Source organism: Pseudomonas sp. CH235, from assembly GCF_004368175.1.
GTDB lineage: Bacteria > Pseudomonadota > Gammaproteobacteria > Pseudomonadales > Pseudomonadaceae > Aquipseudomonas > Aquipseudomonas paraglycinae.
In genome coordinates this window covers 1-40,680 of record NZ_RRZJ01000041.1, presented here as the reverse complement: position 1 = coordinate 40,680, position 40,680 = coordinate 1, and the positions used below count along the sequence as shown (strand labels likewise).

General features: G+C 62.3%; 26 protein-coding genes. 18 read left to right on the top strand and 8 right to left on the bottom strand.

Features of this window, described 5'->3' with window-relative positions; translation table 11 throughout:
• A partial coding sequence (locus EIY71_RS26705; protein ID WP_134023759.1) for a retention module-containing protein occupies positions 1-7,564 on the bottom strand: 7,564 nt, incomplete at its 3' end.
• A 359-nt stretch (positions 7,565-7,923) separates the two neighbouring features.
• On the opposite strand from EIY71_RS26705, the gene EIY71_RS26700 reads away from it, so the two are divergent.
• The 15 genes from EIY71_RS26700 (at position 7,924) to EIY71_RS26630 (ending at position 26,834) form a co-directional block, all read left to right on the top strand.
• Positions 7,924-9,276 (top strand): TolC family outer membrane protein, encoded by a 1,353-nt coding sequence (locus tag EIY71_RS26700; RefSeq protein WP_102688570.1) that lies wholly within the window; start codon positions 7,924-7,926, stop codon positions 9,274-9,276.
• 34 nt (positions 9,277-9,310) lie between these two features.
• Positions 9,311-11,467, top strand: a complete 2,157-nt coding sequence (locus EIY71_RS26695) for a type I secretion system permease/ATPase (RefSeq protein WP_085748533.1) — start codon at positions 9,311-9,313, stop codon at positions 11,465-11,467.
• Complete coding sequence (locus EIY71_RS26690) at positions 11,457-12,824, top strand: HlyD family type I secretion periplasmic adaptor subunit (RefSeq protein ID WP_011331851.1); 1,368 nt, start codon at positions 11,457-11,459, stop codon at positions 12,822-12,824. The genes EIY71_RS26695 and EIY71_RS26690 overlap by 11 nt, the downstream gene beginning before the upstream one ends.
• A 386-nt stretch (positions 12,825-13,210) precedes the next feature.
• Complete coding sequence (locus tag EIY71_RS26685; RefSeq protein ID WP_085613330.1) at positions 13,211-14,107, top strand: TauD/TfdA family dioxygenase; 897 nt, start codon at positions 13,211-13,213, stop codon at positions 14,105-14,107.
• Positions 14,108-14,125: 18 nt separating this feature from the next.
• Entirely contained in the window at positions 14,126-15,151 is a 1,026-nt protein-coding gene (locus tag EIY71_RS26680) for an ABC transporter substrate-binding protein (protein WP_074689341.1), read from the top strand.
• A 5-nt stretch (positions 15,152-15,156) separates the two neighbouring features.
• Positions 15,157-16,017 carry an ABC transporter ATP-binding protein gene (locus tag EIY71_RS26675; RefSeq protein WP_085748531.1) on the top strand — a complete coding sequence of 287 codons (861 nt, stop codon included), beginning with the start codon at positions 15,157-15,159 and terminating at the stop codon, positions 16,015-16,017.
• Between the two features lie 20 nt (positions 16,018-16,037).
• Positions 16,038-16,904, top strand: coding sequence for an ABC transporter permease (locus EIY71_RS26670; RefSeq protein WP_011331855.1), 867 nt, complete (start codon positions 16,038-16,040; stop codon positions 16,902-16,904).
• A 58-nt stretch (positions 16,905-16,962) separates the two neighbouring features.
• Positions 16,963-17,880 carry a LysR family transcriptional regulator gene (locus tag EIY71_RS26665; RefSeq protein ID WP_134023757.1) on the top strand — a complete coding sequence of 306 codons (918 nt, stop codon included), beginning with the start codon at positions 16,963-16,965 and terminating at the stop codon, positions 17,878-17,880.
• Between the two features lie 102 nt (positions 17,881-17,982).
• Positions 17,983-19,518 carry an MFS transporter gene (locus EIY71_RS26660; RefSeq protein ID WP_085748530.1) on the top strand — a complete coding sequence of 512 codons (1,536 nt, stop codon included), beginning with the start codon at positions 17,983-17,985 and terminating at the stop codon, positions 19,516-19,518.
• A gap of 18 nt (positions 19,519-19,536) precedes the next feature.
• Positions 19,537-20,607 (top strand): HlyD family secretion protein, encoded by a 1,071-nt coding sequence (locus EIY71_RS26655; RefSeq protein WP_085748529.1) that lies wholly within the window; start codon positions 19,537-19,539, stop codon positions 20,605-20,607.
• Complete coding sequence (locus tag EIY71_RS26650; RefSeq protein ID WP_085748528.1) at positions 20,604-22,055, top strand: efflux transporter outer membrane subunit; 1,452 nt, start codon at positions 20,604-20,606, stop codon at positions 22,053-22,055. Before EIY71_RS26655 ends, EIY71_RS26650 begins: the two co-directional genes overlap by 4 nt.
• Before the next feature lie 83 nt (positions 22,056-22,138).
• The gene (locus EIY71_RS26645) at positions 22,139-22,918 is read left to right on the top strand and encodes an efflux RND transporter periplasmic adaptor subunit (RefSeq protein ID WP_085748527.1); all 780 of its coding nucleotides are present in this window, start codon (positions 22,139-22,141) and stop codon (positions 22,916-22,918) included.
• Positions 22,915-24,234 carry an efflux RND transporter periplasmic adaptor subunit gene (locus EIY71_RS26640; protein WP_085748526.1) on the top strand — a complete coding sequence of 440 codons (1,320 nt, stop codon included), beginning with the start codon at positions 22,915-22,917 and terminating at the stop codon, positions 24,232-24,234. Before EIY71_RS26645 ends, EIY71_RS26640 begins: the two co-directional genes overlap by 4 nt.
• Positions 24,235-26,331, top strand: a complete 2,097-nt coding sequence (locus EIY71_RS26635; protein WP_085748525.1) for a biotin/lipoyl-binding protein — start codon at positions 24,235-24,237, stop codon at positions 26,329-26,331.
• A gap of 11 nt (positions 26,332-26,342) precedes the next feature.
• Positions 26,343-26,834, top strand: a complete 492-nt coding sequence (locus EIY71_RS26630) for a GNAT family N-acetyltransferase (protein WP_085748524.1) — start codon at positions 26,343-26,345, stop codon at positions 26,832-26,834.
• 1 nt (position 26,835) lies between these two features.
• On the opposite strand, the gene EIY71_RS26625 is transcribed toward EIY71_RS26630, so the two are convergent.
• The 7 genes from EIY71_RS26625 to EIY71_RS26595 form a co-directional block, all read right to left on the bottom strand.
• Complete coding sequence (locus EIY71_RS26625; protein ID WP_134023753.1) at positions 26,836-29,022, bottom strand: lipase family protein; 2,187 nt, start codon at positions 29,020-29,022, stop codon at positions 26,836-26,838.
• A gap of 12 nt (positions 29,023-29,034) precedes the next feature.
• Positions 29,035-29,862: a hypothetical protein gene (locus tag EIY71_RS26620; RefSeq protein ID WP_256661108.1), complete on the bottom strand. Its 828-nt coding sequence runs from the start codon at positions 29,860-29,862 to the stop codon at positions 29,035-29,037.
• 12 nt (positions 29,863-29,874) lie between these two features.
• On the bottom strand, positions 29,875-30,648 hold the full coding sequence (locus tag EIY71_RS26615; RefSeq protein WP_085748523.1) for a hypothetical protein: 774 nt from the start codon (positions 30,646-30,648) through the stop codon (positions 29,875-29,877).
• Positions 30,645-31,493: a DUF4123 domain-containing protein gene (locus EIY71_RS26610; RefSeq protein ID WP_102717892.1), complete on the bottom strand. Its 849-nt coding sequence runs from the start codon at positions 31,491-31,493 to the stop codon at positions 30,645-30,647. Before EIY71_RS26610 ends, EIY71_RS26615 begins: the two co-directional genes overlap by 4 nt.
• Positions 31,490-33,559 carry a type VI secretion system tip protein VgrG gene (locus EIY71_RS26605; RefSeq protein ID WP_134023751.1) on the bottom strand — a complete coding sequence of 690 codons (2,070 nt, stop codon included), beginning with the start codon at positions 33,557-33,559 and terminating at the stop codon, positions 31,490-31,492. The genes EIY71_RS26610 and EIY71_RS26605 overlap by 4 nt, the downstream gene beginning before the upstream one ends.
• A 160-nt stretch (positions 33,560-33,719) precedes the next feature.
• Positions 33,720-34,031 carry a hypothetical protein gene (locus tag EIY71_RS26600; RefSeq protein WP_011331869.1) on the bottom strand — a complete coding sequence of 104 codons (312 nt, stop codon included), beginning with the start codon at positions 34,029-34,031 and terminating at the stop codon, positions 33,720-33,722.
• Between the two features lie 56 nt (positions 34,032-34,087).
• Positions 34,088-34,675 carry a phage tail protein gene (locus EIY71_RS26595; RefSeq protein ID WP_129973976.1) on the bottom strand — a complete coding sequence of 196 codons (588 nt, stop codon included), beginning with the start codon at positions 34,673-34,675 and terminating at the stop codon, positions 34,088-34,090.
• 240 nt (positions 34,676-34,915) lie between these two features.
• Between EIY71_RS26595 and EIY71_RS26590 the strand changes: the two genes are divergently transcribed.
• The 3 genes from EIY71_RS26590 to EIY71_RS26580 form a co-directional block, all read left to right on the top strand.
• Positions 34,916-36,511, top strand: coding sequence for a glycosyltransferase family 39 protein (locus EIY71_RS26590; RefSeq protein WP_134023749.1), 1,596 nt, complete (start codon positions 34,916-34,918; stop codon positions 36,509-36,511).
• 137 nt (positions 36,512-36,648) lie between these two features.
• On the top strand, positions 36,649-37,494 hold the full coding sequence (locus EIY71_RS26585; protein WP_011331872.1) for a sulfotransferase: 846 nt from the start codon (positions 36,649-36,651) through the stop codon (positions 37,492-37,494).
• Positions 37,495-37,548: 54 nt separating this feature from the next.
• Positions 37,549-40,680 (top strand): Ig-like domain-containing protein (locus EIY71_RS26580; protein WP_134023747.1); only part of this gene is annotated, 3,132 nt, incomplete at its 3' end.

Sequence of the window (40,680 nt, the reverse complement as noted above, 5' to 3'; positions counted from 1 at the left end):
TTTTGCCCGCTTCGATAGTGATCACTGCACCGTTCGACAAGGTCACGGTCACTGGCGAGCCAGCGGCGTTGGTCAGGGTCGCGGTGTAGGTGATCGATCCGCCTTCGGCCACGGTGCCGGTCGCGCTGAGCGACAGATTGGTGGTATCGACGGTGTCGGTGACGGTGGTCGAAACCGGGGTTTTATCAGCCACCAGATTTTCGTAGTTGCCACCGCTCACGCCGGTGATTGCGTTGGTCAGCGGTGCATGACCGGTCAGCGCGTCGTTCGGCGCGGTAGTGGTCACGGTGCCGGTGGTCTTGCCGACTTCGATGGTAATGCTCTGGCCGTTCGACAGGTTCACGGTCACAGGCGAGCCAGTCACTGGCGCACCTACGGTCGCGGTGTAGGTGACGGTGCCACCCTCGGCCGCTGTTGCGGTCGCGGTCAGCTTCACGGTGGTGGTATCGATGGTGTCAGTAACGCTGGTCACTGCTGGCGTGGTGCTGGTCACCAGGTTTTCGAAGTTGCCGCCCGTGGCGTTGGTGATCGTGGCTTGCACGTTGCCGGCGTCTTTGTAGACGTCATCGGCTGGCGCGGCGACGGTCACGGTGCCCGTGGTTTTACCGGCCTCGATGGTGATCACGGCGCCATTGCTCAAGGTCACGGTCACCGGGGTGCCCGCAGCGTTGGTCAGTGTCGCGGTGTAGGTGATCGAACCACCTTCGGCCACGGTGCCGGTCGCGCTGAGCGACAGGTTGGTGGTGTCGACGGTGTCGGTCACGGTAGTGCTGACCGGCGTCTTGTCGGCCACCAGATTTTCGTAGTTGCCGCCCGTCACGTTGGTGATCGCGTTGGTCAGCGGCGCGTGGCCGTTGAGCGCATCGTTAGGTGCCGTGGTCGTCACGGTGCCGGTGGTTTTACCCACTTCGATGGTGATGCTCTGGCCATTCGACAGGTTCACGGTCACTGGCGAGCCAGTCACCGGCGCGCCAACGGTAGCGGTGTAGGTGACGGTGCCGCCTTCAGCCGCCGACGTGGTCGCGGTGAGTTTCACCGTGGTGGTGTCGATGGTATCGGTGACCTGGGTCACGGCCGGAACGGTGCTTGGCACCAGGTTCTCGAAGTTGCCACCGGTGGCGGTCGAAATGGTCGCTTCGACTTTGCCGGCGTCTTTGTAGACGTCGTCTTTCGGTGCGTCGACGGTCACGGTGCCGGTGGTTTTGCCAGCTTCGATGGTGATTACGGCGCCGTTGCTCAAGGTCACGGTCACCGGAGTGCTCGCAGCGTTGGTCAGTGTGGCGGTGTAAGTGATCGAACCGCCCTCGGCAACCGAATTGGTGGCGCTGAGGGTCAGGTTGGTGGTGTCGACCGTGTCAGTGACGGTGGTCGAAACCGGTGTTTTGTCGGCTACGAGGTTCTCGTAGTTGCCGCCCGTCACGCCGGTGATCGCGTTGGTCAACGGCGCGTGGCCGGTCAGCGCATCGTTCGGTGCGGTGGTGGTGACGGTGCCGGTGGTCTTGCCGACTTCGATGGTGATCGACTGACCGTTGGACAGTGTCACGGTGACTGGCGAACCGGTCACAGGCGCGCCAACAGTCGCGGTGTAGGTGACGGTGCCGCCTTCAGCCGCCGACTCGGTCGCGGTCAGTTTGACCGTGGTGGTGTCGATGGTGTCGGTGACTTCGGTAACCGCCGGAACAGTGCTCGGCACCAGATTCTCGAAGTTTCCGCCGGACGCATCCTTGATAGTGACTTCGACCTTGCCGGCATCTTTGTAGACGTCGTCTTTCGGTGCATCGACGGTCACGGTGCCGGTGGTTTTGCCAGCTTCGATGGTGATCACGGCGCCGTTGCTCAAGGTCACGGTCACCGGAGTGCCCGCAGCGTTGGTCAGTGTGGCGGTGTAAGTGATCGAACCGCCCTCGGCAACCGAATTGGTGGCGCTGAGGGTCAGATTGGTGGTGTCGACGGTGTCAGTGACGGTGGTCGACACCGGCGTTTTGTCGGCTACGAGGTTTTCGTAGTTGCCGCCAGTCACGCCGGTGATCGCGTTGGTCAGCGGCGTGTGGCCGTTGAGTGCATCGTTCGGCGCGGTGGTGGTGACAGTGCCAGTGGTTTTGCCCACCTCGATGGTGATCGACTGACCATTGGCCAGGGTCACGGTCACAGGCGAGCCGGTCACTGGCGCGCCAACAGTCGCGGTGTAAGTGACGGTGCCACCTTCAGCGGCCGTTTCGGAAGCGGTCAGCTTCACGGTCGTCGTATCGACGGTGTCGGTGACTTCCGTTACGGCTGGAACGGTGCTCGGAACCAGGTTCTCGAAGTTGCCACCGGTTGCGTCCTTGATCGTGACTTCGACTTTGCCGGCGTCTTTGTAGACGTCATCGGTTGGCGCGGCGACGGTCACGGTGCCGGTGGTTTTGCCGGCCTCGATGGTGATGACAGCGCCGTTCGACAGGGTCACGGTCAGCGGTGTGCCGGCCGGGTTGGTCAGGGTCGCGGTGTAAACGATCGAGCCACCTTCGGCCACGCTGTCGGTCGCGGTCAGCGACAGATTGGTGGTGTCGACGGTGTCGGTCACGGTGGTGCTGACCGGCGTCTTGTCGGCGACGAGGTTTTCGTAGTTGCCACCGCTCACGCCAGTGATCGCGTTGGTCAGCGGCGTGTGGCCGTTAAGCGCATCGTTTGGCGCAGTGGTGGTCACGGTGCCGGTGGTCTTGCCCATTTCGATGGTGATCGACTGACCGTTGGCCAGCGTCACGGTGACTGGCGAACCGGTCACAGGTGCGCCGACGGTAGCGGTGTAAGTGACGGTGCCACCTTCAGCTGCCGATTCAGTCGCGGTCAGTTTGACGGTGGTGGTGTCGATGGTGTCGGTGACTTCGGTCACGGCCGGAACGGTGCTCGGCACCAGGTTCTCGAAGTTGCCACCGGTGGCGGTCGAAATGGTTGCCTCGACTTTGCCAGCATCTTTGTAGACGTCGTCTTTCGGTGCATCGACGGTCACGGTGCCGGAGGTTTTGCCGGCCTCGATGGTGATGACAGCGCCGTTCGACAAGGTCACGGTCACCGGAGTGCCGGCCGGATTGGTCAGGGTCGCGGTGTAAACAATTGAACCGCCCTCGGCCACCGAGCCAGTTGCGCTCAGGGTCAGGTTGGTGGTGTCGACGGTATCAGTGACGGTGGTCGAAACCGGCGTTTTGTCGGCCACGAGATTTTCGTAGTTGCGGCCAGTCACGCCAGTGATCGCGTTGGTCAGTGGCGCATGGCCGTTGAGCGCATCGTTCGGTGCGGTGGTGGTGACGGTGCCCGTGGTCTTGCCGACTTCGATGGTGATCGACTGACCATTGGCCAGGGTCACGGTCACAGGCGAACCGGTCACAGGCGCGCCGACGATAGCGGTGTAAGTAACGTTTCCGCCTTCAGCCGCCGACTCGGTCGCGGTCAGTTTCACCGTGGTGGTGTCGATGGTGTCGGTGACGTTGGTCACGGCCGGAACGGTGCTCGGCACCAGGTTCTCGAAACCACCGCCAGTAGCGGTCGAAATGGTTGCCTCGACTTTGCCGGCGTCTTTGTAGACGTCGTCTTTCGGCGCATCGACGGTCACGGTACCGGTGGTTTTACCGGCCTCGATGGTGATGACAGCGCCGTTCGACAGGGTCACGGTCACCGGCGTACCTGCCGGGTTGGTCAGGGTCGCGGTGTAAGTGATCGAACCACCCTCGGCAACCGAATCGGTGGCCGTCAGGTTCAGGTTGGTCGTGTCGACAGTGTCCGATACCGAGGTGTCGGCGGACTTGCCGTCGACCGCCAGGTTTTCGTAATTGCCACCGGTGGCCTTGTCGATGGTCACGCTCAGCGAGCTGCCGCCCGCCAACGGGCTGTTCGGCGCGACGAAGTTCACGGTGCCGGTGGTCTCGCCGACGGCGATGGTGATGGTCTGTCCGTTGGACAGGGTCACGACGAGCGGCGAACCGGTCACTGGCGCCGTCACGGTCGCGGTGTAGACCACGGTTTCGCCTTCGGCGACGTTGGCGGTAGCGGTCAGCGACACGGTGGACGTGTCGATGGTGTCATTGACGGTGGTGACCGCCGGGGCGGTGCTGGTGACCAGGTTTTCGAAGTTGCCACCGGTGGTGGTCGAAATGGTCGTCTCGACTTTGCCGGCGTCCTTGTAGACGTCGTCCTTCGGTGCATCGACGGTCACGGTGCCGGAGGTTTTTCCGGCCTCGATGGTGATCACGGCGCCGTTGCTCAAGGTCACGGTCACCGGGGTGCCGGCGGCGTTGGTCAGGGTGGCGGTGTAGGTGATCTGGCCACCTTCGTTGACTTCCGGCGTGGCGCTCAGGGTCAGGGTGGTGGTGTCGATGGTGTCGGTGATGGTGGTGCTGACTGGCGTTTTATCGGCCACGAGGTTTTCGTAGTTGCCGCCGCTCACACCGGTGATCGAGTTGGTCAGCGGCGTATGGCCGTTGAGCGCATCGTTTGGCGCGGTGGTGGTAACGGTGCCGGTGGTCTTGCCAACTTCGATGGTGATCGACTGACCGTTGGCCAGGGTCACGGTCACAGGCGAGCCGGTCACTGGCGCGCCAACGGTGGCGGTGTAGGTAACAGTGCCGCCTTCAGCAGCCGACTCGGTCGCGGTCAGTTTGACGGTCGAGGTGTCGATGGTGTCGGTGACATCGGTGACGGCTGGATCGGTGCTTGGCACCAGGTTCTCGAAGTTGCCGCCAGTTGCATCCTTGATGGTCACCTCGACCTTGCCGGCATCCTTGTAGACGTCATCGGCAGGCGCAGGAACGGTCACGGTGCCGGTGGTTTTACCGGCCTCGATGGTGATGACGGCGCCGTTGCTCAACGTCACGGTCACCGGGGTGCCGGCCGGGTTGGTCAGGGTCGCGGTGTAAACGATCGAACCGCCCTCGGCCACCGAGTCAGTGGCGCTGAGGGTCAGGTTGGTGGTGTCGACGGTATCGGTGACGGTGGTCGAAACCGGGGTCTTGTCGGCTACGAGATTCTCGTAATTGCCGCCGGAAACGCCAGTGATCGCGTTGGTCAGCGGGGTGTGACCGTTCAACGCGTCGTTCGGTGCGGTGGTGCTGATGGTGCCGGTGGTCTTGCCGACTTCGATAGTGATCGACTGACCATTGGCCAGGGTTACGGTCACAGGCGAACCCGTCACCGGAGCGCCGACGGTCGCGGTGTAAGTAACGGTACCGCCTTCAGCCGCCGACTCGGTCGCGGTGAGTTTCACCGTGGTGGTGTCGATGGTATCGGTGACTTCGGTAACAGCCGGAACAGTGCTCGGCACCAGGTTCTCGAAGTTGCCGCCGGTTGCATCCTTGATGGTCACTTCGACTTTGCCGGCGTCCTTGTAGACGTCATCTTTCGGCGCATCGACGGTCACGGTGCCGGTGGTTTTACCGGCCTCGATGGTGATGACTGAGCCGTTGCTCAACGTCACGGTCACCGGAGTGCCGGCCGGATTGGTCAGGGTCGCGGTGTAGGTGATCGAGCCGCCCTCGGCCACGGAATCGGTGGCGCTCAGGGTCAGGTTGGTGGTGTCGACGGTGTCAGTGACGGTCGTCGAAACCGGAGTCTTGTCGGCGACCAGATTCTCGTAGTTGCCGCCGCTCACGCCGGTGATCGCGTTGGTCAGCGGAGTGTGACCGTTCAACGCGTCATTCGGCGCAGTGGTGGTCACGGTACCGGTGGTTTTGCCCACTTCGATGGTGATCGACTGACCATTGGCCAGCGTCACAGTGACCGGCGAACCGGTCACTGGTGCGCCGACAGTAGCGGTATAAGTGACAGTGCCACCTTCAGCCGCTGATTCGGTCGCTGTGAGTTTTACCGTGGTGGTGTCGATAGTGTCGGTGACTTCGGTAACGGCCGGAACGGTGCTTGGCACCAGGTTCTCGAAGTTGCCGCCGGTTGCGTCCTTGATGGTCACTTCGACTTTGCCGGCGTCTTTATAGACGTCATCGGCTGGCGCCGGAACGGTCACGGTGCCGGTGGTTTTGCCAGCCTCGATGGTGATGACGGAGCCGTTGCTCAACGTCACGGTCACCGGGGTCCCGGCAGGATTGGTCAGGGTCGCGGTGTAGACGATCGAACCGCCTTCGGCCACGGAACCGGTGGCGCTCAGCGACAGGTTGGTGGTGTCGATGGAATCGGTGACGGTGGTGGTCGCTGGCGTCGTGTTTGGCACCAGATTCTCGAAATTGCCGCCGGTGGCACCGGTAATCGTGGTGCTGACGGTGCCGCCGTTGTTGTAAACGTCATTCGGCGCGGTCGGCACGTTGACGCTGCCGGTGGTCTGGCCGGCGCCGATGGTGATGGTCGAGCCGTTCGACAGGGTGACGGTCACCGGCGTCTGCGCCGGGTTGGTCAGGGTCGCGGTGTAGGTGATCTGGCCACCTTCGACCACGGTGCCGGTAGCGGTCAGGGTCAGGCCGGTGGTGTCTCGCGAATCGACGATCGTGGTAACGGCCGGTGTCGGGTTCGGCACCAGGTTTTCGAAGTTGCCGCCCGTGGCACCGGTGATGGTGGTGGTGACGGTGCTGCCGTTGTTATAGACGTCATTCGGTGCGGTCGGCACGTTGACGGTGCCGGTGGTCTGGCCGGCGCCGATAGTGATGGTCGAGCCGTTGGACAGGGTCACGGTCACCGGCGTCTGCGCCGGGTTGGTCAGGGTCGCGGTGTAGGTGATCTGACCGCCTTCGGTCACGCTCGGGCCCGCCGTCAGGGTGACGGTGGTGGTGTCGATGGTGTCGGTGACCTGGGTCGTGGCCGGGGTGGTCGGCGGGGTCACGGTGATGCCGTTGCCGCCGGTGGTGCCGGTGACGGTCACGTCGATCTGGGTCGGGTCGTTATAAACAGTGTCGTTCGGTGCCAGCGGCACGTTGACGGTGCCGGTGGTGGAACCGGCCGGAATCACGATCACCGCGCCGTTGGACAGGGTGATGGTCAGGTCGGTCAGCGGCGCCTGGGTCAGGGTCGCGGTGTACACCAGAACGCCGCCGGCTTCGGTAATGCTCGGCGTGGCGCTGAGGCTCAGGGTCGATTCGCGCAGGACATTGGCGTTGGTGTCGGTGGTCTGGCCGCCGGTGATGTTCTGGGCGGCCTGGCCGGCAGCGTTGATGCCTGCGGTCGGGAAACCAATGGTCGGGTCGACACGGCCAGCGGTCGCATCGAGCATCACGAAGCTGTGACCGCCACCGGCGGCACCGCCAGTTCCTGCGGCGCTAGGGCCGGCGGCGGTGGATTCAAGGGCGGTAGTCGGGTCGACACCGGCGGCGATGGCTTGTTGCAGCTCTTCTACCGACGGCGCGGCTTCGGCGGTGGCTTCGGCCAGGTCGGTGCTGGAATCCGGGGCATCGGCGCTCCACTGAGTGTCGCGGCCCAGATCGATCGTGCGGCCATCGGCCAGTTCCAGGGACACGGCGCCGGAAACGCCGGTGTCGACCTGATCGCCGGCAAACAGCCGGTCGCCTTCAACGAGTACGCGACGGACGCCCTCTGGGGACACCACGAAAACCTGACCAACAATGCTTTTGACGATGGCAACAACACTGCTCATTGAAGACTCTCCGGGTGTCACGTTCAGTTGACTTCCATAGACCTGATGGCTGTCTGCGCCGATTCAGTCTGGACGTACTTTTAAAAAAAGATGAAACAAAGTTGACGCTGTTGTTCGTCAATATTTTGGCTAGATTCTTTCGCTATTAACTTTATGCCAAACTATTGACCTTCTGGGTGCCATCCTAAACAATCGCCCCAGTAATGTCACATTGATATTTATGCGGCGACCTGCCCTTCAGCGTGTGATCCAGTTCCGGTTTTAAACTTTCCGACATACGGTCATTCCGGTTGCCATCTTCCGACGCAGCTCGTCATTTTGCTGTGATTCAAGACAAGAAGTTCTGGGAAATCTTTACCATGCGTTCGCACCTGTTCAAGGCTCTACCCTTCGCTCTCGCCGCGTCTTTCGTACAAGCACAATCCTTACCAGAAGCCATGCAGCAGGCGCTGGATGTCCATCCGGAAATCCAGGCAGGGGTCAACAGCCGACTGGCCGCGGATTATCAATTAAAGGCTGCAAAAGGTGGATACCTGCCCAAGGTCGATCTGCTGGGCGGTTATGGCCGTGAAGGCACCGACAGCGTGACCACCCGTGCCGCCGGTGGTGGCAATCACTGGGAAACCCTGAACCGCAGCGAGTCAAGTTTGCGTCTGTCGCAAATGGTTTTTGACGGTTTTGCGACGTCCAGCGAAGTCGGGCGTCAACAAGCCACCGTCAACTCCCGCGCGTATTCCTTGCTCGGCACTTCCGAGCGCACTGCGCTGACCGTGGCCCAGGTTTACCTGGACGTGCTGACCCGTCGTGAGTTTGTGCGTCTGGCCGAGGAAAACCTGAAGAGCCACCAGCGCATCTACGACCAGATCCAGCTGCGCACCCAGCGCGGCGTCGGCAGCGGTGCCGACCTCGATCAGGCCGAAGCGCGGATGGCCCAGGCCCGCAACAACCTGATCACCGAGCAGACCAACCTCGCCGACTCGGAAACCAATTTCCTCAGCGCCGTCGGCCAGATGCCCGATCAGCTGGAGCGTCCGGCGCCGTTCATGGCGATGATGCCGGCCAACCTGAATGAAGCGCGCCAGCAGATGCTGGAAAACAGCCCGATCCTGCGTTCGGCCGAGTCCGATATCGCCGCGGCCGAGAAGCAATACGAGACTGCCAAGTCGACCTTCTACCCGCGTTTCGACGCCGAGCTGGGCCGCACCGCCGACAACGACCTCGACGGCCAGAACGGTCACAACAACGAATGGCAGGCCATGCTGCGCATGCGCTTCAACCTGTATTCGGGCGGCAGCAACAAGGCGGACCTGGAATCCAAGTCGTACCTGTCGAACCAGGCGCTGGACATCCGCAACAACGCCTTGCGTCAATTGAATGAAGAACTGGGCCTGGCCTGGAACGCCCTGAACAACGCCAACGCTCAGGTGCCGATCGCTCAGCAGTACGTTGATCACAGCACCTCGGTGCGCACCGCATATCAGCGTCAGTTCAGCCTCGGCGAACGTACCCTGCTGGATTTGCTCGACAGTGAAAACGAGCTGTTCACCGCTTCGCGGCGTCTGGCTGAAATCAAAAACATTCAGTTATTTACTCAGTATCGAATCAAGGCGACCATGGGCGAATTGCTCAAGAGCCAGGGAGTGGTCGCACCCTTGGCATCCGTTGTGCAGAACGACGTTAAGCCCAAGGTTCAGCTGCCTGGGATGAATTGAGTTGTCCCTTGTCAACTGCTAAAGAGTGTCGAGCGTGGAATCAGAAGTCAGTCGAGTTCATCTCAGTCATGATCCACGCGCGTTGCATGACGATCCGTTACTGGACGGTCTGCTCGCTCTTTGCATGCTCCACCAGAAACCCGCCAGCGCGGCGATGCTGACCACCGGCCTGCCGCTGCCCAAACAACGCCTGAGTGTCGAGCTGCTGCCCCGTGCGGCGGCGCGCGCCGGGCTGCAAGGACGGGTGCTGCAGCGCAAGCTGGAAGAGATTCCGGCGATTGCCATGCCGGCGCTGTTGCTGCTCAAGGATGGCCGCAGTGCCGTCCTGCTCGGCTGGCAGGGTGAGAACGACGCGCGGGTGCTGCTCAGCGAAAGCGACGGCGGTGAATCCCTGGTCAGCCGCGAGCTGCTGGCCGACGACTACACCGGCAAAGTGTTCTTCGCCCAGCCCCAGCACAAATTCGACGTCAACCACGGCACGCTGATCCCGCGTGCGCGCTCTTGGTTTCGCGACACCCTCAAGCGTTCGCGCTGGCTGTATGCCGACGCCATCGCCGCCAGTTTTCTGATCAACATCATCGCCATGGCCGCGCCGCTGTTCGTGATGAACGTCTACGACCGCGTGGTGCCGAACCAAGCCGAAGCGACCCTGTGGGTCCTCGCGCTGGGTATCACCGGCGCCTATCTGTTCGACCTGATCCTCAAGAGCCTGCGCAGCCTGTGCCTGGATCTGGCCGGCAAGAAAACCGACCTGATCATCTCTGCCACGCTGTTCGAGCGCATCGTCGGCATGGCCATGAAATACCGCCCCGCGCGGGTCGGCAGCTTTGCCCAGAACATCCATGAGTTCCAGAGCCTGCGTGACTTCCTCGCCTCGCTGACCCTGACCAGCCTGATCGACCTGCCGTTCACCCTCCTGATCTTCATCGTCATCGCGATTCTCGGCGGGCATCTGGTGTGGATTCCGGTGCTGGCCTTTCCGATTGCGCTGCTGATCGGCTACGCATTGCAGAAGCCGCTGGTGGCAACCATGGAACGCACCATGGCCCTCGGCGCCGAGCGTCAGTCGAGCCTGATCGAAACCCTAGCCGGCCTCGACGCGGTGAAGGTCAACAACGCCGAAAGCGAACGCCAATATCAGTGGGAGCAAACCATCGGCACCCTCAGCCGCCTCGAGCTGCGGGTGAAAATGCTCTCCGGTCTGGCGATGAACATCACCCTGCTGATCCAGCAATTGGCCGGGGTGATCATGATCGTCTTCGGCGTGTACCAGATCATCGCCGGCAACCTGAGCATGGGCGGCCTGATCGCCTGCTACATGCTCAGTGGCCGCGCCCTCAGCCCGCTGGCGTCGTTGTCCGGTCTGCTGACCCGCTACCAGCAGGCGCGGGTGACCATGACCTCGGTCGACCAGATGATGGAGTTGCCGCAGGAGCGCAATTTCGAAGAACGCCCACTGAGCCGCAAGGTTCTGCAAGGCGCGATCGAATGCCGCCAGCTCAGCTTCACTTACCCGGAGCAACAGAACCCGGCGCTGAAGAACATCAACCTGGTGATCCGTCCCGGCGAGAAGATCGGCATCATCGGCCGCAGCGGTTCCGGCAAAAGCTCACTGGCGAAACTGCTGGTCGGCCTGTATCAGCCGGACGATGGTGCGTTGCTGGTGGACGGCGTCGACATCCGCCAGATCGACGTCAGCGAGCTGCGCTACAACATCGGCTACGTGCCGCAGGACATCCAGCTGCTGGCCGGCACCCTGCGCGACAACCTGATTTCCGGCGCCCGTTACGTCGAGGACGAGCTTGTCCTGCAAGCCGCTGAACTGGCCGGCGTCCACGAATTCGCCCGACTGCACCCGCAGGGTTATGAGCTGCAAGTCGGCGAGCGCGGGCAGAACCTGTCCGGCGGTCAGCGCCAGAACGTCGCCCTGGCCCGGGCGCTGTTGCTCAATCCGCCGATTCTCTTGCTCGACGAACCGACCAGCGCCATGGACAACACCGGCGAAGAACGCCTCAAGCAACGCCTCGCGGCGGTGGTGGAAAACAAGACCGTGGTGCTGGTGACGCACCGGGCATCGCTGCTGTCGCTGGTCGATCGCCTACTGGTGGTCGACCGTGGACAGATCCTCGCCGACGGCCCGAAAGCGGCCGTCATGGAAGCGTTGAAGAAGGGGCAAATCAGTGTTGCTTAAGTCGGGTTTCAAGGATTCGATCCGCCGCTACTTCAAGGGCTCGGCATCGCTGCAGGGCCAGCCGCTGCCAGAGGTCAACAAGGCCTTGATCGAGGACGCGCCGCGCGTGGTGCGGCTGACGATCTGGGCGATCATCGGTTTCTTCGTGTTCCTGATGCTGTGGGCCAACTTCGCCGTCATCGACGAAGTGACCAAGGGCGACGGCAAGGCGATTCCCTCGTCGAAGATCCAGAAAATCCAGAACCTCGAGGGCGGGATCGTCTCCGAGCTGTTCGTCAAGGAAGGCCAGATCGTCGAGGCCGGCGCACCGCTGGTACGGCTGGATGACACGCGATTCGCCTCCAACGTCGGTGAAACCGAGGCTGATCGCCTGTCGATGCTGCTGCGGGTCGAGCGCCTGAGTGCCGAGGTCGATGACCGGCCGCTGAATTTCCCCGAGGACGTGCTCAAAGCCGTGCCGGGTCAGGCGAAAAGTGAAGAATCGTTGTACATCAGCCGTCGTCAGCAACTGCACGATGAAGTCGGTGGTTTGCAGGAACAGTTGATCCAGCGTCAGCAAGAGCTGCGTGAGTTCACCTCGAAGCAGGCGCAGTACCGCCAGCAACTCGGCCTGCAACGTCAGGAAATCAACATGTCTGAGCCGCTGGTGGCCCAGGGCGCGGTGTCGCCGGTGGAAGTGCTGCGACTCAAGCGTGCCGAAGTGGAAACCCGTGGTCAGCTCGATGCCACCACCCTGGCGATCCCGCGCGCCGAATCGGCGATCAAGGAAGTGCAGCGCAAGATTGACGAGACCCGCGGCAAGTTCCGCAGTGAAGCCCTGACCCAGCTCAACGAGGCGCGCACCGACCTGAACAAGGCCCAGGCCACCGGCAAGGCGCTGGAAGACCGGGTCAGCCGGACGCTCGTCACCTCGCCGGTGCGGGGCATCGTCAACAAGATGCTGGTCAACACCATCGGCGGCGTGATCCAGCCGGGCAGCGACCTGTTGGAAATCGTGCCGTTGGACGACACGCTGCTGGTCGAAGCGAAGATCCGTCCGCAGGACATTGCATTCCTGCATCCGGGTCAGGAAGCCACGGTGAAGTTCACCGCGTATGACTACACCATCTACGGTGGGCTCAAGGCCAAGCTGGAACAGATCGGCGCCGACACCATCACCGACGAAGACAAGAAAACCACCTACTACGTCATCAAGCTGCGCACCGAGCGCAGCCATCTCGGCACTGACGAGAAGCCGTTGCTGATCATCCCGGGGATGGTCGCGTCGGTGGACATCATCACCGGCAAGAAGACCGTGCTGAGCTATCTGCTCAAACCGATCATCCGGGCGCGCGCCGAGGCGTTGCACGAACGCTAGATCTTTATTGGCCTTTCGGGCCTCATCGCTGGCAAGTCGAATCGTCGCACCGCAGCTCCCACAGAGTTCTTTAATGAGCACACAATTGTGTTCTAACCGAGCTCCCTGTGGGAGCTGGCTTGCCAGCGATGGCGTCAGTTTGAACACCACATCCCTGTCAGTAAGTGACACAAATGGTCACTCACCATCCAGTCCATTCCAAAGCAATCGCCATATCGTTATTCGTTAACAGTATTTAAATTCCGCTTCTTATAGCTATAAAGTCAGCCTCCTGCGTACCTGCCGACCAATCGGCGCGCCGCACGACACGAACCAACACGCAATCCAGCGTGAGATTCTGATCGACGCGCGCGCCCTTGAGCGTGCCGTGCGTGGGAGATTGATTGATGTCCGCAGCTACTGCTACCCCAAGCGCCGCGACTGTCGCGCCGCAAACCTTCGAGATCCGCCCGTTCAGCGGTGCCGTCGGCGCCGAAATCATCGGCCTCGACCTGACCCGTCCGGTCAACGACGAAGACTTCGCCCGCATCCACCGCGCGCACCTCGATCACCACGTCGTGGTGTTCCGCGACCAGCGCATCACCCCGCAACAGCAGATCGACTTCAGCCGCCGCTTCGGCGTGTTGCAGATCCACGTGCTCAAGCAGTTCCTGCTGGCCAATCACCCGGAAATCCTCATCGTTTCCAACATCGTCGAGAACGGCCAGAACATCGGCCTCGGTGATGCCGGCAAGTTCTGGCACTCGGACCTTTCCTATAAAGAGCTGCCGAGCCTCGGCTCGATGCTGCACGCCCAAGAGCTGCCGTCCGAAGGCGGCGACACCCTGTTCGCCGACATGCACAAAGCCTGGGACAGCCTGCCCGACGCACTGCGCAAAGCGGTCGAAGGCCGCTCGGCTGCGCATTCCTACACCGCGCGTTACAGCGAAACCAAATTCGAAGGCAACTGGCGCCCGACCCTGACCCCGGAGCAATTGGCCCAGGTCGCCGAGGTCGTGCACCCGGTGGTCCGCACCCATCCGGAAAACGGCCGCAAGGCCTTGTTCGTCAGCGAAGGCTTCACCACCCGCATCGTCGGCCTGCCGGAGGACGAGAGCAAACAACTGCTCGACGAGCTCTACGCCCACAGCGTGCTGCCGCAGAACATCTATCGCCATCAATGGCAGCCACACGACCTGGTGTTCTGGGACAACCGCTCGCTGATCCACCTTGCCGCCGGTTGCCCTGCGCACCTGCGCCGCAAGCTGTATCGCACCACCATTCAGGGCGACGCGCCTTTCTGATTCGCCGGAGATCCGATCATGTCCAAACGTCTTCCATTCGCGCCGCTGGCAGCGGCCATCGGCCTCGGTTTCAGCCTGATCGCCGGCAGCCTGGTGGCGCCGACCGCGGCCCACGCCGAAGGTGAAATCCGCATCGCCGAACAGTTCGGTATTGTCTATCTGTTGCTCAATGTGGTGCGCGATCAGGGTCTGATCGAGAAGTACGGCAAGCAGGAAGGCCTCGACATCAAGGTCGACTGGACCCAGTTGTCCGGCGGTGCGGCAGTCAACGATGCGCTGCTCTCCGGCTCCATTGACATTGCCGGCGCCGGCGTCGGGCCGCTGCTGACCATCTGGGATCGCACCCACGGCAAGCAGAACGTCAAAGCCGTGGCCTCGCTGGGGAACTTCCCGTACTACCTCGTCAGCAACAATCCCAAGGTCAAAACCATCGCCGACTTCACCGAGAAGGACCGCATTGCGGTGCCGGCAGTGGGCGTTTCCGTGCAGTCGCGCTTCCTGCAATACGCGGCGGCCAAGCAGTGGGGCGACAAGGAATTCAATCGCCTCGACAAGTACACCATCGCCGTTCCGCACCCGGACGCCACCGCTGCGCTGATTGCCGGCGGCACCGAGCTGACCGGGCACTTCTCCAACCCGCCGTTCCAGGATCAGGCGCTGGAAAATCCGAATGTGCACGTGGTGCTCAACTCCTATGACGTGCTCGGCCCGAACTCGCCGACCGTGCTGTTCGCCACCGAGAAATTCCGCAACGAGAACCCGAAAACCTACAAGGCGTTTGTCGAAGCCCTGACCGAAGCCGCGCAATTTGCGCAGAACGATAAGGGCGCGGCGGCGGACACCTACATCCGCGTGACCAAGGCCAAGATCGACCGCGCCGCGTTGCTGAAAATCATCGACAACCCGCAGTTCGAATTCAGCGTCACGCCGAAAAACACCTACCCGCTCGCCGAATTCCTCTACCGCGTCGGCGCGATCAAGAACAAACCCGAATCGTGGAAGGACTACTTCTTCCAGGACGCCAAACCGTTGCAGGGGAGCTGATCGACATGAACGCCCCTTTGCAAGGCCACGCGGCCAGCAACCCGATCGCCACCGCGCAAGCGCTGCTGGCGGTCGACCAGGTCAGCCTCGAATACCGCACGCCGCAGCGCGTCGTGCGGGCCACCCATCAGGTCAGTTTCGAAGTCGATCAACAGGATCGCTTCGTGCTGCTCGGTCCTTCCGGCTGCGGTAAATCCACCTTGCTCAAAGCCGTCGCCGGGTTCATAGCGCCGTGCGAGGGCGAGATCCGTCTGCAAGGCCAGCGCGTCGATGCGCCGGGGCCGGACCGGATCGTGGTGTTTCAGGAGTTCGATCAACTGCCACCGTGGAAAACCGTCAAACAGAACGTGATGTTTCCGCTGCTGGCTTCGCGCACGTTGAAGAAAAAGGAAGCCGAAGAGCGCGCGCTGCATTATCTGGAAAAAGTCGGTCTGGCGGCGTTCGCCGATGCCTATCCGCACACCTTGTCCGGGGGCATGAAAGCGCGGGTGGCGATTGCCCGGGCGCTGGCGATGCAGCCGAAAATCCTGCTGATGGACGAGCCGTTCGCCGCGCTGGATGCCCTGACCCGCCGCAAGATGCAGGAGGAATTGCTGCTGCTCTGGGAGGAGGTGCGGTTCACCTTGCTGTTCGTCACCCACTCGATTGAAGAAGCGCTGGTGGTCGGCAATCGCATCCTGCTGTTATCGCCGCACCCGGGCCGGGTGAGGGCGGAAGTGCACAGTCATCAATACGATTTGCACAGCCTTGGCGGCGTGGCGTTTCAAGAGTCGGCACGGCGCATTCACCGTTTGCTGTTCGATGAAGGGCAGTCGCCGGAAGCCGAGCGCGAACTGGATTTCACCGATATCCGCATCGCTTATTGAGCCGCCTGGAGGATTGCCCGATGAGCCATTCATCATCCGTACGTCAAGAATTCGAAAACGATCTGCAACCGCTGACCAGCGTCCCGGTGGAGCGCGAGCTGCCGCTGGGCCAGCGCCTGTGGCAACAGGGCTGGCTGCGCAAAAGCGTGATCCTGATTTTGCTCGCCGTGCTCTGGGAGGTGGTCGCCCGGGTGCAAAACAACGACCTGTTGCTGCCGAGCTTTTTGCAGACCAGTCATGCGCTGTACGACGGCCTGCTCAGCGGCGAGCTGCTGGGCAAGGTGTGGATCTCGCTGGTGGTGCTGATCAAGGGTTACCTGATCGGCATCGTCCTGGCCTTCGCTCTGACCACGCTGGCGGTTTCGACCCAGGTGGGTCGGGACTTGCTCAGCACCCTGACTTCGATGTTCAACCCGCTGCCGGCGATTGCGCTGTTGCCGCTGGCGTTGCTGTGGTTCGGCCTGGGGCAGAACAGCCTGATTTTCGTGCTGGTGCATTCGGTGCTGTGGGCGCTGGCGTTGAACACTTACGCCGGGTTTCTCGGCGTCTCGGAAACCCTGCGCATGGCCGGGCGCAACTACGGCTTGAAGGGCATGCGCTTCGTGCTGTTCATCCTGATTCCGGCGGCGCTGCCATCGATCCTCGCCGGGCTGAAAATCGGTTGGGCCTTCGCCTGGCGTACCCTGATCGCCGCCGAACTGGTGTTCGGCGCCACCAGCGGCAAGGGCGGCCTGGGCTGGTACATCTTCCAGAACCGCAACGAGCTGTACACCGACAAGGTGTTTGCCGGTCTGGCGGTGGTTATCCTCATCGGTCTGCTGGTGGAGAACCTGGTATTCGACACGCTGGAGCGGGTGACGGTGAAACGCTGGGGGATGCAGCGCTGATTTTCTGATCTGCTAGCATTGCGTGCGAATCAATCCTGATCGGTCACGAGTGCTCAGCATGCAACTCCCGGACATGAACCTGTTGGTCGCCCTCGACGCCTTGCTCGACGAGGGCAGCGTGGTCGGCGCCGCGCGGCGGATGAACCTCAGCCCGGCGGCCATGAGCCGCACGCTGACGCGGATCCGCGAAGCCATTAGCGATCCGATTCTGGTGCGCGCCGGTCGCGGCCTGGTGCCGACGCCCAAGGCCCTGGAGCTGCGCGAGCAGGTGCGCGATGTGATCGAGCAGGCGGCGCTGCTGTTTCGCTCGGCCGATGCGGTGGAACTGGGGACGTTGCGCCGGCGCTTCAGCATTCGCGCCAACGACTTCTTCGTCGGTGTGTACGGCGGCAAGCTGTTCGACACCCTCGATCAACTGGCGCCGCACTGTGAGTTGCGTTTCGTTCCCGAAGGTGATGGCGACGATGAAGCCCTGCGCGAAGGGCGGATCGACCTGAGTGTCAGCAACACCCGCCCGGTGACGCCGGAAGTCAAAGTGCAGAACCTGTTTTCCACCCACTTCGTCGGCTTGGTGCGCGAGGATCATCCGCTGCTGGATGGCGAGATCACGGCCGAACGTTACGCCGGTTTTTCCCACATCAGCATGTCCCGCCGGGGCATCGCCCGTGGGCCCATCGACACCGCTTTGAATGCCCTGGGGCTGGAGCGACGGGTGGCAGTGATTGCGCCGAGTTTCCACGCGGCGATGTTCGCCCTGCCGGACTCCGACCTGATTTTGCCGGTGCCCAAGGAAGCGCTGCTCAGCGTGCGGCGGCTGGGCTTGAAGCTGCGCTCGTTCAATCTGCCGGTCCCGTTGCCGACCCTGATGCTGACCCAGGCCTGGCACCCGCGTTTCGACAAGGATCCGGCCCACCGCTGGCTGCGTGAAACCCTCAAGACCTGCTGCGACGAAACCTGGCTGGCGGCACAGCCCTGACGATTGCGTCTGGCGCACTTATAAGCTGCCAATAAGTCAATTTTCGTCAGCACTAAGCCCTACTAACATGCTCCGGTATTTTTCCCTCCGGAGTTTGCTTGCATGACATCCCTGACGGTCACGGCACCGATTGCCGCTACCGCTCCGATGGCAGCCGCGCCACCGGTGTTCGGGGCGCGGATCATCATCGGTCTGGTCGGTGTGCTGCTGGCGGTGCTGGTGTCGGGTCTCAACGAGATGGTGACCAAGGTCGCCCTGGCCGACATTCGCGGCGCCCTGAGCATCGGTTACGACGAAGGCACCTGGCTGGTCGCCAGTTACACCGCGACCTCGGTGGCGGCCATGGCGTTCGCGCCGTGGTGCTCGGTGACCTTTTCCCTTCGTCGCTTCACCCTGTGCGCCATCGGCGTGTTCACCCTGCTCGGGGTGCTTTGCCCGTTCGCCCCGAACTACGAAAGCCTGCTGCTGATGCGCATCCTGCAAGGCTTGGCCGGCGGTGCGCTGCCGCCGATGCTGATGACCGTTGCCCTGCGTTTCCTACCGGCCAATATCAAACTGTATGGCCTCGCCGGTTATGCCCTGACCGCTACCTTCGGCCCTGGTCTCGGTACGCCGCTGGCCGGGCTGTGGACTGAGTACGTCGGCTGGCAGTGGACGTTCTGGCAAATCATCGTGCCGTGCCTGATCGCCATGGCCGCTGTTGCGTACGGCTTGCCGCAGGATCCGCTGCGTCTGGAACGCCTCAAGTCATTCAACTGGAAAGGCCTGCTGCTGGGCTTTCCGGCGATCTGCATGCTGGTGATCGGCCTGCTGCAGGGCAATCGCCTGGACTGGTTCGAGTCGAACCTGATCTGCGCTTTGCTCGGCGCCGGTTCGCTGTTGCTGGTGGCGTTTCTGATCAATGAATGGTCGCAGCCGATTCCATTCTTCAAGTTGCAGATGCTCGGCATTCGTAACCTGTCGTTCGCGCTGATGACGTTGGCCGGCGTGCTGGTGGTGCTGCTGGCGGTGGTGCTGATTCCATCGAGTTATCTGGCTCAGGTGCAGGGTTACCGGCCGGTACAGACCGCGCCGATCATGCTGATCGCGGCGTTACCTCAGTTGATCGCGCTGCCGCTGGTGGCGGCGTTGTGCAACCTGCGTTGGGTCGATTGCCGCTGGGTGCTCGGCATCGGTTTGAGCATGCTGACGCTGTCGTGCCTGGGCGGCTCGCAGCTGACCTCGGAATGGATTCGCGACGATTTCTATGTCCTGCAATGGCTGCAGATTTTCGGCCAGCCGATGGCGGTGCTGCCGTTGCTGATGCTGTCGACCGGCAGCATCCAGCCGCAGGACGGGCCGTTCGCTTCGGCGTGGTTCAACACCGTGAAAGGCCTGGCGGCGGTGGTCGCCACCGGCGTGATCGAGGCGCTGACCACTTCGCGCCTGCATTTTCACTCGACGATGCTGGTCGATCGCCTCGGCAATTCGCCGCTGGCCGCAAGCAACGACCCCGGCCTCGCCCATCGCCTGCATGAACAGGCGGTGGTGCTGACTTCTTCGGATCTTTATCTGTGCATGGCCGGCGTCGCGGTGGCGCTGATCCTGCTGATTTTCTGGCTGCCGACGCGGATCTTCCCGCCGCGCGCGCCGACCTGACTGAAATAGAAGGTTCTTATGACGACTCAAGCAAAGCAAAAACTCGCGGTGGCTGTGGCCGCTGCGCTGGCGGTCGGTGTGCTGGTGTATCTGGCGATGCCCGGCCTGTTCGGCAAGCGTACTCAGCAGAACACCAACGATGCGTTCGTTTCTGCCGACTTCACTCTGGTGGTGCCGCGTGTGGCGGGGTTCATCAAAGAGGTGCTGGTGGAAGACAACCAGCAGGTCAAGGCCGGGCAGTTGCTGGCGCTGATCGATGACCGCGACCTGCGCGCCGCCGCCGAGGCCGCCGATGCGCAAACCCTGGTCGCCCGCGCTCAATTGCAGAACACCAAGGCCACGCTGGAGCGCCAGACCTCGGTGATCGCCCAAGCGCAGGCGTCGGTGGTTTCGGCCAAGGCTGAAATGGCCTTCGCCCAGCAGGAATTGAACCGCTACAACCACTTGGCCGGCGTCGGTGCCGGCACCGTGCAGAACGCGCAACAGGCGCGCACCCGGATCGATCAGGCCTCTGCGCGGCTGGACACGGCCACCGCGAAACTGGCGGCGGAACGTAAACAGGTCGAGATTCTGACGGCGCAGCGCGATGCTGCCGAAGGCAGTTTGAAACACGCTCAGGCCGCGCTGGAAATCGCCAGTTTCGAGCTGTCCTACACGCGCATCACCGCGCCCCAGGACGGCATGATCGGTGAGCGCGCCGTGCGGGTCGGCGCCTATGTGACGCCGGGCAGCAAACTGCTGGCGGTGGTGCCGTTGAAGCAGGCCTATGTGGTCGCCAACTTCCAGGAAACCCAGCTCACCGACGTGCAGCCGGGGCAGGACGTTATCGTGCGGGTCGACAGCCTCGGCGGCGAAGCGCTCACCGGCCGTGTCGAGAGCATCGCCCCGGCTACCGGCGTGACCTTCGCGGCGGTCAAACCGGACAACGCCACCGGCAACTTCACCAAAGTCGTGCAGCGGATTCCGGTGAAGGTCCTGCTGGATCCGGGCCAGCCGCTGGCCGAACGCTTGCGGGTGGGGATGTCGGTGGAGGCGAGCATCGACACCGAAAGCTCGGCGACGTCGGTGCGTGAGGTGACACAGCGATGAAGCGCTTTCATTCCCTGACAGTGGTCCTGAGTCTGTCGGCGCTGGCGGCGTGCACCGTCGGCCCGGACTTCCAGAAACCCGAAGCCACGCAGATTGCCGAGTGGGCAAAACCGTCAAAAACTGCCGTCAGCCAGGCTGTCAGCGAACCTTTGAACGAGCGCTGGTGGGAAGTCTTTCACGACGCGCAACTCTCGGCCCTGACCCAGCGCGCCCTGCGCAGCAACCTCGATCTGCAACTGGCCAGCAGCCGTCTGCAACAAAGCCGCGCTGCCCGTCAGGTGATCAGCGCCGACCGCTATCCTACGACTGCCGCCACCGGTAGCTACGCACGCAAACGCAACAGCGGCGAGGGCCTGAACGACCCGTCCGGGCACAACGGCGATTCTGCCTTCAACCTGTGGGATGCCGGTTTCTCCGCCTCTTGGGAGCTGGATTTCTGGGGCCGTGTGCGCCGGGAAACCGAAGCGGCCGATGCCAATCTCGAAGTCGCGGAAAACGACCGTCGCGGTGTGCTGCTGGCGGTGCTCGCGGACACCGCGCAGAACTACATCCAGCTGCGTGGTGTGCAGAACACCCGCGCGGTCACCGAGCAGAACCTCGACGTGGCGCGGCACAGCCTGAAGCTCTCGCAACTGCGCCTCAACGATGGCGTGGCCACCGATCTCGACGTCGCCGAAGCCGCCGCGCAAGTGGCGGCCATCGAATCGCGCCTGCCGGCGCTGGAGCAACGTCAGGCGCAACTGATCAACGCCATCAGCCTGTTGATGGGCGAACCACCGCAGGCGCTGGCGAAAGAGTTATCCACAGATGCGCCAGTGCCACAGTCGCCGCTGACCGTCGCCATCGGCCTGCCGTCGCAACTGGCCGAACGTCGCCCGGACATCCGCCAGGCCGAAGCCCGATTGCATGCCGCCACCGCCAACATTGGCGTGGCCAAGGGCGATTTCTATCCGCGCATCACCCTGTCCGGCAATCTCGGCTCGCAAGCCATGCAGCTCAGTGATTTCGGCTCCTGGGGCTCACGGGCCTTCGGCATCGGCCCGCAATTCAGTCTGCCGCTGTTCGACGGCGGCCGCCTGCGCGGCGTGCTGCAACTGCGCGAAGCCCAGCAACAGGAAGCGGCGATCGGTTATCAACAGACCGTCCTGCGCGCCTGGCACGAAATCGACGACCAGTTGACCGCCTACAACGCCAGCCAGCGCCGCCGCGACAGCCTCGCCGAAGCCGTGCGCCAGAACCAGATCGCCCTGCGCACCGCACAACAGCAATACGTCGAAGGCGTGGTCGACTTCGTCAACGTCCTCACCGTGCAAGGCGCACTGCTCGCCACCCAGGAACAATGGGTGGAAAGCTCCACCGGCGTTTCATTGGCGATGGTCGGGCTGTACCGGGCGTTGGGCGGGGGATGGGAGTCGGTGTATCCGGTGGGGGAGATGGCGCAGCGTTGATTCTCCCACCCGAATGATGGCCTTTCGCTTGACGCTAATCCCCGCTGTCGTAGACTCCGAGCATCCGTCAGGGAGTAACGGTTATGCGGCGTTTTCGTGGTTGGGTTGTCGGATTGACCTTTGTAACGTGTGCAGTTCAGGCTCAAACGCCCGCGCCAGACGATCCGCTGCTGGATAACGGCGGGGCGGCGAATGCGTCGGCCAGCAGTGAAGCGCGCGGGGTGTTGCGGGCGCGGGATCAGGCGACGCTGGCCAGTGAGTTGTCGGGGCGGATTATCGAGTTGCCGTTCAGCGAGGGCGAGTCGTTCAAGAAGGGCGATACCCTGGCGCGGTTCGACTGTTCGGCTTATCAGGCCCAGTTGAACGCCGCGCAAGCCGCCAGCCGTGGCGCCGGTGAAGAGCTGGCGCACAACCGGCAACTGGCGGCGCTCAATTCCGTCGGGCGTTTCGAAGTGGCCCGGGCCGAAGCCAAGGTCAGCGAGACCCAGGCGCAATCTCAGGTTTATCAAGTCCAGGTCAAACGCTGCAGCGTGGTTGCGCCATTCGACGGGCAAGTGGTCGAGCGCAAGGTGCAACGCTACGAAAGCGTGCCGGCCGGTGCACCGCTGCTCGATGTGGTCGACAACCGCACGCTGGAAATCCATCTGCTGGTGCCGTCGCGCTGGATGGCCAGGCTCAAGCCCGGTCAGTCGTTCAGCTTCGTGCCCGATGAAACCGGTCAGGCCATCGACGCCACGGTCAAACGCCTCGGTGCGCGGATCGATGAGGGCAGTCAGACCCTGTTGCTGGTCGCAACACTCCCCGAAGCCAAAGGCTTGCTCGCCGGTATGAGCGGCACCGCGCGTTTTCCGGAGCTTAAGTGAACGCCCCGGTGAGCGGCGCCGCCGAGCAAGTGTTCGCGCGGTTTCTCGATCTCGAACGGCAGACCCGCGCGGCCCAAGACATTTCGCAACTGGCCTACAGCCTGGTCAATGACGGCCAGTCGCTGTTCGGTTTTCGCCATGCGGCGCTGTTGATCGCCGGCAAGGTGCAGGCGGTGACCGGGGTCAGCGCGGTGGAGCCGAATGCGCCGTTCGTGGCGTTCGTCGAGCAGGCTGTGGCGCAGTTGTTCAAGCAGGATGTGCTGAAACAGGCGCGGGTGATCACGCCGGAAATGGTCGGCGAATCGATTCAGGCCGATTGGCGCAGCCTGTCGGCCATGCAAGTGTTCTGGTTGCCGCTGATCGACCGTCAGGGTCAGGTGTTCGGCGGTTTGTGGCTGGCCCGTGATCTGCCGTGGAACCCTTCCGAGCAAGTGCTGCTGTCGCAACTGGGCGACACCTACAGCCATGCCTGGCTGGCGTTGCAACCGCGAAAACCTTGGCGGCTGCGCTGGACCCGTAAACGCCAGGTGGCGCTGGTCGCCTTGTTGTTGCTCGGGCTGTTGATCCCGGTGCGCCAGTCGGTGCTGGCGCCCGCCGAAGTGGTGCCTCAGGGCGGGCGCGTTGTCGCCGCACCGCTGGACGGGGTGATCGCCGAGTTTCTGGTCAAACCCAACCAGAGCGTGAAAGCCGATGACCTGTTGCTGCGTTTTGAAAGCACGACGCTGAAGGCTCAGGCCGATGTCGCCGAGCGTGCGCTCGGGGTCGCCGAAGCGGAGCTCAAAGCCAATTCCCAGCGCTCGTTCGTTGATGCCGAATCCAGCTCCCGGGTCGACCTGCTGGCCGCCCGCGCCGAACAGAAACGCGCCGAACGCGACTACGCCCGCGAACTGCTCAACCGCAGCGAAGTGCGTGCCGAGCGCGACGGCATTGCGGTGTTCGCCGATGCCGAGCGCTGGACCGGCAAACCGGTGCAGACCGGCGAACGGCTGATGGAAATCGCCGACCCGAGCCAGGCCGAACTGCGTATCGAACTGGCCGTGGGCGACGCGATCTCGCTGGAGCCGGGCGCCGAAGTCGCGCTGTTTCTCGACAGCGACCCGTTGCAACGTCACCTCGCCACCCTCGAACGTTCGGCCTACGAGGCGCAGCCCACCGCCGGCGGCCAGTTGGCCTATCGGCTGGACGCCAATTTCGCCGACGCACCGCCGCGCATCGGCCTGCGCGGCACCGCCAAAATTTTCGGCGACCGCGCGCCGCTGGCCCTGTACCTGCTGCGGCGTCCGCTCGCCGGGCTGCGCCAGAGCGTAGGCCTTTAAATGACCCTGCCGAGCCTGCGTGCCGACCTGCAATTGTCGCCCGCGGCGCCGGCATTGGACGGTTCGCCGCGCTGGACCCTGGCCGACCCGGTGCGCGGGCGCTACTTCAAACTCGGCACGGCGGCCATGCGCCTGTTGCGCCACTGGTCGCTGGGCGATCCCGAACAAGTGCTGCGCGCCGCCAACCGTGAACCGGGGTTGCCTCTGGACGGCAACGAGCTGGCGCAACTGCTGGAGTTCCTGCGCGGTCACGATCTGATCAGTGCCCTCGACGAGCAACAGCGCGCCAGTTATCGGCTCAAGGCCCTCGTACAACGCCAGAGCCTGTGGAAAATCCTGCTGCATCAATACCTGTTCTTCCGCATTCCACTGTGGCGCCCGGACGCTTTTCTCAACCGTGCCTGGCCGTGGCTGGAGCGCTTCGGTCCGAAGGTTTTGCGCTACGGTCTGCCGGCGACGCTGGCGCTCGGGGTGTTTCTGGTGTCGCGGGACTGGCAGCGGTTCGTCGGCACCTTTCCGCACCTGTTCAGCCTCGGCGGCGCGATCGCGTTCGGCATCTCGCTGTTCTTCGCCAAGCTCTGTCACGAGTTCGGTCATGCGTTCATGGCCAAGCGCGCCGGGTGTCGGGTGCAAAGCATGGGCGTGGCGTTCATGGTCTTGCTGCCGATGTTCTACACCGATGTCAGCGATGCCTGGCGGGTCAATGATCGACGTGCGCGACTGCTGATCGGTGCCGGTGGGGTGCTGGCGGAATTACTGCTGGCGAGCATCGCGCTGCTGGTCTGGTCGTTCCTGCCGGACGGGCCCGGTCGCACGGCGGCGTTCATGCTCGCCAGCGCGACGTGGATCACCACACTGGTGGTCAATCTCAACCCCTTCATGCGCTTCGATGGCTACTTTCTGCTCAGCGACTTATGGGAAGTCGACAATTTGCAGGGCCGGGCCTTTGCCCTGTGTCGCTGGCGGCTGCGGGAGTTTCTGTTCGGCTATGGCGCTCCGGCGCCGGAGCCTTGGTCGCCGACGATGCAGCGGCGTTTGCTGATCTGGGGGTATGGCTCGTGGTTATGGCGTGCGGCGTTGTTTTTCGGGATCGCGCTGGCGGTCTATCACTTGTTCTTCAAGGTGTTGGGGATCTTCCTGATGCTGGTGGAGCTGGTGTGGTTCATCTTTCTGCCGATCATGAGTGAGTGGCGCCAGTGGTGGAGCCGCCGCGAACAGGCTCACGGCCCTCGGGTGTTGCTCAGCAGCCTGGCGGTACTCGGCTTGTTGCTGGTGCTGATCGTGCCGTGGCGCAGTTCGGTGGAATTGCCGACGATGCTCGAGGGCGGTCGCGCCAGTGCCTTGCACGCACCGACGGCGGCGCGGGTCAAAGCCGTGAAGGTCGAGGATGGTCAGACCGTGGCTCAGGGCGACGTGCTGATCGAGCTGGAATCGCCGGACCTCGATTCGCGGCAGGCCATCGTCCGCCGGGAAATCCGCATCCAGCAATTGCTGATGCGCCGTCAGGCTGGCCGCAGTGAAACCGCTGCCGACGCCGGCATCGTCGAGCAACGCCTTGCCGAAGCGGTGGCGGAATACCGTGGCCTGACTGCTCAACGTGAACGCCTGCTGTTGCGCGCACCTCATGCGGGCACCGTGCGTGATCTGCTGCCAAATCTGACGCCGGGTCGCTGGCTGTCGAGCAAGGATGCGCTGGCGCGGGTGGTCGAGGACGGCACGCGACTGCGTGGTTACCTGGCCGAAGCCGAACTGTGGCGGGTCAAGCCCGGTGCCACCGGGCGGTTTATCGCCGACGACCCGATGCATGCCGCCATCGCGGTGCAACTCAATGAAATCGACACCAACGGTGTGGCCTATGTCGATCAGGAGGCGCTGACCTCCGATCACCACGGGCCGATTGCCGTGCGCCGCGATCAGCAGCAACGAGCGGAACCGGTGCAGGCGCAATACGGCGTGCGTTTGACTACGCTGGATCAGGCACCGACCCCGGTGCAGCCGCTGCGCGGCGTGGTGGTGTTGCAGGGCAGCGGCGAATCGGTGCTCGGCGTGGCCTGGCGCCGGATGGCGGCGCTGGGGGTCAGGGAAAGCGGTTTCTAGGGAGCATTAAGATGACGGACAACCTGGCGGCGGGCGGATTGGTGGTGCGGCCTTCGCGGGCGTCGGACGGGCCATTTCTGCACAGCCTCTATCAATCGGCGCGGCCGGATCTGCAATGGATCGACGGCGAGCAGGAGCAAGTGCAGCAAATCGTCGCCCAGCAGTTTCAGGTGCAGGAGCAGGGCATGGGGGAAAACCATCCCAACGCCATGCACTACATCGTGGAAAAACTCGGCACGGCCATCGGCGCACTCAGCACCGATTTCGGCGTCAATGAAATCCGCGTGTTGTACCTCGCGTTCATTCCACAGGCCCGGGGCAAAGGTTACGGACGAACCGTGCTGCAAGGCGTGCAAAAAGCCGCGCAGCAAGTGCGCTGCCCGGTGGCGACGGTGGTCTGGGCCAACAACCCCCATGCGCGCCAGCATTACCTGGCGCTGGGTTTTGCGGTGGAGGAGCGCAACCCGGCGGCGGAGCGGCTGGTGTGGTATCCACAGGCTTGAGTCAGATGATCGAGTCAATGTCGAAAGTGTGGGGCGCGCCGATTCTGTGGCCGTAGAGCGTTACCAGCAGCGGGTCATCCTCAGCGGCTTCCGGTGCCATGGCCAGCTGTTCGGCTGCGAGGTTTTCCGGGTGCAGCTGCCAGCGCGGCAGGCTTTCGGCCAGACGTTCCGGTTGTTTTGCCAGCGATCCATAAACATCCGTGGTCGTCAGGCGCCGGTGCCGCAGACTGGCCAGCCGTTCGCGGGTCGTGCGGATGTTCTCGATTTCATGATTGAGCGCTTCGACGATGTTTTTCCGGCTGCGCACATAGCTGTCCGGCCGTCCCGGCAAATTGCTGCGCTGGCGGCGCAACTGATCGGTGATGCGCTGCAGCGCTGTCTCAACCAGCGCGAATTCTCGCTCGGTAACCAGCGTGCGGTTTGACTCCTGTGCCTCCTGCCAACGCCGCAACACCGCCCAGCACGCCGGGATGTAGGCCCCGGTCATCGAATGGTGCCCGGCGTCGAAGATCTGCTTGAGCAACGTCGGCCGATCCGGCAGGCCGTGCCGCTGCCGGATCGCCACGTCGCAGGCTGCGTGCTGGGTGATGGTGTCGCAGCCCGGCTCCCAGAGGATTGACGACACCTGCTGGCGGCCGAACTCCACCGGCATGGCGTGTCGCAAACGGCCGTGGTGGTCGTAGGCTTCCCCGGTCCAGTTGGTGATGCCCGCGACGAACACCGACAGACCGAGCGGGACATTCACGAAGGTCAGCGCTGCCCCGGTGCCGTAGATATCGGCCTTGGTGTTCATCCAGCTGCCGGGCACGCTGGGCACCGGGTCGTTGTGGTTGACCATGCGGTGATGCACGAGATCGGCTGCACCCTTAACGAAATCCGCGTCGCCGGCGCGGGGGGCGCCGTAGGTGTAGAGCTGGATTTTGTAGCCCTCAGGCCTACGGCGGAGCATTTCGGCCAGCAGCAGCGTGATTGCGCCACCGAGGCTGTGGCCGCAGATCAGGAGTGTTTGGCCGGTGTAGAACTTTTCGAGGTAATTGACGGCGAATGCGCCAGCTTTTTTGGCCGCTTCATAGAAACCTCGATGTACCTGGCCTTCGCCTTCCGCAAACGGCACCTGCAAGGCATCGGCATCGCGTAACCCATCGGCGACGATCTCGGCGGTGCCGCGAACGGCGATCAGGATCAGTTCGTCGTTGTGGGTGATGAAGGCTTGGGTGTCGGTAGCCTCATTTCCTTCGCTTCTGTCATCAAGGAAGTGAACCTTGGCTGGATGTTCTTGCGACTCGATCCTCTTCGGGTCATTCACTTCGTACAGATCCGAGTCGAATGGAACGATTTCCAGGCGTTTGGAATACGGCACGTCTTCGTACAGAGGGTAATAGGCTTTGATTTGATTCGAGTCGACTTTCCATAGTTCGTCGGACTTGGCCAAGGCGTCGCCAAACCAATTGCCTACGCTGGGTTGCAAAGGAAAGGTCACTCGATTTTCTTTGATGGGAGCACTTTCTGGCTTCTGACCGAAGGGGCAGTAGCTCAAGGTTGCCATCAATGAGAGCTGGTACAGATTGAGTGCACAGAATTGCGAAGCTGTGGATAACATCGGTCGCAACGCGCGTAGCGGGCGCACTTCAAGGACAGTGTGACGTTGTGGCATCAGAGCGACACCCAGTTTGCCGTGTTCGCGCATGATGGCTGCACAGCCGGAGTCGAGAGGGTAATCGCGATACACCTCGGGTGGCAGATGCGAGGCATATCTGACCAGGTGACGGACTTCGACTTGAAAGTAGTCTGCACCGTCAGCAATCTCGGGTCGTTCCCGTGTGCGGGTGGCATTCCGGTTCAGATAACGAGTTTTTTCGGCGCGTACCTGAAGTTCGGTTATTTTTAGGGGGTAATGTCGCCTGCTTTGCAAACTTGAGTAGAGCTGTTCCTTTCCTTCATACGATTGATCAAATAGCAACGATATAGGCCCCGCAAAGTGATAGTCCACTCTGCCCTTGCCCGCTGCATCCAGACGTCCTATGTATTTATGGCCTTCCGAATCAGTGGCGACATAGGCCAATCCAGCATAGGGCTCACCCGAGTAAAACTCATCGATGAGTTGAAAACTTGTCCATTTGCCACCGGCAGGACATGTCAGCATGCGGCCGCCTAACGGCGACGGCAGATCCTTTTCAATTGATTCCATCGTGAAACCTCCTTACTCAGTGCAACTTGGATAAATGGTGCAGACTCGGCCATCCGGCATTGTGAAAGTGCTGAAGTCGGTGTAGTTGCCATAACAAAAGGCGTACTGATCCTCAAAGTTGTCGCCTAAGCATCGCTTCCAGCCATTTGGAAAATTTACCCAGGTGTCCCTGAAGTAAGGTTGTTCTTCCCTTGCTACTTTGATTTTCATCCTCACGGTTGTGCCTGGAAGTTGATCGTGGGTGTATGCCGCAAACGGGCGCCCCGGCTGTGGAGTGCCCTGAGCATCGGTTTCCTTGCAGTCGAGTATTTTTCGCAGGATCCTCGGCTTACCTGAGGTGCGAAAAAGCCACTGACATTGGCCATAGAAAATGCTTAGACCTTTATGGTTAAAAGTGCCTTTGTAGCGATCGTCCAATTCCGACCGTATAACAACAGCTGCACTATCAGCGCTAATGTCGCTCCAGTCCTTCCCGTAGGCGGCTCTGATGTCCAGATCAATTCGACGTATTACCATCGGGCAACCATTGGTGGTCTTCCGGATTGCGATTTCGGAAACCGGCTCGTACTTTTCTCGCCAATTCCTGTTGTATCTGTTGGCTGTTTTGCGGAGGTCGATGGCTCTGCAGTTTTCACTACTATTGATCGGCTCATACTCTGCGAGGGCTTCATAGGCGAACCCTGGCGGGAGCTCTGCCGTGAAAGTGAATGTATTTGGCGGTTCGGTTTTGCACCCAGCGATGAGGGCAAGGCAAACAACCAAAGTCGCACTGCGCAGCGCGAGTTCAATCGTCGGGGAGGCCAGTGTTGGAGATTGCAGCTCCTTTTGAATTGATGTCATGGCGAAACCTCCTTATTCCGTACAGCCCGGATAAATGGTGCAGACTCGGCCATCAGGCATTTTGAATGTGCTGAAGTCGGTGTAATTGCCGTTGCAATAGGCATGCGGATCGTCATATCCATCACCCAGGCATCGCTTCCAGCCATTCGGAACTTTCACCCACGTATCCCCCCATCCGGGTTTCTCTTCCTCTGCCAAAGTAATCTTCATCCTCACCGTTTTGCCCGGCAGTTGATCAGGGTTAAAAGCCCCGAAGGTCTTCCCGTAGGCACGTGCTCCTTGGGCATCGACCGTTCTGCAATCCAGGATTTTTCTTAGAATTCGCGGTTTGCCCGAGGTGCGAAACCACCACTCGCACTGACCGTGGAAGGTGCTTTCACCGGCCTCGTTGAATACGCCTTTGAACTGCTCCTCCAGATCATCGCGGATGAAAACCATGGCTTCGTCACCACTGAAGTCGCCCCGTGTTTTGCCATAGCTCGAGTTGATCTCCAGCTCGATTCGCCTCACGACCAACGGACACCCCTTAACAATCTTGCGAATCGTGATCTCGGCATCCGGCTTGTACTCCGTGCGCCACTTGCTGTTGAACACCGGCGCAAGGTTGTCGCGCCTGTCGACCGTGCAGGTCTGGCCTTTCTCGGGTACGTAATAAACCACTGCGACGTAGGCAAACCCCGGTGGTAGATCGGCTGTGAATTTGAAGGTGTTGGGCGGTTTTCCCTGGCAGCCCCCCAGTGCCGCGAAGGCGCCGATCAGGACGATGCTCTTGAGCTGAATCTTCATGAAGGCATCTCCCCGCTCCAGCTCTTCGAAAGCAGGTAAACCCGATCAAAGTGCTCATCCGGCGTTTCGTCCGGTCGGGGTTGCCAATGAGGCGCGAGGGTCGGGGTTTGCAGGCTCTGGATCAGCAGAAATTCCAGCCGCTCCGGCGCCAGCCAGCCCCAGGCTTCGGCCTGTGCCAGTCGCTCGCGTAGCCAGATGTGCGGGTCCTGCGAGCCCGCCAGCCCGGCGTAGGCCTGCACATGCTCGGCCAGCAGAAAACGGTGGGCATTGGCCAGACGAATCTCCATGGCGGGCTGATCGGGCATCGGCAGGTGCAGCCATGGCGGCGAGTCCGGCAGCGGATTGGTGCCGGGCGCTGGGTTGTCGGTGCTTTGCCAATGCGAGCCCTGCCAGTAACACACGCTGATCGCCGGCCCGAGATACGCCGGTAGCGCCTCGACCGGCAGATGTTCCAGCGCCCGTGCCAGCACCCGGTTGTCGTGGAAGCGGTACAGCGCCTGATGCGGACGGGTGCCGACGAGCAGCCGCTCCTGCCAGTGCCTGACCCATGCCTTCAGTTCGCCCTGACCCAGGCTGGCGAGCCAGCCCCAATGGCTGTCGGGCCTGTCGAGCAGGGCGTCGAGGCGACGGTCGTCGGGCTGGTCGAAGGTGAACAGGAACGGGCCGGTGTCCGCCAGTTCGGCGACCACGGTTTCACCGTAGACGCTGGCGTACTGCTCGTAACGGCTGCTCTTCAGCCAGCGCTGGCGCATGTCGCGTTCGTTCTGCGAGTCGAGTACCAGGCACAGGAGGCGATCCGCCCGGTGTTGCTCGATCAGCCAGTGCGGCACAAAGGATTGGCTCATGCGGCGGCTCCCTCGATCAGGCACGCTCCTCCTCGACAGGCCTCGCAGATCGGGCAGAAATCTGCACCCAGCGTTTTGCTGTCAGCCATCAAGGCGGTTTGCGAGGGAGCTACTAGTGGCGGCAGAGGCGTCGATGGCGCCAGGTCTTCAACGCTGTCGGGCAGCAGAATCGGCGCGCGTAGAAAGGCCGCCGGTGCGCCGCCGATCAGCAGGTCGCTGCTACCGAAAAGACCACCGTGATCAAGCACAAAATGCTCGCCACCGACCTTCAGGCTGATGCTTTTTCCGGCCTCCAGTACCAGATGCTCGCCAGCGCTCAAACACACCTGCCCGGCAGCTTCGACCGTCAGCGACTGACCGATCCGGGTGTGGCTGTTCTGGCTGACGTGCAGGTAGTCGCTGGCCTTGAGATGGGTCTTGCGATCACCGGTAATGGTGCGTTGCTCTTCTGCGTGGAGCACGCTGACGCTGTTGCCCTTGATGGTTTCCCGGCGCTGGTTGCCGATATCCAGGTGACTGTCGTGCTCGATCTTCTGCTGCAGATCGCGCTGGGCGCGCAGATAGATCAGTTCCTGACCGGCGCGGTCTTCGATCATCAGCTCATTGAAGCCATTGCTGTCGGGCGTGCTGCGGGACCGGAACACGCTGCGGGTCTTGTGCGCCGGCAATTCATAGGGCACCGGGTTGGCGCTGTTGGCCAGGCAACCGCTGATCACCGGATGGTCGGGATCACCGTTGAGAAACGTCACCAGCACCTCCATGCCCACGCGCGGAATGATCACGCTGCCATGGGCGTTGCCGGCCCAGTTCGTGGTGGTCCGCAACCAGCAACTGCTCTTGTCGTTGTGCCGGCCTTCGCGGTCCCAGAAAAACTGCACCTTGACCCGGCCGTAACTGTCGCAATGGATGTCTTCGCCTTCCGGCCCGGTGACCACGGCGGTCTGGGTACAGCCGATGGAAGGTTTGTCGTAGCGCAACGGCGGGCGATAGATCGCATCCCACGGTGTGGCTTCGAAATGGTTGCGGTAGCCTTGGACGAAGTCGCTTTTATCGCTCACGGCGATGTCGCTGCCGCTTTCTTCGAGCACCTGAGGCTGTTGGCCTTCGTGTTCGATTTCGGTGAGCAGCCAAAGGTCGTTCAATGCGGGGTCGGGGTGTTCTGACAACGACAGGAAATGCCCCGACACCAGCGCCGGTTCGTCGCTGTCACCCTGAGCCACGCGCTCATCGCTGCGATGACGTTCCAGGATTCGTCGGGCGAGCAGTTTGCCGTGCTCCCGGTCGAGGACTCGCCCCGGATAGGCGTAATCCTCCAGATCAGGCTGACAGGTCTCGTTCGGTATCCGCGCGTCGGACTCCAGCACGATGCGCGCCCTTTCGAAATCGTAGGCGCGCCGACTGGCGCGACTGGTGCGGGTATTGAGCCCGCAGTCTAAACGGTGGATCACCGGCCGGTCGGCCACCATCGCGTTGCGCGGTTTGAACGGGGTCGGTCGGGCCAGCCTGGGAAACACGGTCTGGTCGTCGCCGAACACCAGCAGGTGCCTGTCGAGGCTGTGGCGAAAGTGATAGTGCAGGCCGTCTTCCTGGCACAGGCGCTGGATGAAGTGCAGGTCGGATTCGTTGTACTGCACGCAATATTCACGATCCGGCAGGGCCTGGCCGATCTGGAACAGGTAGCCATCCGCGTGAATGCCATGTTCCTGAAGAATCTGCCCGATGATTTGCGCAACGCTCAGGTGCTGAAAAACCCGCTGATTGAAACGATGGCCCAGATTCGTCAGACATGGCGCGAGGGTCAGGTGGTATTGCGTCAGCCGGTACCCGATATCGTCCCTTCCGATGTGCTGGATCTGTCCATGAACGCCATGGCCGTGGTCATCGAAGGCCAGAAAAACCTGCCGGTGCATGAGGCCGGGAAGATCGATGTCCGGTCTCGGGCTGACCAGTTTGACGTCGAAGGAGTAAGGCTGGCTGATGGATTCGGTGCCGGTGAAGGACAGCACCTGCAGGTCGTGTTTAAAGGCGTCGGTGATGAGGCGCAAACGAGCATTGGCATTGAACATCCGTTGTTCCTTGTCCTGTGACAGATTCGGAACAACGCTAACAAGATGAACCGCGAATTTATGTCGGACGTTTCCCAATTCATTCGGTTTAAAAGCCCGGATTACAAGGGCTTTAGCCGCATCCTACGGAATCGCCCTACAAGATTTTCAGAGTGGCGAATCAGTTGAACGAAATGCAGAAATACCCCAACTGCGGATCCCGCCCCAGCGCCGGCACCCGCGACACGAAGATGTCCTCTACCCGACCGAGTTCCGGCAAGTCCAGCGCGCATAAACCGTCGACAAACTCGGTCGGCACCAGGCTGTTGAATTCCAAGCAGAAGGGCATGCGTTCGCTGTAGCGGGTTTTCGCCGCGGGAACCTCATCAAGGTATTCGATCCGAATCGGCAAGGCCGTGCCATCGGGCAGGTAAAGCGTGCGTTGCTGCCCCAGCAACGGCTGGACATGTTGGATCTGCACCGCTTGCAGCATGGTTTGACTCCATTGAAAAAAGAACGGCCGGGGGCCATCAAGCCCCCGGCGTTTACTCAGTTGCGCGACGGGAACAGACCGTTCAGGGCAATGCTGAAGTTAAGGACCAGGGCCGGGTTCAAGACCTGCATTGGCTGACTGCCGCCAGTGGAGGAAATGTCTCCGGTAACGGTGGTGGTCACACCCTTGAGCGGTACCGGTGTGGCACCTTGGGCGTCGGAATAGATATTCGCCGAACCAGGGCCGCCGCCGGACGCGCCGATGTACGAATTGGTGGCGGTGGGCACAGTCGCCGGATTGCTGGCGGGTACTGCCAGCGAAAGGGCGGTGTTGGCCGTCAGGCCGGTCATGGCGTGGGTGTGATTGGGCATGTTGGCGATGGTGGCGGTGACGCTTTCTGTGCCGTACACCTCACCGATGACGCGCGGCGTCAGGCCCAGTCCGGTGCCTTGTGCGACGGGCACGCGACCTTGCAGGTTGGGCAGTTGAAAGTTGGTCGTGCCATTGCCGCCGTAGTAAGTGCCCAGCAAGGCGAACAGCGCCTGGTATTGCGAGATGCCCAGGATTTGCCCGTTGCACAAGGCCCAGCCACTCGGGGCGAAGTTGAAGGCGAACGGTTGAATCGTACCCATAAAGACTTCCATGGTTCCTCATCCTTCTGTTGTGTGGTCGGCGCGCCGCGCGGTCGCCCTTGTTGTCGGGCCGGTCGAAACGTTGTGCTGACTCCTTCCTTTTGCGCGGGCAGGTCACGCCACGCCGTAGCGTAGACCCGGATCGACGGACTTGCCGGACGTCGTCGTGGCCGCGCGTCGACTGTGGTGCTGGCCTACAGTGTTGGCAGTTGATGACGCAATTGTGTTCGCAAAAACGCTGAGGGGAGGTTGATGGAGGTCCTTCGCGAGACACCGCTGGGAGATACTCAAGATCCGTTCGCCGCACCGAATGCCGGTGTCCGGCGCCTGTTGCGCTGGGCGCGCGAGCACTGGTTGATACCGATCCTGCTGCTGGCCACCGTGGTGCGTTTTTATGACCTGACGGCTGCCGCGATCTGGGGCGATGAAGGTTCGAGCCTGCTGCTGGCGCGCTATTCGCCGGGCGGGATCTGGACGCATGCCGCGTTCGATGTGCATCCGCCGCTGTATTTCATGCTGCTGCACGGCTGGATCGGCGTGTTCGGCGACGGCCTCCTGGCCATTCGCAGCTTCAGCGCACTGGCCGGCATCGCCACGGTCGGACTCGGCGTGAGCCTGGTCGACCGGCTGGCCACTCGCCGCGCGGCGATCATCGCAGGGGTGTTGCTGGCGCTGCTGCCGACGGCGGTACGCTACAGCCAGGAAGTGCGCATGTATGCGTTGCTTGGTTTGCTGCTGATCGGTGCGACGCTGGTGCTGGTCAAGTGGATCCGGCGCCCGCAGCGTCACCGCTATCTGCTGATCTATGCGCTGCTGATGACGGCGGCGTTGTACACCCACTATTTCGCCGTGCTGGCGGCGCTGAGCCATTGGCTGTATCTGGGGTTGATCCGGCTGTTGCCGGGTTATCGCCTGAAGCATCTCCAGCGCAAGGATTGGTGGCTGGCCAATCTCGCCATCGTCGTGCTCTACTTGCCGTGGCTACCGAACCTGATCGACCTGCTGCAACACATGGACGCGCTCAAGGCCGGCGGCGATGTGGGCTGGGAAGATCCGGTGACCCTGTCTTCGCTGTCGTCGATGATCTGGCTCTGGTTGATTCAGGACGAGGGCGAACATCTCCCGTTGCTGCTGTTCGGGGGTGTGCCCCTGGCTTTGCTGGTGCTGGCGGCTGTCGCCGTCGCCCGTGATCGCAGCGTGAACCATGGCAGCGTGCTGCTGGCGGTCTACACCGGCGTGCCGTTGTTGCTGGTGTTCGCCGTGTCTTTCATTACGCCGATGTTCATCGAGCGTTACCTGACTGCCTACGCGCTGGGGTTGCCGATGCTGGCGGCGCTGGCCATCGACCGGCTCTACAGCAGCGTGCGCGTGCTGGCGATGGCGGTGCTGCTGTCGCTGGTCGGGGTCGAGATGATCGGGGTGAACAACAACGCCACGGTCGACCGCAATGACCAGTTCAACGTCATGGTCGATTACGTCAACCGCCACTTCGCCAGCGGCGACCGGATCGTCACCAGCGACATGCTCTGGTACCTCAGTTACGTCTATTACAACCGCACTGAGGCTCAAGTCCGGCTGTTTACGCCGCCCACTGCCGAAGGGCGCTCGACTCGCCCGAACCATTACGGTTTCGGCACGCTGGTGTCCGATGAGGTTTACCTTGATCGGTTGGGAGACCTGCCGAAGGACAGTGCCCGGGTCTGGTTGATCGGTGATCTGGACATGGAAGTATCCGATCCATTTCTGCCCTTGCCTGCGACCTGGCAACTGCGGGATCAGGTGCACGCGGGCGGGGCGAAAGCGCGACTTTTCTCGGTGCAGACGCCCGATGGATCGGGAGAGAACTGACTTAAACGCTTCACCATTTTATTCGCGATAAATACGAAGTTTTTAAGTCCGTTTTGCTCTTTTCTGATATCAAAACACTACTAGTCGAATGGGTATTGTTGGATTACGCTCATCAGACAAAAGGACTTACAAATACGGTGAAGGGATTGCAGCAGTTCCACTTTATCTCCGGCTTGCCGCGCTCAGGTTCTACCCTCCTTTCTGCAATCCTCCTGCAGAACCCGCGTTTTCATGCCGGCATGACCAGTCCGGTCGGCGCGCTGTTCTCCGGTGTCCTTGAACAATGCAGTGCCGGCAGCGAATTCGGCGCGGTGATCGACACCGACATGCGCCGCCGCCTTTTGCGCGGTCTGTTCGATTCCTACTACGCCGACAAGGCCGACAAACCGGTGGTGTTCGACACCAACCGCCAGTGGTCTGCGCGACTGCCGGCCATCAACGACCTGTTCCCTCAAGCCAAGGTCATCGCCTGTGTGCGCAACGTCGCCTGGGTGATGGACAGCCTGGAGCGGCTGTACCGCGCCAATCCTTTCGAAAACACCAAGCTGTTCGGCGATGCGGTCGAGCGCAACACGGTCTACAGCCGCTGCGAAACCCTGGCCCAGCGCAATCGCCTGGTGGGTTTTGCCTGGGCGGCGCTCAAGGAAGCCTATTACGGCGAGCACGCCGATTCGCTGCTGATCGTCGATTACGACCTGCTGACCCAAGCCCCGGAGCGGGTGCTGCGGCTGGTCTACGACTTCATCGGCGAACCCTGGTTCGAGCACGATTTCGAGCACCTGGCCTATGACGCGCCAGAGTTCGACCAGGCCCTCGGTGTGGCTGGCCTGCACAAGGTCAAACCCAAGGTCGCCCTGCAGTCGCGGCGCACGATCCTGCCGCCGGACCTTTTCAAGCAATACGCCGATCTGTCCTTCTGGCTCGATGGCTCAGCCAGCGCTGCCAATGTCATTCGTATGAAGTCCGACGCCGCGATCAGTTGATCGCGGCGTTTTCATTGATGCGTCAACAACTGTGTTCGAGTCCGGGTGAGCAACATGTGGTGGAGCAAGCAAAAGTCGCGGGTTACCGAAGGCCAACGGACGCTGGCGGCGCCCATGATCATGTCGCTCGAACCGCGCATGCTGTTCGACGGCGCCGTTGCGGCCACCGTCGCCGACACCGCCGCCCAGGCTGACAGCCATGCCACCGCCGACGCCGCGAAAGCACCGGCCGCCGACCACCCGAGCGCCAGCAAGGACACCCATGGTCAGGCCGATGCTACGCCCGCCGCCAGCCCGGTAGCCGTGCCGGGGCAGAGCGTGGTGTTCGTCGATTCCCGGGTCAAGGATGCCGACAGCCTGCTCAAGGGCGTGGCCCCTGGCACGCAAGTGGTCAAGCTCGATGCCGGCAAGGACGGTTTGCAGCAGATCGCCGATTATCTCGACCAGCATCAGGGCGTGAGCTCGGTGCAGATCATCGCCCATGGCAATGCCGGTGACCTGTGGCTGGGCAACAGTTATCTGTCGGCCGACAACGTTGCCCAGCGCAGCGCGATCCTGGCGGAAATCGGCAAGGACATGAACGCTGGCGGCGACATCCTGATCTACGGCTGTTACACCGCCGAAGGGGATCGTGGCCTGAGCTTCGTCGACTCGCTGGCGCAGCTGACCGGCCGCGACGTGGCCGCCTCCAGCAACCGCACGGGCTTGGGCGGCGACTGGGATCTGGAGATCGCCACCGGCACCATCGAAAGTGCCAACGTGCTGTCGACCCAGGCGATGAGCGAATACCAGTGGGGCCTGGCCACCTGGACCGCCACCAACAATGCCAACACCGGGGTCGGCTCGCTGCGCGCAGCGCTGGCGTCGGCGCAGAACGGCGACATCGTGACCTTCAGCTCCGGGATGACGGTGCAGCTCACCTCGGAATTGCTGATCAACAAGAACATCACCGTCGATGGTGACCTGAACAATGACGGGGTTGCCGACGTCACGCTCGATGGCCAATACCGGACCCGAGTGGTGGAAATCACCTCCGGCAGCACGGTGACCCTGGATGGTCTGGTCATTACCCGTGGCCTGGTTTCGGGCAACGGCGGTAATGGCGGCTACGGCGCAACCGGTGCCATGGGCGGGGGGATTTTCAACGCCGGTATCCTCACGTTGAACAACGTTACGGTGACCAGCAACGCGGCAGCCGGTGGTGGTGGTGGCGGAGGGGTCACCAGTGCGTATTACGGCGGCGGTGGCGGCGGTGGCGGCGGGATTGGCGGTCAGGGTGGCGGTCATGGTGGCACGGCCGGACCGGGCACCGGCACCCTTGGCGGGCAGGCCGGCAGCGGCGGCGTCGGCGGGTACGGCGGTGGCTACGACGCGACGCACATGGGGGGGCGCGGGGGCAGCAGCACGGGCGGTGCCGGCGGGCTGGGGGTGTCCTACTACAGCAACGGCGGCAATGGCGGCACGGCCACCAACGGCACGATTTCCATTGGCGGCGGCGGTGGCGGCGCAGGCTGGGACAAGGTCGGCGGCGCCGGCGGCAATGCCGCCGGTGGCATTTACAATGCTTCGACCGGCACCCTGAAAATCGTCGGCACCTCGGTCATCAGCAACAACCTCGGTGCGGGGGGCGGCGGTGGTGGTGGCGGCGGACTGGGCAGCAATGCTTCCAACGGCGGCATCGCCGGGCGCGGCGTCGGCGCCATCTGGAACCAGGGCGGCACGGTGCTTATCACGGCGGCCAACTTCGCCGCCATCAGCGGCAACGCCGCAGGCAGCGGTGCCGGTGGTACGGCATCGGGTGGTGGCACAAACGGTACTTCACCGGCCGCTGTCTCGACGATCTACAACAACGGCGGCACGCTCAACACCGCCTACGTGGAGCCGCCGACCGCGACTATCGTGATGGCCGACACGGCCCTGAAAATCGGCGAAACCTCGCTGGTCACCATCACCTTCAGCCGGGCAGTCACCGGGTTTACCAACGCCGACCTGACCATCGCCAACGGCACGCTGACATTGGTCAGCAGCAGCGACGGCGGCCTGACCTGGACGGCAACCTTCACGCCGACCAACAACATTACCGACAGCACCAACCTGATCACCCTCGACAACACCGGGGTGACCGCGATCAACGACGGCGTGGCGGGTGTCGGTACGACCAACTCCGTCAACTACGCCATCGACACCGCGCGGCCGACCGTGACCATCGTGATGTCCGATACGGCGTTGAAGATCGGCGATACGTCGCTGGTGACTTTCACCTTCAGTGAAGCGGTGACCGGTTTCACCAACGCCGATCTGTCTATCGCCAACGGCACGTTGAGCGCAGTGAGCAGCAGCGACGGCGGCATCACCTGGACCGGAACGTTCACCCCGAGCGCCAGCATCAGCGATACCACCAACCTGATTACCCTGGACAACACCGGTATCGCCGACCTTGCCGGTAACGCCGGCACCGGCACCACCGATTCGGTCAATTATGCGATCGATACCGTGCGGCCGACGGCAACCATTGTGGTGGCCGACACCAATCTGGCGGCCGGTGAAACCTCGCTGGTGACCATCACCTTCAGCGAAGCGGTCAGCGGTTTCACCAACGCCGACCTGACGATCGCCAACGGTACGCTGAGCGCGGTCAGCAGCAGCGACGGCGGCATCACCTGGACGGCGACGTTCACGCCGGCGGCGGGCATCACCGATACCACCAACCTGATCACCCTGGATAACACCGGCATCACCGACCTGGCAGGCAATGCCGGCAGCGGCACCACCGATTCCAACAACTATGCGGTCGACAGTCAGCGTCCGACGGCGACCATCGTCATGAGCGACATTGACCTGCGTCCCGGCGAAACCGCGCTGGTGACCATCACCTTCAGCGAGGCGGTGACCGGTTTCGACAACTCTGACCTGAGCGTCGCCAACGGCACGCTGAGCAATGTCTCGTCGAGCGACGGGGGCCTCACCTGGACGGCCACCTTCACGCCGAACATCGGTGTCAGCGACCTGACCAACCTGATTGTCCTGAACAACACCGGTATCACCGACCTGGCCGGCAACACCGGCACTGGCACCACCAACTCGGCCAATTACCAAGTGCAGACCCAGGTGCCGACTGCCACCATCGTGGTAGCCGACCCTGCGCTCAAGGCCGGGGAAACCTCGCTGGTTACCATCACTTTCAGC

Coding starts and splice junctions, on each gene's coding strand:
- EIY71_RS26700 (WP_102688570.1), top strand. CDS start 7,924: ATGCGTTCGCACCTGTTCAAGGCTCTACCCTTCGCTCTCGCCGCGTCT.
- EIY71_RS26685 (WP_085613330.1), top strand. CDS start 13,211: ATGTCCGCAGCTACTGCTACCCCAAGCGCCGCGACTGTCGCGCCGCAA.
- EIY71_RS26680 (WP_074689341.1), top strand. CDS start 14,126: ATGTCCAAACGTCTTCCATTCGCGCCGCTGGCAGCGGCCATCGGCCTC.
- EIY71_RS26675 (WP_085748531.1), top strand. CDS start 15,157: ATGAACGCCCCTTTGCAAGGCCACGCGGCCAGCAACCCGATCGCCACC.
- EIY71_RS26670 (WP_011331855.1), top strand. CDS start 16,038: ATGAGCCATTCATCATCCGTACGTCAAGAATTCGAAAACGATCTGCAA.
- EIY71_RS26665 (WP_134023757.1), top strand. CDS start 16,963: ATGCAACTCCCGGACATGAACCTGTTGGTCGCCCTCGACGCCTTGCTC.
- EIY71_RS26660 (WP_085748530.1), top strand. CDS start 17,983: ATGACATCCCTGACGGTCACGGCACCGATTGCCGCTACCGCTCCGATG.
- EIY71_RS26655 (WP_085748529.1), top strand. CDS start 19,537: ATGACGACTCAAGCAAAGCAAAAACTCGCGGTGGCTGTGGCCGCTGCG.
- EIY71_RS26650 (WP_085748528.1), top strand. CDS start 20,604: ATGAAGCGCTTTCATTCCCTGACAGTGGTCCTGAGTCTGTCGGCGCTG.
- EIY71_RS26645 (WP_085748527.1), top strand. CDS start 22,139: ATGCGGCGTTTTCGTGGTTGGGTTGTCGGATTGACCTTTGTAACGTGT.
- EIY71_RS26635 (WP_085748525.1), top strand. CDS start 24,235: ATGACCCTGCCGAGCCTGCGTGCCGACCTGCAATTGTCGCCCGCGGCG.
- EIY71_RS26630 (WP_085748524.1), top strand. CDS start 26,343: ATGACGGACAACCTGGCGGCGGGCGGATTGGTGGTGCGGCCTTCGCGG.
- EIY71_RS26625 (WP_134023753.1), bottom strand. CDS start 29,022: ATGGAATCAATTGAAAAGGATCTGCCGTCGCCGTTAGGCGGCCGCATG.
- EIY71_RS26620 (WP_256661108.1), bottom strand. CDS start 29,862: ATGACATCAATTCAAAAGGAGCTGCAATCTCCAACACTGGCCTCCCCG.
- EIY71_RS26615 (WP_085748523.1), bottom strand. CDS start 30,648: ATGAAGATTCAGCTCAAGAGCATCGTCCTGATCGGCGCCTTCGCGGCA.
- EIY71_RS26610 (WP_102717892.1), bottom strand. CDS start 31,493: ATGAGCCAATCCTTTGTGCCGCACTGGCTGATCGAGCAACACCGGGCG.
- EIY71_RS26605 (WP_134023751.1), bottom strand. CDS start 33,559: ATGTTCAATGCCAATGCTCGTTTGCGCCTCATCACCGACGCCTTTAAA.
- EIY71_RS26600 (WP_011331869.1), bottom strand. CDS start 34,031: ATGCTGCAAGCGGTGCAGATCCAACATGTCCAGCCGTTGCTGGGGCAG.
- EIY71_RS26595 (WP_129973976.1), bottom strand. CDS start 34,675: ATGGAAGTCTTTATGGGTACGATTCAACCGTTCGCCTTCAACTTCGCC.
- EIY71_RS26590 (WP_134023749.1), top strand. CDS start 34,916: ATGGAGGTCCTTCGCGAGACACCGCTGGGAGATACTCAAGATCCGTTC.